Annotated in this window: 51 protein-coding genes and 2 tRNA genes (2 of these 53 cut by a window edge); 29 read left to right on the top strand and 24 right to left on the bottom strand. The window is 35.0% G+C overall.

Annotated elements, in window-relative coordinates; all coding sequences use genetic code 11:
• Positions 1-1148, top strand: partial view of an NADP-specific glutamate dehydrogenase gene (gdhA, locus tag AC6CHH_RS02945; protein WP_498279560.1) — the 3' portion only. 187 nt of this gene lie to the left of the window's left edge; only the last 1148 of its 1335 coding nucleotides appear in the window; the start codon falls outside the window, past its left edge; its stop codon occupies positions 1146-1148.
• A gap of 68 nt (positions 1149-1216) precedes the next feature.
• A complete protein-coding gene (locus AC6CHH_RS02940; RefSeq protein ID WP_498279558.1) occupies positions 1217-1462 on the top strand; it encodes a hypothetical protein in 246 nt (81 codons plus the stop codon).
• Positions 1463-1648: 186 nt separating this feature from the next.
• On the opposite strand, the gene AC6CHH_RS02935 is transcribed toward AC6CHH_RS02940, so the two are convergent.
• Entirely contained in the window at positions 1649-2332 is a 684-nt protein-coding gene (locus AC6CHH_RS02935; protein ID WP_498279556.1) for an SIR2 family NAD-dependent protein deacylase, read from the bottom strand.
• Positions 2329-2622 carry a YgaP family membrane protein gene (locus AC6CHH_RS02930; RefSeq protein WP_498279554.1) on the bottom strand — a complete coding sequence of 98 codons (294 nt, stop codon included), beginning with the start codon at positions 2620-2622 and terminating at the stop codon, positions 2329-2331. Before AC6CHH_RS02930 ends, AC6CHH_RS02935 begins: the two co-directional genes overlap by 4 nt.
• Positions 2623-2753: 131 nt before the next feature.
• Between AC6CHH_RS02930 and AC6CHH_RS02925 the strand changes: the two genes are divergently transcribed.
• Positions 2754-3593 (top strand): ATP cone domain-containing protein, encoded by an 840-nt coding sequence (locus tag AC6CHH_RS02925; RefSeq protein ID WP_498279552.1) that lies wholly within the window; start codon positions 2754-2756, stop codon positions 3591-3593.
• Between the two features lie 37 nt (positions 3594-3630).
• On the opposite strand, the gene ispE is transcribed toward AC6CHH_RS02925, so the two are convergent.
• Positions 3631-4440 carry a 4-(cytidine 5'-diphospho)-2-C-methyl-D-erythritol kinase gene (ispE, locus tag AC6CHH_RS02920; protein ID WP_498279550.1) on the bottom strand — a complete coding sequence of 270 codons (810 nt, stop codon included), beginning with the start codon at positions 4438-4440 and terminating at the stop codon, positions 3631-3633.
• Positions 4441-4775: 335 nt separating this feature from the next.
• Here ispE and AC6CHH_RS02915 point away from each other — a divergent pair, with 335 nt between their 5' ends.
• The gene (locus AC6CHH_RS02915) at positions 4776-6140 is read left to right on the top strand and encodes a glucoamylase family protein (protein WP_498279548.1); all 1365 of its coding nucleotides are present in this window, start codon (positions 4776-4778) and stop codon (positions 6138-6140) included.
• Between the two features lie 44 nt (positions 6141-6184).
• On the opposite strand, the gene AC6CHH_RS02910 is transcribed toward AC6CHH_RS02915, so the two are convergent.
• The gene (locus tag AC6CHH_RS02910; RefSeq protein ID WP_498279546.1) at positions 6185-7027 is read right to left on the bottom strand and encodes a tetratricopeptide repeat protein; all 843 of its coding nucleotides are present in this window, start codon (positions 7025-7027) and stop codon (positions 6185-6187) included.
• 230 nt (positions 7028-7257) lie between these two features.
• Here AC6CHH_RS02910 and AC6CHH_RS02905 point away from each other — a divergent pair.
• A tRNA-Ser gene (locus AC6CHH_RS02905) sits at positions 7258-7345 on the top strand.
• Positions 7346-7566: 221 nt separating this feature from the next.
• Here the strand turns inward: AC6CHH_RS02905 and AC6CHH_RS02900 are convergent.
• Entirely contained in the window at positions 7567-8022 is a 456-nt protein-coding gene (locus tag AC6CHH_RS02900) for a DUF1579 family protein (protein ID WP_498279544.1), read from the bottom strand.
• A gap of 384 nt (positions 8023-8406) precedes the next feature.
• Between AC6CHH_RS02900 and AC6CHH_RS02895 the strand changes: the two genes are divergently transcribed.
• Positions 8407-9459 carry a glycoside hydrolase family 130 protein gene (locus AC6CHH_RS02895; RefSeq protein WP_498279542.1) on the top strand — a complete coding sequence of 351 codons (1053 nt, stop codon included), beginning with the start codon at positions 8407-8409 and terminating at the stop codon, positions 9457-9459.
• A gap of 118 nt (positions 9460-9577) precedes the next feature.
• Here the strand turns inward: AC6CHH_RS02895 and AC6CHH_RS02890 are convergent, their stop codons facing one another.
• The 5 genes from AC6CHH_RS02890 to AC6CHH_RS02870 all read right to left on the bottom strand — a co-directional run bounded on the left by AC6CHH_RS02890 (position 9578) and on the right by AC6CHH_RS02870 (position 19989).
• Positions 9578-11779, bottom strand: a complete 2202-nt coding sequence (locus tag AC6CHH_RS02890; RefSeq protein WP_498279540.1) for a hypothetical protein — start codon at positions 11777-11779, stop codon at positions 9578-9580.
• Positions 11780-12221: 442 nt separating this feature from the next.
• Positions 12222-13298 carry a DUF4855 domain-containing protein gene (locus tag AC6CHH_RS02885; protein WP_498279538.1) on the bottom strand — a complete coding sequence of 359 codons (1077 nt, stop codon included), beginning with the start codon at positions 13296-13298 and terminating at the stop codon, positions 12222-12224.
• A gap of 12 nt (positions 13299-13310) precedes the next feature.
• A complete protein-coding gene (locus AC6CHH_RS02880) occupies positions 13311-15284 on the bottom strand; it encodes a RagB/SusD family nutrient uptake outer membrane protein (protein WP_498279536.1) in 1974 nt (657 codons plus the stop codon).
• Positions 15285-15293: 9 nt separating this feature from the next.
• On the bottom strand, positions 15294-18437 hold the full coding sequence (locus AC6CHH_RS02875) for a SusC/RagA family TonB-linked outer membrane protein (RefSeq protein WP_498279534.1): 3144 nt from the start codon (positions 18435-18437) through the stop codon (positions 15294-15296).
• A gap of 484 nt (positions 18438-18921) precedes the next feature.
• Positions 18922-19989 carry a DUF6807 domain-containing protein gene (locus tag AC6CHH_RS02870; RefSeq protein WP_498279532.1) on the bottom strand — a complete coding sequence of 356 codons (1068 nt, stop codon included), beginning with the start codon at positions 19987-19989 and terminating at the stop codon, positions 18922-18924.
• 245 nt (positions 19990-20234) lie between these two features.
• Between AC6CHH_RS02870 and AC6CHH_RS02865 the strand changes: the two genes are divergently transcribed.
• Positions 20235-20789, top strand: coding sequence for an NADPH-dependent FMN reductase (locus AC6CHH_RS02865; protein ID WP_498279530.1), 555 nt, complete (start codon positions 20235-20237; stop codon positions 20787-20789).
• An 11-nt stretch (positions 20790-20800) separates the two neighbouring features.
• On the opposite strand, the gene AC6CHH_RS02860 is transcribed toward AC6CHH_RS02865, so the two are convergent.
• Entirely contained in the window at positions 20801-21439 is a 639-nt protein-coding gene (locus tag AC6CHH_RS02860) for a carbohydrate-binding family 9-like protein (protein WP_498279528.1), read from the bottom strand.
• Between the two features lies 1 nt (position 21440).
• Positions 21441-22556, bottom strand: coding sequence for a phosphotransferase enzyme family protein (locus AC6CHH_RS02855; protein ID WP_498279526.1), 1116 nt, complete (start codon positions 22554-22556; stop codon positions 21441-21443).
• Between the two features lie 185 nt (positions 22557-22741).
• Here AC6CHH_RS02855 and AC6CHH_RS02850 point away from each other — a divergent pair, with 185 nt between their 5' ends.
• Positions 22742-24061 (top strand): hemolysin family protein, encoded by a 1320-nt coding sequence (locus tag AC6CHH_RS02850; RefSeq protein WP_498279524.1) that lies wholly within the window; start codon positions 22742-22744, stop codon positions 24059-24061.
• A 131-nt stretch (positions 24062-24192) separates the two neighbouring features.
• Here AC6CHH_RS02850 and trxA read toward each other — a convergent pair whose 3' ends face one another.
• Together trxA and AC6CHH_RS02840 are read right to left on the bottom strand one after the other, a co-directional pair.
• On the bottom strand, positions 24193-24489 hold the full coding sequence (gene trxA / locus AC6CHH_RS02845) for a thioredoxin (RefSeq protein ID WP_498279522.1): 297 nt from the start codon (positions 24487-24489) through the stop codon (positions 24193-24195).
• Between the two features lie 2 nt (positions 24490-24491).
• Complete coding sequence (locus tag AC6CHH_RS02840) at positions 24492-25349, bottom strand: glycoside hydrolase family 25 protein (RefSeq protein ID WP_498279520.1); 858 nt, start codon at positions 25347-25349, stop codon at positions 24492-24494.
• A 239-nt stretch (positions 25350-25588) separates the two neighbouring features.
• Here AC6CHH_RS02840 and clpB point away from each other — a divergent pair, with 239 nt between their 5' ends.
• Positions 25589-28186 (top strand): ATP-dependent chaperone ClpB, encoded by a 2598-nt coding sequence (gene clpB / locus AC6CHH_RS02835; protein WP_498279518.1) that lies wholly within the window; start codon positions 25589-25591, stop codon positions 28184-28186.
• Positions 28187-28297: 111 nt separating this feature from the next.
• Here the strand turns inward: clpB and lysA are convergent, their stop codons facing one another.
• From lysA to serC, 4 genes are all read right to left on the bottom strand, one after another.
• Positions 28298-29467 (bottom strand): diaminopimelate decarboxylase, encoded by a 1170-nt coding sequence (lysA, locus tag AC6CHH_RS02830; protein ID WP_498279516.1) that lies wholly within the window; start codon positions 29465-29467, stop codon positions 28298-28300.
• A gap of 5 nt (positions 29468-29472) precedes the next feature.
• On the bottom strand, positions 29473-30786 hold the full coding sequence (locus tag AC6CHH_RS02825; protein WP_498279514.1) for an aspartate kinase: 1314 nt from the start codon (positions 30784-30786) through the stop codon (positions 29473-29475).
• Positions 30787-30891: 105 nt separating this feature from the next.
• Entirely contained in the window at positions 30892-31839 is a 948-nt protein-coding gene (locus tag AC6CHH_RS02820) for a D-2-hydroxyacid dehydrogenase (RefSeq protein ID WP_498279512.1), read from the bottom strand.
• Between the two features lie 6 nt (positions 31840-31845).
• Positions 31846-32913 (bottom strand): 3-phosphoserine/phosphohydroxythreonine transaminase, encoded by a 1068-nt coding sequence (gene serC / locus AC6CHH_RS02815; protein ID WP_498279510.1) that lies wholly within the window; start codon positions 32911-32913, stop codon positions 31846-31848.
• Between the two features lie 341 nt (positions 32914-33254).
• Between serC and gyrA the strand changes: the two genes are divergently transcribed.
• The 3 genes from gyrA to AC6CHH_RS02800 are packed head-to-tail and all read left to right on the top strand — an operon-like array spanning position 33255 to position 38113.
• Positions 33255-35822 carry a DNA gyrase subunit A gene (gene gyrA / locus AC6CHH_RS02810; RefSeq protein WP_498279508.1) on the top strand — a complete coding sequence of 856 codons (2568 nt, stop codon included), beginning with the start codon at positions 33255-33257 and terminating at the stop codon, positions 35820-35822.
• Positions 35823-35859: 37 nt separating this feature from the next.
• Positions 35860-36918, top strand: coding sequence for a tetratricopeptide repeat protein (locus AC6CHH_RS02805; RefSeq protein WP_498279506.1), 1059 nt, complete (start codon positions 35860-35862; stop codon positions 36916-36918).
• A 19-nt stretch (positions 36919-36937) separates the two neighbouring features.
• A complete protein-coding gene (locus AC6CHH_RS02800; RefSeq protein WP_498279504.1) occupies positions 36938-38113 on the top strand; it encodes a tetratricopeptide repeat protein in 1176 nt (391 codons plus the stop codon).
• Positions 38114-38325: 212 nt separating this feature from the next.
• Here the strand turns inward: AC6CHH_RS02800 and AC6CHH_RS02795 are convergent, their stop codons facing one another.
• The 3 genes from AC6CHH_RS02795 to AC6CHH_RS02785 all read right to left on the bottom strand — a co-directional run bounded on the left by AC6CHH_RS02795 (position 38326) and on the right by AC6CHH_RS02785 (position 41086).
• Entirely contained in the window at positions 38326-39144 is an 819-nt protein-coding gene (locus AC6CHH_RS02795) for a ZIP family metal transporter (RefSeq protein WP_498279502.1), read from the bottom strand.
• Between the two features lie 490 nt (positions 39145-39634).
• Positions 39635-40105, bottom strand: coding sequence for a Dps family protein (locus tag AC6CHH_RS02790; protein WP_498279500.1), 471 nt, complete (start codon positions 40103-40105; stop codon positions 39635-39637).
• Between the two features lie 21 nt (positions 40106-40126).
• On the bottom strand, positions 40127-41086 hold the full coding sequence (locus AC6CHH_RS02785; protein WP_498279498.1) for an aldo/keto reductase: 960 nt from the start codon (positions 41084-41086) through the stop codon (positions 40127-40129).
• Positions 41087-41234: 148 nt separating this feature from the next.
• Here AC6CHH_RS02785 and AC6CHH_RS02780 point away from each other — a divergent pair, with 148 nt between their 5' ends.
• The 9 genes from AC6CHH_RS02780 to AC6CHH_RS02740 all read left to right on the top strand — a co-directional run bounded on the left by AC6CHH_RS02780 (position 41235) and on the right by AC6CHH_RS02740 (position 50524).
• On the top strand, positions 41235-42917 hold the full coding sequence (locus AC6CHH_RS02780) for an RluA family pseudouridine synthase (protein ID WP_498279496.1): 1683 nt from the start codon (positions 41235-41237) through the stop codon (positions 42915-42917).
• A gap of 43 nt (positions 42918-42960) precedes the next feature.
• Positions 42961-43533, top strand: a complete 573-nt coding sequence (locus tag AC6CHH_RS02775) for a Crp/Fnr family transcriptional regulator (protein ID WP_498279494.1) — start codon at positions 42961-42963, stop codon at positions 43531-43533.
• Between the two features lie 11 nt (positions 43534-43544).
• A complete protein-coding gene (locus tag AC6CHH_RS02770; RefSeq protein ID WP_498279492.1) occupies positions 43545-44120 on the top strand; it encodes a pentapeptide repeat-containing protein in 576 nt (191 codons plus the stop codon).
• Between the two features lie 16 nt (positions 44121-44136).
• Complete coding sequence (locus AC6CHH_RS02765; RefSeq protein WP_498279490.1) at positions 44137-44784, top strand: L,D-transpeptidase family protein; 648 nt, start codon at positions 44137-44139, stop codon at positions 44782-44784.
• Between the two features lie 149 nt (positions 44785-44933).
• A complete protein-coding gene (locus tag AC6CHH_RS02760; protein WP_498279488.1) occupies positions 44934-45272 on the top strand; it encodes a DMT family transporter in 339 nt (112 codons plus the stop codon).
• A gap of 11 nt (positions 45273-45283) precedes the next feature.
• Positions 45284-45805 carry a DinB family protein gene (locus tag AC6CHH_RS02755; RefSeq protein ID WP_498279486.1) on the top strand — a complete coding sequence of 174 codons (522 nt, stop codon included), beginning with the start codon at positions 45284-45286 and terminating at the stop codon, positions 45803-45805.
• Positions 45806-46040: 235 nt separating this feature from the next.
• Complete coding sequence (locus AC6CHH_RS02750) at positions 46041-48242, top strand: bifunctional alpha,alpha-trehalose-phosphate synthase (UDP-forming)/trehalose-phosphatase (protein ID WP_498279484.1); 2202 nt, start codon at positions 46041-46043, stop codon at positions 48240-48242.
• Positions 48239-50032, top strand: coding sequence for a glycoside hydrolase family 15 protein (locus tag AC6CHH_RS02745; protein WP_498279482.1), 1794 nt, complete (start codon positions 48239-48241; stop codon positions 50030-50032). Before AC6CHH_RS02750 ends, AC6CHH_RS02745 begins: the two co-directional genes overlap by 4 nt.
• 132 nt (positions 50033-50164) lie before the next feature.
• Positions 50165-50524 carry a DUF4180 domain-containing protein gene (locus tag AC6CHH_RS02740; RefSeq protein WP_498279480.1) on the top strand — a complete coding sequence of 120 codons (360 nt, stop codon included), beginning with the start codon at positions 50165-50167 and terminating at the stop codon, positions 50522-50524.
• A gap of 144 nt (positions 50525-50668) precedes the next feature.
• Here the strand turns inward: AC6CHH_RS02740 and AC6CHH_RS02735 are convergent, their stop codons facing one another.
• A complete protein-coding gene (locus AC6CHH_RS02735; protein WP_498279478.1) occupies positions 50669-51103 on the bottom strand; it encodes a hypothetical protein in 435 nt (144 codons plus the stop codon).
• Positions 51104-51515: 412 nt separating this feature from the next.
• On the opposite strand from AC6CHH_RS02735, the gene AC6CHH_RS02730 reads away from it, so the two are divergent.
• From AC6CHH_RS02730 to AC6CHH_RS02715, 4 genes are all read left to right on the top strand, one after another.
• Positions 51516-51761, top strand: a complete 246-nt coding sequence (locus AC6CHH_RS02730; protein ID WP_498279476.1) for a hypothetical protein — start codon at positions 51516-51518, stop codon at positions 51759-51761.
• Positions 51762-51964: 203 nt separating this feature from the next.
• Positions 51965-52435 carry a hypothetical protein gene (locus tag AC6CHH_RS02725; protein WP_498279474.1) on the top strand — a complete coding sequence of 157 codons (471 nt, stop codon included), beginning with the start codon at positions 51965-51967 and terminating at the stop codon, positions 52433-52435.
• A gap of 137 nt (positions 52436-52572) precedes the next feature.
• Positions 52573-53091 carry a GNAT family N-acetyltransferase gene (locus AC6CHH_RS02720; protein ID WP_498279472.1) on the top strand — a complete coding sequence of 173 codons (519 nt, stop codon included), beginning with the start codon at positions 52573-52575 and terminating at the stop codon, positions 53089-53091.
• A gap of 191 nt (positions 53092-53282) precedes the next feature.
• Entirely contained in the window at positions 53283-53441 is a 159-nt protein-coding gene (locus tag AC6CHH_RS02715; protein ID WP_498279470.1) for a hypothetical protein, read from the top strand.
• 679 nt (positions 53442-54120) lie between these two features.
• Here AC6CHH_RS02715 and AC6CHH_RS02710 read toward each other — a convergent pair.
• Positions 54121-54205, bottom strand: a tRNA-Ser gene (locus AC6CHH_RS02710).
• Positions 54206-54305: 100 nt separating this feature from the next.
• Here AC6CHH_RS02710 and AC6CHH_RS02705 point away from each other — a divergent pair.
• The 4 genes from AC6CHH_RS02705 (at position 54306) to coaA (ending at position 57308) form a co-directional block, all read left to right on the top strand.
• Positions 54306-55367, top strand: a complete 1062-nt coding sequence (locus AC6CHH_RS02705) for a patatin-like phospholipase family protein (protein WP_498279468.1) — start codon at positions 54306-54308, stop codon at positions 55365-55367.
• A gap of 154 nt (positions 55368-55521) precedes the next feature.
• Positions 55522-55896: a methylglyoxal synthase gene (locus AC6CHH_RS02700; RefSeq protein WP_498279466.1), complete on the top strand. Its 375-nt coding sequence runs from the start codon at positions 55522-55524 to the stop codon at positions 55894-55896.
• Positions 55897-55902: 6 nt separating this feature from the next.
• Positions 55903-56313 carry an OsmC family protein gene (locus AC6CHH_RS02695; protein ID WP_498279464.1) on the top strand — a complete coding sequence of 137 codons (411 nt, stop codon included), beginning with the start codon at positions 55903-55905 and terminating at the stop codon, positions 56311-56313.
• Positions 56314-56372: 59 nt separating this feature from the next.
• Positions 56373-57308, top strand: a complete 936-nt coding sequence (gene coaA, locus AC6CHH_RS02690; protein ID WP_498279462.1) for a type I pantothenate kinase — start codon at positions 56373-56375, stop codon at positions 57306-57308.
• Here the strand turns inward: coaA and AC6CHH_RS02685 are convergent.
• Positions 57295-57671, bottom strand: the final stretch of a protein-coding gene (locus AC6CHH_RS02685; RefSeq protein ID WP_498279460.1) for a mechanosensitive ion channel family protein. Its footprint extends 505 nt past the window's final position; 377 of the gene's 882 nt are visible here — the last part of the coding sequence; its start codon lies beyond the right edge, outside the window; it ends in the stop codon at positions 57295-57297. The genes coaA and AC6CHH_RS02685 overlap by 14 nt on opposite strands.

Here is a 57671-nt window from a genome sequence, read left to right as displayed (position 1 = left end):
GAGTAGCTTGGTTAGATGACAAAAATCAAATTCAAGTAAACCGTGGTTACCGCGTACAAATGAATTCAGCTATTGGACCTTATAAGGGAGGATTACGATTTGCACCAGATGTCAACCTTAGTATTTTAAAATTTCTTGCTTTCGAGCAGGTATTTAAAAATAGTTTAACTGGATTGCCTATTGGAGGTGGTAAAGGTGGTTCCAATTTTGATCCTAAAGGAAAATCAGATTTTGAAATTATGCGTTTCTGTCAGAGTTTTATGACTGAATTGCAACGTCATATTGGTTCAGAAACAGACGTTCCTGCCGGAGATATTGGCGTCGGTGGAAGAGAGATTGGTTTTTTGTTTGGTCAATACAAAAGATTACAAAACAATTTTTCAGGAGTATTAACAGGCAAAGGTACTCAATGGGGCGGTTCTTTTATTCGACCTGAAGCAACCGGATATGGATTACTTTATTTTGTGCAATGTATCTTGGATTATAATAATGATAATATTGAAGGTAAAACCATCACAATTTCAGGTGCCGGAAATGTAGCTTATTATGCCGCTGAGAAAGCGATACATCTAGGTGCCAAAGTGATTACCCTATCAAACAGTCAAGGGACTATTCACGATAGAGAGGGTTTCACTTTAGAAAAACTGCAATATATAGGAACATTAGGCAGAGATTTACACAAATATGCCAAAAAATTCACCTCAGCTACTTTCCATGCTAAGGAAAACCCATGGCAATTTAAATGTGATATTGCTCTACCTTGCGCAACACAAAACGAAATATCAGAATCTGATGCGAAAAGACTCGTTAAAAATGGATGTCACATTGTGGCTGAAGGTGCAAACATGCCTTCATCTGCCGAGGCGATAAGAATATATCATCAGGCAAAAATTCATTTTGGTCCTGGTAAAGCCGCTAATGCAGGCGGGGTAGCTGTATCGGGATTAGAGATGTCTCAAAATGCCATTGGACAACAATGGTCCCCTGAGAAGGTTGATAACCGTTTAAAAAGTATTATGGAGAATATCCATAAAACATGTGTTCGTTTCGGTAAAGAATCAAATGGTTATGTAAATTATTTACGTGGAGCCAATATTGGTGGATTCATAAAAGTTGCTGAGGCTATGAAGTCACAGGGCGTCGTATAATTAGGTTATTATTTATAATTTTGAAGTTCCAGGCGAAATTGCTTGGAACTTTTATTTTTTATAACAATATGAGAGTATTAGCTGAATTACCACATCCAGATTGTAAAATTACAATCTTTGGAATGAATCAAAAGTTTATCATCAAATTTGAACAAGGTACGTTGGAACAATCTTATAAACTTGCGGAAGTAGATGTTGTTGGGGGCATTAATGGAATCTTTGAAATGATAGATGAAGATTTTATTAAACGCGTAAACCAGCTATTTTCAGAGATGAGAGACGCTGTTATTAACACTTATAATAAATATCAATGATTTATTGATATAAAACTTGTAAACACCTAGTTTAAAATACTTTAAAAAAGTATAAAACTGAATTCAAAATTATATTTGGTGATTCAGTTTTTTTATGCCCAAAGTCTAGCTGCGTGCAATTACTTTAAGTTTAGTTAAACTATATATTTGTCTGATACAATGTCTTTTATATATGATAACAAAATATTATTTGGTTATCAAATCCACCAAATGTTCAATACCTGCACAGGCATTTTCAGAAATTTTAATCACATTCTGATCTGTTAAGTATTGATCGGCTTTGGGATCAATAAGAATACGTTTACACTTTTTTTGTGTCTGAAAAATTAAACTAGCAGCTGGATATACTTGTAATGAAGTTCCGATAACAATAAAAACTTCAGCTTCAGAAGTAATGCGGTAAGCTTCGTATAAATTTGGTACTGATTCCCCAAACCAAACGACATGTGGTCTCAATTGAGACCCTAGTTCACAATAACTCCCCATCTCAAGTGTGGGTCCTTGGATATCGTAAACCAACGCTGGATTCAAAGAAGATTGGGATTTAAGTATTTGTCCATGTAAATGCAAAACCTTACTACTTCCAGCACGTTCGTGTAAATCATCTATATTTTGAGTAATTATGTTTACCTCAAAATCTGATTCCAATTCCACTAATTTTCGGTGAGCATTGTTAGGTTGTGCATCTAAACAATTTTTGCGACGTAAATTATAAAAATGCTGAACCATTTCCGGATTTGTTAACCATGCTTGAGGGGTCGCCACATCCTCTATTCGGTATCCTTCCCAAAGACCGTCATTACCTCTAAATGTTGGAAGCCCACTTTCAGCAGATATTCCCGCACCAGTAAAAACAACTATTTTCTTCACTTAACGAAATAACGATGTTCTATAACAGTAGTTTCAGGTTGTTTCCCTTCTACAACATTTTTCACTGGGCAATACCCCGTAACACCCCTATAAACCAAAGCTCCGCCAACACCAATCTCGGACATTGCAGTCAGTGGACTTTTTAAAATAGTTTTTAGACCCATTCCCAAAATAAATCCTCCTGAAATTACCGAAAGAATTCTTTCAGAATTTCCAACATTGCCATTTTCATTCGCTTGATTCATTTGCTCTTTGAGCCTTTTATAGGCATAATTTAATAAACCGATCATATTCTTTTTCTTTAATTAACTAATTCTATTAACAGGTAGATATTTAAAATGTTTCTATTCTTTTCACATTTAAACAAGAGAAATTTTTCTTAAATATGTGTATATTCACAAAAACAGCATAAAAACAAAGTATGTTAGTAAAAAAGTATTCAGGAGAACTCGTGCCATTTGATGAATCTGCACTTCGCCATTCCTTGTCCCGTTCAGGTGCGTCTGAAAAGGAGGTTGATCATGTATATGAATCAATCCAAAATTCATTGTACGATGGAATTAGCACGAAACAATTGTACGAATTAGCATTCAATTCTTTAAAACAAAAGAAAAATTCTTATGCAGCCCGATACAGTCTAAAAAAGGCACTTAGAGAATTAGGACCAGAAGGATTTTATTTCGAGGAATGGATCGCAAGATTGTTTCAAGAAGATGGCTATCAAGCAATTACAGGTCAAACTATTCAAGGACATGCTGTCTCACATGAAATAGATGTTGTTGCAGCTAAGGGCAATCAAATGATTGCTATTGAATGTAAATTCAGAAATAATCCTGAAGAAAAAATTTCTGTCACCACCCCAATGTATTTCAAATCACGGAAAGAAGACATCTTGGGATTAACTTATCCCTTCTTCAAACAAAACAGACAATTCACCGATGGATGGCTGGTAACGAATGCCTATTTGACAAAGGATTCAATTGCTTTTGGAAATTATTATAAATTAAATCTCCTTTCTTGGGATTATCCTGAGGGAAACAGTATAAAAAATAGAGTTGATAGCAATGGAGAGTATCCTATAACTTGCCTAACTACTTTAACCGCTCAGGACAAGGCAATGTTGTTAAAGAACCAGTGTATTTTAGTAAAAGATTTGATTAAGAGTCCAGATCACTTAGAAAAAATTGAAAGCCCAAAAGATAAACAAAGGCTCATCATAGAAGAAGCTACTGGACTGTTAAATAGCGCTTTAGAACATTAAACGTAAGGCTATACTTATTTTAGACAATGATCTGTCTTTAAATATCCAAAGTAGGTAAATACACTGTCCCGAATTTTTTCAGCTCAGTTAAATCTACGATTTCATCAAAAATACCATATACTGATGAACCCGATCCACTCATTGAGGCATAATGGGCTCCCATTTTGTACAACATCGATTTAATATCTGCTATTTGTGGATATTTATCAAAAAGAGAAGTTTCGAAATTATTTTTAATCAGATATTTCCATTCTTGAATAGGCAACTCAATTGCCTTTGTTAAGTCTATTTCTGATTCAGCAGGAATGACATTTGCATACGCCTCCTTGGTAGAAACATGTAATTCAGGTTTTACAACGACAATCTGATAACGACTAAGATTTAATGGTACTTCTGTTAATTTTGTTCCAATACCTTCAGCATACATCGCTTTATTATCAATAAAAAATGGACAATCCGCGCCTAATGTTGCAGCATATTCCTTTAATTTATCCCCATTAAGATCCAAACTGAAAATTTCATTTAGTATTTTCAAAGTTGTACTGGCATCAGAAGATCCTCCGCCTAATCCTGCTCCAACAGGAATGTTTTTTAATAAATGGATTTGTACTGGCTTAAGATGAAAATCTTGATTCAAAAGATTAAAGGCTCTTAAACACAAGTTATTACTATCCACGGCCAAACTTGAATTCCAAATCTTTAATTCTAAACTATCCGACGGTATCACCTCCACCGCATCATATAATTTTATAGGATAAAAAACCGTTTCAAGATCATGGAATCCATCCTCTCTCTTCTTCGTGATATGGAGTCCAATATTGATTTTAGCATTTGCAAATTTAAGCATAATACAAAATAAGGGTTTTTTACAATAAACTAGTTAAAATTATGGCATATTTACTACTATTGAATCGTTATATTGATTTCCATATTTATAAGTTTTTTACTACTTAACTGGTTTATTAGCTTTTTGTCTATTTATCCAATTGATCAAATTTTTCTACGTATGAGTTATGCATATTCACCATTTCACTAAGAACAAACATTATCTAGGCGTATGGTTTTTAATTTTATCTGAGAGGTTGCAGAAATCAGGTTATATTGTTAATCAAAACAGGAGTCGTGGCCTCATTCCTCCCACAAAATCGAATCTTGTGGGTCACCCTGGCTAATTTTATGAAAATGACCTTGTTAAAATTTAGTACAATTCTAATTATATTTAGTTCTCTTCATCGTCAAAATACGGCAAATACCCAATTAGCTCCCGATCTGATTTCAAATAATAGGGAGGTGAATGGAAATGATTCATTATTAAATAAAATTCAACGGCAGACCTTTCAGTATTTTTGGCAAGGCGCAGAACCTACCTCGGGTTTAGCTAGAGAACGAATACACATTGATGGAGAATACCCTGAGAACGACCAAAACGTCATTACTATTGGTGGGAGCGGGTTCGGTATAATGTCAATGATTGTAGCAATAGAACGCGGTTTTATAACGACTTTACAGGGTGAAGAAAGATTAGATCACATCATGAATTATTTGGCAGAAATCCCAAGATTCAAAGGAGCTTGGTCGCACTGGTATTATGGCGATACTGGAAAAGTTAAAGCCTTTAGTGGAAAAGATAACGGTGGTGATTTAGTAGAAAGCGCTTTTCTTGCGCAATCGTTAATCGTTGTAAGAGAATATTTAAAAAATGGTACTGAAAAACAAAAATCAATAGCAGATAAAGCAAACCAACTTTGGTTAGAAATTGATTGGCAACATTACACCAATGAAAAAAAAGTTTTATTCTGGCATTGGAGCAAAATGCATGGTTTCGGCATGAATCATCCCATTCAGGGTTTTGATGAATGTCTTATCGCTTATATTTTAGCAGCCTCTTCCCCTACTTATTCCATTGATAGTGAAGTGTATAATCAAGGTTGGGCACGATCTGGTCAAATTAAATCTAGCCTTAAAAAATTAAATATTCCAATCGGAATAAAACACAATGCAAAACCAGGTGAAGTTGGACCATTGTTTTGGTCCCATTATTCATTTATGGGTCTTAACCCAACAGGACTACAAGATTCATTCGTCAATTACGGTGATGTAGTAGAAAACCATGTTAAAATTAATCTCTCATATGCAGATGCCAACCCCAATAACTATACAGGTTATGGTTCAGATAAAGGCTGGGGATGGACAGCAAGTTACTCGATCGATGGATACAATGCACATCATCCAGACAATGATAAATCAGTAATTAGTCCAACTGCTGCTTTGTCCTCTATGCCCTATGCACCAAAGGAGAGTCTCTCTTTTGCAAAATACTTATTTAGAAATTTATCGGATGAGGTATGGGGAAAATATGGTTTTTACGACGCTTATAGTGAAACTGCGCATTGGTTTCCTAAACGCTACCTAGCAATTGATCAAGGCCCCATTGTTGTGATGATAGAAAATGCCCGCACAGGTTTAATCTGGAATTTATTCATGAATGCGCCAGAAATCCAAAAAGGATTAAAAAAACTAGGATTCCGAGGACCAAATATTCGTTAACATTACAACTTACCTAGAAAGATGATTGTGTATTTGAATGATAATCATTTATTCCAATTATCCTCAAAGTAGACTAAATACTCCAAAAATACACTATTGGGTTCAGAATAGGTTTCTACCAGTTTTTTCCATTGATCAAACTTCAAACGATTTTTATTATGAAAATAGCTTTGTACCATATTGATTGCCATTTCAGCTTTTTGAAAATTATCACCAGTTAATTCAATTCCTTTTAAATATGTTTTCTCAGCCTCTTCAAGATTATTTAAATGTTTAAATGAAAATCCCAATTCCCTATAGTACCAAAAATTGCTAGGTTCATTTTCAATAGCTTTATTCAATATAATTAATGCTTTATAATAACTTCCAGTAGCATTGTATGCATAAGCTAACTCAAATTCTAAACCTTCGTAATGAGGATCTTCTTGGTAAGCTGTTTGCAAAATCGGCAACGCTTTATGACTTGCCCCTATTGCATTAAGGGCGCTACCAATTCCCAAGCGGTAACCGATAAATTCTTCATTCGTCTTGTAATTGGTTAGCCAATCAGGATGATCAGGAAGTTTTAATTGTTTTTTTTGGCTATCAGTTAAAACTGCTAGATCAGCCGTTTTACGGTCCAATCTCATTATTATATTAGAGCTATCCAACCTTGGTAATAAAATAAGATCTTCAGTCCCTACTTCCAATTGTCCTTGGAAATTAAACGTGAATCCAGCTTGTGGATCGATGTAAACGAAACCTAACATATAATTTGGGTCATTTTCCGTCTTATTTAGGATAACCCATTGATCAATTGCATCAAATGGTTTTGTGTCAAAAGCAAGATTTAGCTTCTGAGCATAACAAACATGAATAATTGCAATAAGAATCAATATTAATCTCATAATTTTGTTTAAAAATATGTGAACACTAAATTCGTTATAAATTATAACGAATTTAGACTTTCTTAATCGAATTAATGAAATCTCGTTGATTTTGAAAGTTTATCATTACTACCTTCACTTAAATTAAGGGTAATACATTTTATTTTTGGGTCCAAAAAATAATCATACTCATTCTCAGTATTATACTTTTTTAGTTTTGGAGAGCAAGTAAATTTTTCTACTTTTGTCGCGGAGAGTTGGCAGAGTGGTCGAATGCGGCAGTCTTGAAAACTGTTGACTGTCACAGGTCCGGGGGTTCGAATCCCTCACTCTCCGCCAAAAATATATCAAAACAACAAAAAGCCTACAAATTGAATGATCTGTAGGCTTTTTGCTTTTTAAAGCAATATCTGCAATCTCAACTTACCCTTCTAATTGAAAAAGCAAAATAGGCAGGACAGTGAATGAAACTTTAATTGTCAATATTACTTATTCAAGAGGTAAATAAGTACGAGACACAAGCGCAAGTAATTATTTGGGGTAAAGTAGTGTTTAGTTTGTCAAACACGCGTATAATTTGCGTCTCCTGCTAGGGATTCTTCTCCCTCTGGGGTAATATTATACATAACAATTCGCAATGCATCGGCATTTAAACATGGAATCTCTATTCGCCAACCCCAATTAGGATTATTCGGCACTTCATAAGAACCCAATAGAATAATATCACCTTGATCATTGACTTTACCATAACAATTCATGATTTTTCCACTCATCCCCCAAGAATCAACCCATGAGGCGGTAACTTCGGCTTGCTTGTCGATGTTGCCGATTAGTATTAAACCATCTTGCTCTACCCCCTCATGTTTCCAATCGTAACTAAGGACAAGAAATTTATCATTAGCGATTGATTTAATCGTCATGTTAGAAATGGATATAAAGTCAGGGTTGGGCAACCAACCTAACACCAAACGATATGAGCCTTTCCACTGTCCAATAAATTTGCTACTGAGATTCATTATTTTAATACCTAGTATTGTTTATGATTTCACTGACTTCAATTGCCACTTACTCTCAGTTTAAAGTTATTATTTAAGCCGAATTTTTGCAAATTAATGTTATAAGCTATTTCATAGCATTCATTTAAAGACTATACAATGAACATTCTGCTGTCCAATTGTATCAGATAATAAATCAAGAAACTATTCGCCTTTAAAATTGCAAACATTCCCTCTACTCCCGCCATTGTTGGCTGTTTCAATTTTCCTTTGTACATCATTTTTTTCACAGTATAATATACTCTTTATCCAAACTAACTTTTTAAACTGCAAATTGTTCAGAAGGGACAACATAAGCTACTTAAATAACTAGGATTTATGTAATATTTTAAAATTAAGATTATCATGAAGGATATAGCCAAACGGTTTCTCAAAAACCCACTTGTAAGCTCAAAAGATTTGAGGCCCAGCAACGATGACCTGGCAATTATTTGCTTGTTTAACCCAGGTGTATTTGAATTTAATGGAAAAACTTGGTTAGTAGCAAGGGTTGCCGAAGGTATTGCACAAAAACCGAATGCGATCCGCTTTCCAATAATTAATGATCTGGGAAAATCTGAAATCATTGAAGTTCCTTTAAGTGATCCAGAACTTATTGCTAACGACCCACGGAAATTTTCATACAAAGGATTTGGGTATCTCACTACTATTTCCCATTTACGATTGCTTTGCAGCGATAATGGAGTAGAATTTTATGAACCTGAAGGATACAACCTCATAACTGGACAAGGGAACCTAGAACGGTTTGGTATTGAGGATTGCCGTATTACTAAAATTGACGATACCTTCTACCTAACCTATACAGCAGTATCAGATAATGGTGTTGGAGTTGGGCTCAGACTTACCAAAGATTGGAAAACCTTTGAGCATTTGGGTATGATATTTCCACCGCATAATAAGGATTGTGCTATTTTTAATGAAAAAATAAATGGTAAATACTATGCCCTGCATAGGCCAGCGAGTATAGAGGTTGGCGGAAAATACATCTGGTTATCCGAATCATATGACGGTCTGCATTGGGGAAACCACAAATGTATTGTAAAGACAAGGGTTGGACTATGGGATAGTGCACGTGTAGGTGCTGGCGCGGCCCCCATTAGAACTCCTTATGGATGGCTTGAGATTTACCATGGGGCTAATGCGGAAAACCATTATGCTTTGGGTGCTTTTTTAATGGATTTGAACAACCCTGAGAAAATTATTTCCCGTACAGAAGAACCGATAATGATACCCTCCATAGAATATGAGATTAATGGCTTCTTTGGAAATGTGGTTTTTACCAATGGTCATATTGTAAAGGGGGATGAAGTTACTATTTATTATGGAGCAGCCGATGAATCAATTTGCGGAGCAAAATTCTCAATACAAGAGATATTGTCGCTCTTAGAGGATTTATAGACTAGTCAGTTCAAAGATTGTATTACGTATATTGCAGTTTTCAGATCTTTAGGCATTGTGATAATTAATGATCAGGTTTACTATTTAAGGATTTTCAATTAAAAATATTTTGCTCGACTTACCATCTTAACTCTAGAGACTGTTCTCCGCAGACCTGGAATTCCAGCTTATTGGTTTGGTTACTTTTAGGTTGTACCTCAATTTTTGTTTTGGGACCATCTATAGTAAATAAGTGAAAGTTTTGCTCTGCCGTAGGCTTCATTGATATCACCATCACGATACAAGATAGCAATTTACTTCCCCCAACTTTAAAAGACAGACGTTTATCTTTAGAAATTCTACTATTCGCAATCGGATAGTCCACATAGATAATAAAATTCTCACCTGGAACCTTAATGTATTGCCTTGGAACAATGCCAAAGGCTAGGCCTGCACCATAGACTTCTTGACCAATTTTACCCGCAAGGTCCCAGCCATCGTAAATATCTTCAAGTGGGATCCACAATCTAGAATCGATTTCTCCGGTTTTAACATTTTTGCTCAGCATTTCTGGAGGCAACAATGGTGGATAATAAAATGGCATCCTTGCGATTGTATAACGGATAAACTCCGCTATTAGCAGCCGAACAGAAGACAGAATATCTATTCCGTCGGCGGCCTTCAGATAGGCTATTAATCCTGCATACACTTCCAGTTCCTCATATGCCGCCGTATAAGGTGCATCATTCAATGGGAAAACTCTAAAGAAAGTGGGAAACGATTTCCCGTAACCGTAATCGCAATCCCAAAGTTGGGTATTACGAAAAATCCCCGCAAGGCAGCTGTAACTAAGATCGAGATACTGCTGATCACCGGTAATTTTAAACAATCTCATCATTGCCTGGGCTGCAAAGGCTGTATTATTAGCTTGATAAAAGATATTAGGACCTAAGCCTAACAAATGTTTGGCCGCTTTTTTGGCCTCCCTTAGGTAACGATCCTCTGCGGTAAGGTCCCATATCTCCAGCATTAGGTGCGCATAACATCCCGGTACATCTTTTTCTCCCCCTTCTCCAGGTTTTGTCTCTTCCTTTATCACCTCAAGTGTATCCATACGGTAGAACACCGGCCAGTTATAATTAAAATGGTGCGCCACGTTTATTGCATAATCAATAGAATCTAACAGCAGCTTTTTAGCGATTTGATTACCACTACGTGCAAGTCTGGCTAAATTCATCAACGGATGGTGAAGGTACCAAGAATCAATAATTCGTTCTCTTTTCTGCTCCTCACTTTTATCTAGATTATCTTCCATTTCAGGCAACCAGCGTATTATAGTTTTCATCTTTTTATGGTAAAAGGAAGGTAATCCGTCCGAGAGTTCAGCAGTAAGTTGATGCTGTTCGCCTTTCCAACCCACATATTCCATAAGAGGCATAAGTACAGCCAATTGCACCATAATCTCTGCAGGAGTTTTGTAATCAGAAACATAAGCATTCAGGTAGGGATGATTGCCTGCAAAAGTCCAACAGCCTTTATGGTAAATCAAATCATCCAGTCCTGTTTCTGCCGTTTCAAGCCAGTCATGATATTTTGTATCAGGCCTAGGAATTTTAAGATAAAGCTCAGCCAGATTAATCAAAAAAAGTTTCGCAATCTCCTCCTGTGTCTTGGGCAATTCTTGGCTTAACAATACATGAGCATCCGATATAATAAATGATTCACCTGCTGGTAATGGATCATCTTTTGTAATTGGTAAAGAGAATCCAATCTCTGGCCAATTACCCCCAACCAATTCCGCTGAGGACGTTTTGGTGGCTTCACAATATGGGCCTAGCGCAGTCAAGTTTTGAAAATATGTGACCGAACCAGTCCCCGGCATACTAAAGTATATAAGCCCGGATCGCGCCCCAACTTGTCGGATATGAATCTGCCCTTTTCCCTGCACAGCGCCTTTGCTGCCTAGTGGCAAAATATCTTTAGGCCAGAATGGGATCATCAAAGGTACTTTTGGCGTGAGTGTTGTCGAGTAATGGAAGATAGCCGAAGCATCATTTGGTAATTTAATGCTCACTTTGTAAAAGGCATTATGAGCCTCAAGAGTCAATACCATTGAATCGGCTGACTCTTTTTCTATGTTTATTATATTCAGACGATTACCAAGACTAAAAGCCATACGAAAACATGCTGATTTTCCATTTGGCCATCGTACTACAGTCCAAAGACCATCATAGGTGCCGCGAATAGTCAACTGGTATTTCTGCAAAGCTTTTTTTGCTAGAGGTGGACTACTTAAGAGTTCTTTCTGAGCAGCTATCGCCAAAGAGGATATAGGTAACATACGCTTTTAGATTAGACAATTAAGCCTTATGATTCCACATAAAAACATTTTACTCGTCTTTAAGGTTTTTGTTTAAATACGGTATCTTCAAACGTATTTAAACAAAAATCTTAAGATCCAACTCTAATGAAGGACTATTCTAAGAAATCACTTTGATTTTTATCCAACCATCTGTTAAAGATCCTAAATGAACCGCCTGATTTTCTCCCTAAGTTTTATACTAAAAGTGCCTTATCTCTCAAGCGAACAATAATTTCGGCGCATGTCAATGGTATTCCAGTATCTGGCTATCAATTGGGCGATTTTATAAAGAATGTTTAGAAAACTTTTTAACTAAATCACGGTAAAGGTTCTACTATTGATAAAAAGTATAATGAAAATATGGACATAGAAAATAGAGTATCCATTAGATCAAAACAGGATACTCTATTAAATAGGAGGATTATTTCGATTTTAGACGTCTGTATTCTTTTTTTTCTTTTCTCTTCGCTATTAAATCTGCCAACATATAGTATAGCTCATGATCTCTTGGATCGGCTGACTTGATTAGTTTATAAAATGCGGCACTACCTTGATAATACGCGATAGAAGATTGATCGAATACTCCATTACGCTTGAACGCATCGATATAGGCAACAAAGCGATCTCTTTTGCTATCCTTTGCATTAACTAGTGCAGATTCATCAAATTCCATCTCCATTCCCATTTTTGCTCCATCAGCTAGTTCACATGCCTGCTGTAATCTAGAATCTGGAATTTTCGCATTAAAAAAATGGTTGGGTTGTTGCCACGCAAAATCAAAACCCATTTCTTTCCATTTCGTATTCCCAGATGCACTCCAATAAGGAATCCAATAGAATTTCAAACCCTTTGAACGAACATAATCTCCAACTTCTTGTGTAATTCCTTTGCCATCACGGTCATCTTCATCAACCCAATAGAAGCCCGAAAATTCTAAATTCTTAAACTTTTCATTTTGGAAACGTGTCATGAATTGATCGATATACCATTTAACCGCTTCTAAGCGATCGTCCTTATAATTGAAATCTAACATTTTGCCATTGAGTTCTCCCCAGTCAGTTTGCTTATGGATAGCCGAAGGAAGACCCATTACCACTTTATGTTTCTTAAAGCTTGGAGCTTTCATAACTTTCTTCTTCTGTCCTATCAAATCATTTAAGGCATTAAAAGCAGTTCTTTTTTCGAAGTGACGATCGAGTAACCAAGACCATTCCACTTTACGTGCGTTCATCTTTTCATAACCTGGTGCGTAATTACGCCCTTTGCCATCTTTGAATTCAAGAAATAGAAATCCGTCATAAAGCCATTTCTGCTGGTTTTGTTTATTTGTATAGGATACATAAGGTTCAAACAACTCTTTATCCCATTTGTATTGAGCACGATGAATCCCGCCATGATAAATAAGAGCTAGGTCAACGATATCTGTTCTGTTAAATTTTTCCTGTGTAAAGCCCTGATGACAGAAAATCAGGTTTAAAATTATTAGTATATATTTCATAATATTATTTTTTTACCAACCTGGATTTTGAACGAGTAAAGGAGCCTTATCAAGTTCAGATTGTGGAATAGGAAAAAGATTCATTTTGTTACTAAAAACACGCGTTTCGAAGGGAACTACCTTATAGAACTCCTTTGTAGCAAAACTATTCGTTGAGGGTGTTCCTGCATATACATCAAGACCATAGAACTTTCCTCCCTCACCAAATTTACGTCGAGGGTTGCCATCGTCTGGTGTATTAGACAACAAGCGCCTTCTGGTTGTAAAGTAGCGATCACCTTCAAACGCTAATTCTACTTGCCGTTCGTGAAGAATATATTCCCTTTGTTTTTCTTTATCTCCTTTAATTTCTGGATAAACAGAGTATATGGAAGGAATTCCAGCTCGTTCACGAATCATATCCCAGTATTTTTTAATGTTCGGATCAGCTGGATTAAATTCATTCATCGCCTCAATATAATTTAATAATATCGTCGCATAACGAATGAACGTTTGATGCCGACCAGCACTAACATATTGCCTGTCACGGAGATTACTTAATGGATCAACATTTTTTAACACCAAATAACCAGTTTGAGGATAGAATGTGTAGGAGCCAGATTGTCTTGAGGTTCCGCCGTAATAAAATTCTACACGGCCATAGCCGTCGGCTTGCTTAACTGTGTTATTGTTCGTAGAGTAGTAATCTCGCTTGGCAACATCGCTTGGCAATTGGGGTATAATTCGTTTGTTATACAACACTGATGCATAAAAACGTGGTTCACGATTTGCAAACATATTCCAATCCCCAGGCCAATGCCCCCAGGCTTCTCCGCTTCTAATGAGTTCAATCATTTTAACACGGTCAGCAGCAACATCTAAGTTTGTTGGATTCCATTCATCACCGCCAGTAATGGCAAAACCATCTTCTACATAATTTGAAGTTGGATCCTCAATTGTTTTACCATTTTTCATAAAAAATGCATCAACTGCGCGTTGAGTTGGACCGACTCCTCCTAAATTATTTGGACCAGGAGAAGTATGTAACTCCCAAGCGTTCACGTCCAAACCCGCTTTTCCCCAAAGGATCTCACAATTCCATTTCTTGATATGTAAATCCCGCACGGATTTGTAAGGATTGAATACAGTACCGTCTCCGTTTTCATTATTTTTGTAAAGACGAACATTTGCCTCAGGAGTAGATTCAGCTAAGTTGATTAAGTCTATTGCTGCATCAGCTGCTCTTTTCCATTTATTCGCATCATATGTTTGAGAAGTCAGTGGACTACCATCCTTATTTTTAAAATCTGCATACAGTAAATTACCATTCCATTGTGGACTTGCAGCCATAAGCAAAACTTCCGCTTTGACGGCTTTTGCAGCAAATTTAGTTGGTTTTCCTAACCATTGCTTATCACTCTGGTAATGCATTGGTAAATCAACATAGGATTCATCCAGGCAAGAAACAATGTAATCAACACAATCATCATAATGAGACCGTTCATAATCTCTCCATGGTTCATTTAAAGGCGCCAGTTTATCAATTAATACTACTGGCCCATATTGTCTTAGTAAAAGCCAATAATAGTAACCTCTTAAAAATTTCACTTCTGCCTTGTATTGCCTTTTTAGATCATCGCTCAACTGAGGGTTTTTATCTACATTCTGTTCAAATACATAACTTGCGCGAATAGCCTTATACCAGTTTGGCCACTTTAAATAAAAGTTTGATACAGTCGTCCAGTTTCCTAAATTAATATTATATGTCGAGTAAACATTCCAAGTCAAGTCTACCTCATCAGAAACACCTAACCAGGGATCATCTTGATGGAAATTTTGAGATGGTATTTGTGAATATACATTATACAGAAACTTCTCAGTTTCTAATCGTGTGCTCCAAATCATAGCATCCGTTTTCATATCATCGGGTTGTTTCTCAAGGAAATCTTTGCAGCCATAAAACAAAAGAACCGGAGCTGCTATAATTGTAATAATTATTTTTTTCATATTTTTAAGTTAAAAAGAGGCTCTTAAACCAAAATTGAATTTGCGTTGTAATGGATAGTTCATACCCTGATTTGATCCAGTTTCCGGATCCCAAAGTTTCCAAGTTGAAAAAGTGGCTAAATTATGCGATAGCACATAGAGTCTAAGCTTGCTTATCTTCGCTCTTTGCAACCAATCCGATCTGAAAGTATATCCCAATTCAGCTTCTGAAAGGCGTAAGAAGCTACCGTCGTACAATGTTCTTGTAGAAGATTGCCAGTTATTTGCTGAGGTACCATTAAAGATTCTCGGGTATAATGCATTCGGATTAGGATTATCTTGCGTCCATCGGTCTAAAGCTTCCGTAAAAATATTTCCTTTACCGACCCCTTGATTGAATGGTATATAAGCTCCTCCCAATGCATAAGAAACCCTCGATTGTCCCCTAAAAAACATCCCCAAATCAAATCCTTTAAAATCGACTTGAAAACCAAATCCATAGTTAATTTCCGGTAAATTTGAGTATCCAATCGCGACCTCATCGTCTATAGTGATCTGTTCATCTCCATTGGTATCATTGAATTTAACATCTCCCGGACGAACCACGCCAAATGTCTGGGTTGGACTATTTGCAATCTCATCTTCATTAGCAAACAAACCTAGAGCAACCAAGCCAAATTGTTGCCCAAATTTATGACCAGTTCGCATTCTATACCCATAGTTTTTCATCGCCTCGTCTTGCTCCAAGATTTTGTCTCTTGCATAGGTAAAATTTCCATAAACCCTGAAACCTCCATTCTCTAGACGCTTATTTACCTCTAAAGTTCCATCCACTCCACGATTAATCATTCTTCCCATATTAGCAAACGGAGCAGAATTGAATCCCGAAAACGAAGGAAGTGAGGCCCTCTGAAGCAAAATATCGGTACGTTTCTCATAAAAATAGTCAGCCTCGAACTTAACCAGGTCATTCCAAAACCCTAGTTCCAGACCAATATTTTGTTTTAGTCCTTTTTCCCAAGTCAAATCCGTAACTCCTATTCTATCTTCTCCAGTCCCAGCATACCCTATTCCAGTTTCCCCAAAGGTGTATCCTCCTAATCCATTGCCATATACTGAGAGATAGCCATATCGATTTCCATTTGGAAGCGCCTCGGATCCAACGAGTCCAACAGACCCCCTGATCTTGAATAGGTTAATTGTATTTCTTAAATTATCCCAATAACTCTCATTCGATAGAATCACACCTGCTGCCATTGCTGGAAACCAGCCAAAGCGGTTTTCTTTAGGAAAGTTCTCAGAACCATTGTAACCGACGTTAAATTCTGCAAAGTATCGGTTATTAAAATCATAAGTCGTGCGAAATGCAATTCCTTGTCTTCGATAAGGCAAGGCAAGTATTGATGAAGCTGCATTTCCATCAATATAATCCCGCTGATAATACATGATCATAGCAGTAACATTATTTACTCCGAAAGACTTAGCATAATTAAATTGACTCTTGAGTTCTTTCGCACGATTAGTTACCAAATTTCTAGAATAATCTAATGTTTGTTGACCTTGGGTTACCTCCTTAATTATGAGTTCTCCACTCGCCTCATCTCGGCCTTGAATTCCCCAAGTTGGTGAAAATTTTCGTCTTTGAATCTCAGTCTGGTTATAGGCATCAAACGAGAATGCAAACCGAAAAGACAATCCAGGTAATACCTTATCAAGATTTTGGTTTAGTGAGATTTGACTCATAAATTGATTTCTAAATTCGGTATTATAACCAGAACCCATTAATCGTTCAACTGGGTTGTCCTCTCCAACTTGAGTCGGGGCACCCCAACCCCATATCTCATTACCTTGGAGATCTCTGCCAATTGGTAATCGTACAGGATTTGAAATCGGAGTTGCCAGAGAAGACCAATAAAACAATGTTTGTGCAGGCGTATAATAGGATGAGTATATTTGGCCACCAACTCCCGGGGTATGAAGATCTGTCAAGCTACCGCTTACCTCCAAACCGATCTCCGTAGTTTTAGTTAACGAAATATCTACATTGGAACGAAAGTTATATCGCTGAAGTTTCATGTTTGACCGGTAGTCATTTTCTGGATTATCCCGATAATTGCCAGACTCATTAATATACCCGACTCCTACGAAATATCTTGCAATCTCCCCCCCTCCTCGTATATTTAAATTTGCTTGGTTGTTGTTTGAATATTTTTTATAAATTTCATTATACCAATTAACATTAGGATATAAATAAGGATCCGAACCGTTTTTAACATTTTCAATGTATTCAGGACTATAGTTTTCTTTACCTAACGCTTCATTATAAAGCATTGCATAATCGGTACCATCAATAAATTCGGGCAAATTAGGCAGGTCTGAGAGACCGCTTTCCGCTACAAAATCGATAGCGGGTTTTTGTACCTTACCTCTTCTAGTAGTAACAATAACAACACCATTCGCTGCTCGAACACCGTAGACAGCTGTTGCCGAAGCGTCTTTAAGTATAGAAACTGATTCAATTTCTTCTACCGAAATGTCTTGCATATCACGCTCAACACCATCAACTAAGATAAGTGGAGAACGATTCGCACTAAATGTAGATATACCACGAATCCAAATTCCTCCGTTGTCACGGCCAAGCTCTCCACTTCGTTGCACAACAACAGCGCCTGCCATCTTTCCTGCTAGAGCGTTCGTTAAAGATCGAGAAGGTACTTGGAGATCTTCCATCTTAACCGTGGATATTGCTCCAATAACGCTTGCTTTCTTCTGTTTCCCCATCCCCACTACGACCAATTCATCTAAAGCAGAAATGTCCTCCTTCAAAACGACATCTATGGTAGTTTTGGAGGAAATTTCAACAACAAGTTCTTTATAGCCAATAAATGTAAACCGCAATTGCCCATGGCTGCCTGCTGCAATTGCATAAGATCCTTTCGCATCAGTTGAAACCGAGACCTCGGAGGAAGTCAAAGAAACACTAACCCCTTCTAAGGGTTTTCCTTGTTCGTTTAAAACACGGCCACTTACAATTTGTTGGATCTCGAAAGGAGAATTCTCTATTGGACGAATTGCATAAGCTTGATGAGCATAAGCTAGATTAATTATCCCTAGAGACATGAGTACTTTCAAGCGATTTGCTATCCAATACCTGGAATTAGAATAATAAGACATAATTTAGATTTAGTTAATTACCAATTAATTTGTTGAAACAAATTTGATTCAATCAATTATTTCAGTCGGTTGAGGTTAAAACTATGATAATTGTTTATCAAGTTAAAGTTATTAAAAAAATTTAATTAACTATATGTATTTATTAAATTTTTTTAATAATAAAGAATTATTAAAGAAAATTTATCTTAAAATAGCGCATGAAAAGTTGATAATTGTTTTTGAGATTAAATCGGAGGAGCATGAATCTAGGACGGATCAAAATGTTCAACAAATCCATTAAAACAAATATTCTAAATGCGTTTAGCTTTTTAAAAAAAATAGCAGAATCTGTTAATGATTATTTTGGATGGAGTATAGAAAACCACATTCATACATGCAATTTTCAAATAATTTTGGCTTTGGTAAATAAGGTTAAAAAAATCAAATAGCCGGTGATAGATTGAGTAAAATATCTAGATTTAATTTTTGTCGATGTTAGTTAACTTTATTCTTTTCTGAAAACTTCAGCCATTCGTTCAATGTCTAAAGTTTTCGGATAATTGCCGCAAACAATTACCACTTTATACTTAAACTTCACAGACTGTCCTTTTAAAAGTCGGTAATTTAGTTCTTCTTTACCTTTACTAAAAAATTTCTGTCCAAGTGGATTTGCAGCAAAAAGTCCGTATCCTCTCGCAAACCAATAGGTCGGATATCCAACGTTATCCGGATGATCTAAAATTAAAATAGATACTTTATCAGTATCAATTACACCATTAAGGCTTACCCACCTTGCTCGTGTACCGAAAACTGCGTCACCTTTTTTACCTTCACTGCTCAGATAATTTCCTGTAACTCCGTTATTGTCTATTCGTGGCTTAGAAAGTGAGATTCCACGTTCATCCGTGAACGTAGTAGCCTGTTCGAAAGGCTGTTCAAGTTCTCTGGCCACTCGCAAAGCAAGCAATCCCTCTTTATTGTCTTTGAAAGAGACGTCTTTTAACGCTTTAAGCGAAATGTGGACTTCAATTGCCGTTGTATTATTATCGAGGACTTCAAACACATAACGGCTGTTTTCAAGAATTAAAGTATCACCTATTGGGGTCAGCCAATATTTGCCAACCTCTAAGAAGGCTGAATCAGCTGAGGACTGAAATGAATTTACTTTAGCATGAATAATTTCGCCATAGTTCATTCTCTTTTCCAGAGGTATCTTTGTGGAATTATTCCAGAAATCTAATCCATTAACATCGCCATAGTTAAACCATAATCCCATTTGATGTGGATGATCAGTTCGTTCAGTAGCCCTAGGTTCAATCGGCCATCCGCGCGTAAGTTGATGACCTTTAATTGTTTTTAAAGGAAATAGAATCGGCTTCTTCAAGCTATCAGCATATAGATAAGAAGTAAAGAGATTCTCATCCAAAAAGACGTTAACGCATTTGTCATCTGGAAGATGAACAATTGAAAAGCGATTCTTTCTTTCATCTTGAGCGTGCACATAAGATCCCGCCAAGTAAAGTGCAAAACCAATTATAAATATTCCAATACCTTTTATGAATTGATTATACATTTTTCTAAAAAATGAAGTCAATAACTGAAAGAAGCTTTTAATAGCCTCATTAAAATTTAATTCAAAATACGAAAATTAAATCGATTTACTTTAATAAACAGTTCTATCCAACAATATTTCCTACTGTAAATTAGGGTGTTAAAATCTTTAAAAAAATATTGCCAATAAAACTTTTAAGCTGTTTGCTGAATTTAAATTCTAACAATTTATTTTAAAATTTGTTATACCTTAAAAAAGCAAGAATTATGACAAGTAAAAAAGTAGGGCTATTTGTAGGTAGTTTAAGGAAAGAATCATATAATAGAAAAATCGCTAATCACCTCTTAACTATTGCCCCAGATGATTATCAGTTCTCGATAATAGAGATTGGAGATCTTCCCTTATATAACGAAGATTTTGATAACGGGAATCCTCCGGCAAGCTACACTAAAATCAGGGAAGAGGTTAGTCAATTAGATGCCGTCTTATTTATCACACCTGAATATAATAGATCCATACCAGGTGTTTTAAAAAATGCGGTTGATGTAGTTTCAAGACCATATGGAAAGAATTATTGGAATGGGAAACCTGGAGGAATAATAAGTTCATCTATTGGTGCAATTAGTGGTTTTGGTGCGAATCATCATTTAAGACAGGCTTTAGTTTTTGTCAATGTACCAATAATGCCACAAATAGAGGCTTATTTGGGGAACGTAGCTGGCATTTTCAATGAACAAGGTGAATTAGTAGATAAAGATACACAAGGTTTTTTGAAGGAATATATTAGAGCGTTCAGAGAATGGACTGAAAGATTTATTTAATACCTGGTGTCTTAAATAAATCTTATTTCGCCAAAAAATTCTGGTAAATGGAAATTTGGGGATGGATAGTCAATTTTACTCCAGGAAATAAAATGTGGATTAGGCAATCCGTCCCCACATTTATAAAAATTTGCATGGGCCTTACTATCCTTTAAAGAATGCTCTCCCATTGAAAATAGCGTAGTCGGAATAACTAGTATTTCTTGCCACTTCTTGTGTCCATTAACCGATTTTATATTTGTAAAAGTCTGTACGCTCAAAATTTCGGCTGCTGAAAGTCTGGATCGATCTGACTTTCTTGCAGGACCATATCCGATTAAGCCAGTACCTAAGATGTTAAACTCTAAATTAAAATATGTCTTTCTCTCGTCAAAGGATATAAAGAATTCTACACAACTATCCTCCCAAACATTTTCATTTGGCCGGATATATTCACCCTTCACAAAATCTTCCTGAATAGAATAATGCAGGTATATATGTGATGCGTCATAACCCATTTGAAATTCTGCTTTTGGTGAATAAGGATACTCCTTATCCCATGTAGATTCTTGAATACTATTCCAATTCAAATCTGCCATAGCATTTGATAGAGTCCAATAATCTTTTTCACGCGTATTTAAAACGAGTTCACGAATCTCCAAAATCTTCATTTTAATTAGATGTTAGGTTCTCTTCCAAAATAGTTGTTAGTATTTCATGATTTATCTCTAATTCATTAACCAGTTTCAATTGCGATTTTGTTCTAATCAGATTATGCTCCGGATAACTAATTTTATAATACGTGTCACCATCTATATAATCCGTTAAAAAACGGACGGCCTGCATATATGGTAATAAATGCACAGCATAAATCAATGAGTCTATTTCCGCCTCTGTCAAAAAGTCTCTAGCCTCGGAAAGATAACCGGAGGTAAAAGATTGAAATAGAGGAATATTAAGGGTAATTTTTGAGGTGTCTTTTTCATCCTCTGCTGAAGAATTAATAATGGTACGAATCGCATCACCAAAATCATAGGCAACATATCCCGGCATAACTGTATCTAAATCAATAACGCACTGAACCTTATCATCCTTATCCAACAAAACATTATTGAATTTGGTGTCATTATGAGTTATCCTCAATGGAAGTACATTAGAACGACCTAATTCCAAAATTGTCCTCATTTTTTCTTCCCTTTGAAAAATGTAGTCTAGTAAATCTTTTACGTCTTTGACACGTCCAACAGAATCTTTTTGGATAGCAGCCTTTAAATTGTCTAATCGAAATTCAATATTGTGGAAATTGGGTAAAATTTCAACAATATTTTTTGGATCCAAATCACTCAATTGTTTTTGGAACTGACCAAATGCCATTCCTCCAGAAAATGCCTGGTCAGTGGTTTCCAATATATCGTAACTACGGGTTTCAGGGATATAGATAAACATTCTCCAATAATTTCCATTTGGATCTTGATAATAATTATCGCCTGTATATGTTTGTACTAAGGTCATTGTTCTCTTCATCACTTCGTTACGACCTAAATGCGCGATTTTTTGCTTGAGGTGATTACAAACAGTTTCAATATTCTTCATTAAACCCTCTACATCTGGAAAAATCAGATGATTTATCCGTTGCAGCAGGTATAAATTATTATCATTTGAATTGGTTGTGATTTTAAATGTATCGTTTATATGGCCCGATCCAAACGGTATTACATTTAGCACTTCTCCTTCTAATTTGAATTTTTTTGCCGATTGCAGGCTACTTTCAGTTTCTTTGGTTGACATCACTTCACTTTTCTATTCATAATCTCATGTATACAAATGCAATATCTATATATCCTATCAATAAATAAAATATTTTTTCAAATCAATCGGTTGCACGAGATTCAAGAATTAAATTCGACATAATTCGCGTAATTCTTTGGAAAATTTTGTAATTTGGAACATCTCTAAAGCGAATAGCCCAATATATGGTCACGGAAATTTTTATAATTCTCATCCTCATTATTATTAACGGAATCCTTTCTGCATCAGAAATTGCAATTGTCTCAAGTCGAAAAGCACGATTACAGTCTGCAAGTGAAAAAAATAATGGTGCTAAAGCTGCCTTAGAATTAAAAGAAAATCCAAATAATTTTCTATCTACCGTCCAAATCGGAATCACATTAATTGGTATTTTAACTGGTTTTTTTTCAGGAGGAACTATTTCAATATTTATTGAGGAACAATTAAATAAAATAGACCTATTAACCCCCTATTCATCGCAAATCTCTGTTATTTTAGTCGTATTAATTATTACCTATTTATCCTTGGTTATTGGAGAACTTGTTCCAAAACGAATTGGAATGGCAATTCCAGAAAAGTTTGCATCCTTTATTGCTGTTCCCATGTCAGTTTTAAGTGTGATCGTCAAACCTTTCGTTTGGTTACTTAGTAAGTCTACAGATTTTATAGTGCGATTATTTAATATCAAAATAAATCATAATGCTGTAACTGAGGAGGAGATTAAAGCCTTAGTAGACGAAGGGGTAGATAGTGGTGCTATTGAAGGATTTGAACATGATATGGTCGATAGGGTCTTGAGTCTGGGGGATAAGAAAGCAATAAATTTAATGATTCATAGAAGCAAGATTATCTACTTGGATATTCAAAGTTCTTTTGAAGAAAACAAAAAATTTATTCTTTCTGATGAACATACCGAATACCCAATCTGTAATGGCAATTTTGACCATGTAATTGGTTTAGTGCACATTAAGACCCTGTTTAAAGAATATCTCAGTAACAACGAGATGGATTTAAATAAATTAGTCCAGCCCATACCTTTTGTCAACGAAAATACAAATGCATATAATGTTTTACAGACTCTAAAAACGGCTAAGGTTTTACAGGCAGCAGTTGTGGATGAATATGGAAGTCCACAAGGTATAATCACGATGACCGACATTGTAGCTTCACTCGTTGGTGGATTTGAATCCGCTGAGAGTAAGGAGAAAAAGACCATTAGGAAACGGGAAGATGGCTCCTTTGTAATAGATGGTAGTTATCAGTTAGACGATTTTATGGACGTTTTTAAAATCGTTCTCTCGGAAGAGGATGAGGATGAAATAGGAAATTTAACTACTGTAGCTGGCTTAGTTTTTTTATTGCTGGACCATATTCCTGTAGAAGGTGATCAGGTTATCTATAAAAATATGAATTTTGAGGTTTTGGACATGGATGGACACCGTATTGATAAATTAATATTAAAGCTCTTGGATGATTCGCCTAATGAAACCTCGAATATTGATTAATTCGACTTTTTTATTCTAAGTAGTATAAGCAAAGGATTAACTTAGTGGGTAAACAGGTCCAAAATCGCTACCTCATCCGCATAACGCCTTTATTCGCTTTTTAAAACTGTCTCAGTCCGCTATCCTAATTGTTAAGCAAACTGTTTAATTATTTTAATCAAATCGTGTTTACTTTGTAAGCCACTCTGTCTCCAAACCTGATTCCCCTGTTTGTATAGAATCAGAGTAGGAACACCCTGGACATGAAATTTCGCTGCCACTGCTTGATTTTTATCTACGTCGATCTTTAAAACACTTAGTTCATCCCCCATCTCATCCTTTACCTCTTTAAGAATAGGTGCAAGCATTTGACAAGGTCCACACCAAGTGGCTGAAAAGTCCACCAGAACCATTGTATTTTTCTTTATGATTTCGTTAAATGATGCCATTATTATAATTTCTTATATGGAATACTTAATATTTCTAATTCTTCAATTTCACCATTAAATAAATTAAGATCGACCGGACCCTTTATCCCCTTAACAGTGCCTTTTTCGGAAAATTGCCAAAAGTTCCAATTTTTTTTGGGATTTTCAATCCAAAAGTTGTAATTGGCAATCCAAAGGGTATAATCGCTAAATTCATCTTTAAGGAAATCAGCAAAAAATTTATCTCCAGAATATAAAACAGGCCTCACCTTAAAATGTTTTTCTACCTGTACTAGCCATCTTTTTAATCCCATTTTTAGACTATCCATCGATTGATTTTTGGGCATTTCTTCTATATCCAATACTGGTGGAAGATCTCCGGGCTCAAGATGCACTACATCAATAAAATTTTGTGCTTGTTTAAGAGAATTTTCATTGGGTCTAAAATAATGATAAGCACCACGGAGCTTATTCTTTTCCTTTACTTTGTCCCAATTGTCTTTAAATTTACTATCCTTGCCGTCCTCTCCCATTGTTGCTCTGATAAAAATAAAATCAACTGGAAATTCTTCATTTATTGTTAATACTTCCTCCCAGAGGATATCACCTTGATATTGAGAAATATCTATACCAAAAACCTTGTCATTGTGTTTCCGCATCAATTCGATGTTACGAACATCGTATTTAGTCTGTTCATTATTTTGCATCGTTTCAGATTTAAACCATTTGATCATCAAATAAGAAAGCCCTGCCCTATGTTGCCAAGTGAAAATAAGAACTACAAAAACTGCAGGAATAGCAATGCTCCAAAATAGTAAATTTTGATTTATTTTATTATTTGGAGATTGTTTTTTTCTAGTTGTCCTGCTTGTTTTAGCCATTTTGGATGAAAATAGCTTATTTCTATTTGATAGCAAACAAAAAAGTAAAATTTATATGTAGGAGCTTCTTTACCCCTTTAAATTCTGTGAGGAAATCAAATCAGAATACGTTTAAGCAACAAGTTTTATGAATAATTGTCAGGTTTTTCATTCAACTCATGACAATACTTCAGGTAAATTTCCTAAAACAGGAAAGGCATTTAAATTGTTTACAGATTAATTGTATTAAAAACCAGTCTATGAATTTTAACAACTATACAATCAAAGCCCAGGAGGCAATTAATAAAGCATCAGAAATAGTAGCTGGAAACCAACAACAAGCAATAGAGCCCGCTCATATTCTGAAAGCATTATTATCAATCGATGAAAATATTATTGCTCATCTTTTAAAAAAATTAAATGTTAATATAGACTATGTCTCTACGGAAATTGATAAGCTAATAGAGGGATATCCCAAAGTAAGTGGAAGTGCACCATATTTGAGCAATAACTCAATATCAGTTTTACAGAAAGCACAGAATTACTTAAAAACTTTCAATGACGAGTTTATATCCATTGATCACCTTTTATTAGCTTTATTATCTTCCAACGATAAGACTGCCAGCATATTGAAAGATCAAGGCGTCAATGAGAAAGATCTATCTTTAGCAATTAAGGAGCTCCGGGGGAAAAATAGGGTAACAGATCAAAATGCAGAAGCAAGTTATAATGCCCTTAATAAATACGCTCGAAATCTAAATGATTACGCTGAATCAGGAAAATTGGACCCTGTTATTGGTCGTGATGAAGAAATTAGACGTGTCATGCAAATACTTTCTCGCAGAACCAAAAACAATCCAATTCTTGTGGGTGAACCGGGTGTTGGCAAGACAGCCATCGCGGAAGGCATTGCCTATAGAATAATCAAGGGTGATGCTCCAGAAAATCTAAAATCCAAAACAGTATTCTCTTTAGACATGGGCGCTTTAGTTGCTGGAGCAAAATATAAAGGTGAATTCGAAGAAAGACTAAAAGCAGTTGTCAAAGAGGTTACCGATAGTGATGGTGAAATTATACTTTTTATTGATGAAATTCATACACTCGTTGGTGCAGGTGGTGGTGAAGGAGCAATGGATGCTGCAAATATCTTAAAACCAGCATTAGCGCGAGGTGAATTAAGAGCAATTGGGGCAACTACTTTAAATGAGTATCAAAAATACTTTGAAAAGGACAAAGCTTTAGAACGGAGGTTTCAAAAAGTTCTAGTTGACGAACCTGACATCCAAGATGCAATTTCTATTTTACGCGGTTTAAAGGAACGTTATGAGACGCATCATAAAGTAAGGATTTTAGATGAGGCCATCATTGCTGCAGTAGAACTATCTCAGAGATACATTACAGATCGTTTCCTTCCAGATAAGGCGATTGACTTGATTGACGAGGCGGCCTCTAAGTTAAGATTAGAAATGGATTCAGTCCCACAAATAGTTGATGAGCTAGATCGTAAGATCATGCAATTAGAAATTGAAAGAGAAGCCATCAAGCGTGAAGATGATAAGAAAAAAATAACTGAACTATCTGAAAATATTGCAAATTTATCTAGTGATCGAGATTCTTTAAAAGCAGCTTGGCAAGCTGAAAAGTCTTTGGTTGATCAAGTTAATACAGAAATTCAAAATATAGAAAATTTCAAATTAGAAGCAGATCAAGCTGAACGCGCTGGAGATTATGGAAAAGTTGCTGAATTAAGGTATGGAAAAATAAAGGAATCACAGGATAAGGTTGAGAGTTTAAAAAAGGAACTTTCTGAGAAACAACAAAGTAGCCGAATGTTAAAAGAAGAGGTCACATCGGAAGACATTGCAGATGTGGTATCCCGTTGGACTGGCATACCGGTTAATAAAATGGTTCAATCAGAGATCGAAAAATTATTAAATTTAGAAGAGGAACTACATAAGCGCATTGCTGGCCAACAAGAAGCTATTGGAGCTGTCTCGGATGCTATCCGTCGCTCCAGAGCTGGTTTAAGTGACGCAAAACGACCAATCGGTTCCTTTATTTTCTTAGGCACAACTGGAGTTGGTAAAACAGAATTAGCGAAAGCTCTGGCTGAATTTCTTTTCGATGATGAACAAGCCTTGTTGAGAATAGATATGTCAGAATATCAAGAGAGGCATGCGGTTTCTCGTTTAATTGGGGCTCCTCCGGGATACATTGGGTATGAGGAGGGCGGACAACTCACCGAAGCAGTTCGTCGCAGACCTTATTCAGTGGTTTTATTAGATGAAATTGAAAAAGCGCATCCAGATGTTTTTAATATATTACTTCAAGTATTAGACGATGGGCATCTTACGGATAATAAGGGTCGTGTAGTTAATTTCAAAAACACAATTATAATCATGACCTCCAATACAGGGTCACATATCATTCAAGAAAATTTCTCAAAATTAAACGAGATGAACAGGGATGAAATTGTAGCGAAAACAAAGGATGAGGTGTTTGAAATATTGCAAAAATCAATTCGGCCTGAATTTTTAAATCGGATTGATGAAATTATCATGTTTACTCCTTTAAGTAGAGATGAGACTGCAGATATCGTGAAAATGCAATTTAATGCGGTAAGAAAACAATTGGCAGAACAAAATATTAATATTTCTGTATCAGAGGAAGCATTAGAATGGTTGGCTCAACTGGGATTTGATCCTGTATATGGAGCTAGACCGTTAAAAAGAGTAATTCAAAAGCGGATTTTAAATGAACTATCAAAAGAGATTCTTTTGGGTCACATAACTAAAGATTCAAAAATAAAAATTGATGTTTTTGATAGAAAATTTGTCTTCTTAAATCAGGACGTTTAAGCGAAAAAAGCAACTTATACAACAAAGTGCAAACGTACCGTTTGCACTTTGTTGTTATTTTTTTTTATGAATATTCTGAAAAGATTTCCAGAAATCAGCTGCTTGAACTATCTATTCCTTAATATTATCCGAAAAAACATACCTAATTTCCTCTCTCAAATTATATCTTGAAGCCATCACCTCACCATAGGCTCCAGCCGTTCGAATAGCAATTAAATCACCACGCTCAGAAACCGGCAAAGTAACTTCCTTTCCAAAACAATCAGAACTCTCACAAATAGGACCAACAACATCATAATTCAAAATTTCTGAATCTTGATTTGACCCCAATTTCTCAATTTTATGAAATGCCTGGTATAAAGCTGGACGCATTAACTCTGTCATTCCAGCATCGAGAATTAAGAAGTTCTTTTTTACACCGCTTTTTGTATAAAGTACCTTACTGATTAAAGAACCGCATTGAGCAACGAGTGCTCTTCCTAATTCAAAATGAACTTCTTGTTGAGCAGTACGTTCTAAAAATTTATCGAAAACCTCAAAATACTCTTCAAAGTCAGGCAAAGAATTCGTATCCGGCGCATGGTAATCAACGCCTAAACCACCACCAACATTAAGAACCTTAATTGTGTTTCCTCTTTCTTCAAACCAATTTTTCCATTCATTAACTTTTACACACAGGGATTTAAAAACATTCATGTCGGTTATTTGAGAACCAATGTGAAAATGCAATCCTAACAATTCAACATTTTCACAAGACCGAAGAACAGACGCTGCTTTTTCTAATTCAGAATTTGGAACTCCAAATTTATTTTCATCAAGTCCTGTCGTAATATAATGATGTGTATGAGCATCAACATTCGGATTAATCCTTAATGAAACCTGAGCCTTCACTCCTTCTTTTGAAGCAATTTCATTAATAACAATTAGTTCTTGAATTGACTCAACGTTAAAAGCAAAAATATGATGCTTTAAGGCTAGCAAAATTTCTTTGTCAGACTTCCCTACTCCTGCAAACGTAATTTGGGAAGCATCAAACCCTTTATCGATGGATTTTTGCACTTCGTTTCCACTAACGCAATCTGCACCAAATCCTTTGGACTGAACAAGTTCTAAGATACGTTCATTGAAATTTGCTTTTAGTGCATAATGAATATGAAATCCTCTTTTCTGAGCGGCTTTTTTTGCCTCATCTAATGTTTTATTTAATAACTCCAAATCATAAAAATAAAATGGAGTTTCGAATTTTTTTAGTTCGTTTAAATTAATTTGATTGATATTCATTTTTGCTAAAATAATCTATTGTGCAATGATCTAAGAGCTTCTGTTTTATGTTCAGAATCTAAAAGTATGGAAACATTATAATCCGACCCTCCGTAAGAAATCATCCTTAAAGGAAGATGCTTTACAGAATCCAATACTCGTGCTGCATATCCATTAGTACTGGCACCAAAATCTCCAACAATACAAATTATAGTTTGATTCCTATCTACACTTACGGTACCGAAATCTTCAACCTCGCGAATAATGTCATCTAAGTTTTTCGTGTCATCTATACTAAGAGAGACGGCAACTTCAGAAGTTGTAATCATATCGATTGGTGTTTTGTATCGTTCAAAAATTTCAAACACCTTTCTTAAAAAACCATAAGCCAAAAGCATCCGTGAGGAATGAATATGAATTGCCGTGATTTCATCCTTCGCCGCTACAGCACGAATCGTACCTTTTTGGGAACCATGTTGAGAGATTAAGGTTCCATGGGCGCTGGGATCCATTGTGTTTAATAACCTTACAGGAACATTGTAACGCTGAGCAGGAAATACGCTTTGCGGATGCAAAATCTTCGCTCCAAAATAAGCGAGCTCAGCTGCTTCATCAAAACTCAAGTTGGCGATTGGCGTTGTATTTTTTACAATTCGAGGATCGTTATTATGCATTCCATTTATATCAGTCCAAATTTGAATCTCTTGAGCTTGAATTGCAGCACCTATTAAGGACGCGGTGTAATCGGATCCTCCTCTTCTAAGGTTATCTATTTCACCAAAGGAATTTCGACAAATAAAACCTTGGGTTATAAATAGGCAATTATCAGGATATGCGGTCAAAATAGATTCTAACTTTTCTTTAATAAATGGAACAATCGGTTCGTTGTCCTCATCTATCTTCATAAAATCTAAAGCCGGTAATAAAACAGAGGTTATTCCTTTTTCTGATAGATATAAGTGCCACAAAGTGGTAGATAATAGTTCCCCTTGTGCCAAGATAATTTTATCCTCTGTCGGGGTGAATAAATCATTAGAAAATGAAGCAATTAGGTTAAAATGATAATCAATTAGCTCTTTTCCTTGTTTGATTCCCTCATCGGAACTAAATAAATCATTAATTAAATTATAGTACTTGTCCTTATGCTCAATGATCAATTGCTTGGCTTCATCCTTTTTACCATTTAAAAATGATTTACCTATTTCAACTAATGCATTTGTAGTACCAGCTACGGCTGAAAGTACAACAATTTGACGTTCTGTTGGGTTTACAATATCCAGTAAACCTTTGATGCGTTCTGCGCTTCCAACAGATGTTCCTCCGAACTTAAGAATTTTCATATCTACTATTAACTATATTTTAATGGGATAAATATATTACTAAAAAAAATGCGGCACAAATGCTATTTAAAGCTTCTGTGCCGCATATAAATGTATGCGGAAGATTTACTTCTTCAGATTTTCAATCAGCAGTTGAGCTAGTTCTTCTCCTATTCGCTCCTGCGCTTCATTTGTTGCAGCACCAATATGAGGCGTTAAAGAGATCTTAGGGTGTGTTAAAACTTCTGTCCTTGGAGTTGGTTCATTATCGAATACATCAATTCCAGCAAATGAAACTTTTCCTGAATTTAAGGCATCAACCAATGCCAATTCATCAATCACACCGCCACGTGATGCGTTTACTAAACCAACACCGTCCTTTAACAATTTGAATTCTTCAACACCAATCACTGGTTTATCAGTAAAAGGCACATGTAATGAAATAAAATCAGATTCACGGAAAATTGTCTCAATATTTACTTGCTCAACCGGTATTTCTACAACAATATCACCTGAAAAATTTAATGAAAGCGACTTAGGTCCTTCGAAAAGATCTGAATAAATAACCTTCATCCCTAAACCAAGTCCTATTTTGGCTGTTTCTCGACCAATACGACCAAAACCTACCACGCCTAATATTTTTCCCTGTAATTCTGAACCAGCAGCATAGGCCTTCTTTAAAGCTGCAAAATTACTGGTTCCTTCAATTGGCATTTTACGATTAGAATCATATAAAAATCGAACGCCATTTAACAAATGTGCAAACACTAATTCTGCAACTGAGTGAGATGATGCTGCAGGTGTATTGACTACAGCAATACCATTTGCTCGCGCATAATCAACATCAATATTATCCATTCCAACTCCTCCGCGACCGATCACTTTAATGTTAGGACAGACATCAATTAATTCTTTTCTAAGCTTAGTTGCGCTACGAACTGTTACAGCATCGTATGCGTTTAGTTTTGCTGCTAATTCTTCTTGTGGAATATGATTGGTGTCAACTGTGAAGCCAGCATCCTCTAATATTTTTTTTCCGATAGGATCAATCCCATCGTTAGCTAATATTTTCATGTTATTTTATTTATTCTTTTCTTCAAATTCTCTCATTGTATCAATTAAAGCGTTGATAGAAGAAATGGTTAAAGCATTGTAAATAGATGCGCGAAATCCACCGACTGAACGGTGACCTTTAATTCCGATTAAGTTACGTTGTTTTGCTAATTCTAAAAACTCAGCTTCTTGCTCTGCAGAATCCATGACAAAAGTAACATTCATACGCGAACGGTCTTCAATCTGAGCAGTTCCCTTGAAAAACGAATTACGTTCAATTTCATCATAAAGCGTTCTCGCTTTGATAATGTTTTCTTGTTCGATAACCTCAATTCCTCCTTTCGCTTTCAACCAACGCAAATTTAACATGGACACATAGATGGAAAAAACTGGTGGTGTATTGTACATTGAGTCCGCCTTAGCGTGGGCTTGATAATCAAATATTGTCGGAATTGTACGTCCAGAATGTCCAAGTAAATCATCTTTTACGATCACAAGTGTTACTCCTGCTGGTCCCATATTTTTTTGAGCACCGGCATAGATAAGACTGTAATCAGAAACATTAATTTGTCGACTTAATATATCAGATGACATATCTACTACGACAGGAACTGAAGTCTCTGGCTTATTAAAAACCTCGGTCCCGAAAATTGTATTGTTTGATGTATAATGAAAATAGCTTACATCTGTTGGAATTTGAAAATCCTTGGGGATATAATTGTAATTAGTATCACCCGAGGAAGCTACAACCTCAACATTACCTATCTTCTTTGCTTCTTTAATTGCTTTAGTTGACCAGGTACCAGTATCTAAATACGCAGCTCTACCATTTTCAGGTAAAATATTCATTGGAACCATTGCAAATTGCTGACTTGCCCCCCCTTGTAAGAATAATATAGAATACCCCGCAGGTACATTCAACAATTCACGAACGAGACGCTCAGTCTCAATCATAACTGCTTCAAATTCTTTAGAGCGGTGCGATATTTCCAAAATAGATAAACCTGTTCCGTTAAAATCTATAACCGCTCTTGAGGCTTCCTCGAAAACCTCTTTAGGCAAAATACATGGGCCTGCACCGAAATTATGTTTCATTATAACTATATAAGTTGTTAAAAATAAAGTGGTTAAAATCTAAACAACCGTTTGATCTAACTTTTTAATGCCCAAAGGTAAAATATTTTTAAAAAAATTTAAAATAAATTCCGAATTTGTTTAAAAATTTCCAAAGTAGGTCTATTTTTAATACGATTTTATCATCCCAATTCAAAAATCCTTTCTCACGATAAGTTTTAAAATGTACCCAACATTTTCAGGTATTTGCAATTATTTTTAATGATTCATTTAGTGTATTTTGAGCAAAAAAATATGTATCTTCGCCTGCTAGATGCCTTTTAAAGCATTGGCAATATTAGTTTGATCGAAACCAAAAAATAATGGCTGAAGAAACAGAAAACGAAAACAATTTAGTTCCTGCTGAAAACAGGATTATCCCCATTAACATTGAAGACCAAATGAAATCTGCTTACATCGATTATTCGATGTCGGTCATCGTTTCTCGTGCATTACCAGATGCTCGTGATGGTCTTAAACCAGTGCATCGTCGTGTATTATACGGCATGTTGGATCTAGGGGTTACAAGTGGAAAAGCTTACAAAAAATCTGCTCGTATTGTTGGGGATGTTCTAGGTAAATATCACCCACATGGTGATACTTCCGTTTATGACGCAATGGTTCGTATGGCCCAAAATTGGTCAATGCGCTATCCAATGGTTGATGGACAAGGAAACTATGGTTCAATCGACGGAGACCCACCTGCTGCAATGCGTTATACGGAAGCTCGTCTACGTAAGATAGCTGAAGAGATGTTGGGTGATATCCATAAAGATACCGTTGATTTCAAATTGAACTTTGACGATTCCTTACAGGAACCTACCGTATTGCCTACTCGAATTCCAAATTTATTGGTAAATGGTGCTTCAGGGATTGCCGTGGGTATGGCAACCAACATGGCTCCTCACAATTTAGGGGAGGTTCTCGATGGGACAATTGCTTATATTGGAAACCGCGATATTGAAATTAGCGAATTGATGACCCACATTAAGGGCCCCGATTTTCCTACTGCTGGATTAATCTATGGATTTAATGGCGTCAAAGAGGCTTTTGAGACCGGTCGTGGTAGAATTGTCATGCGGGCAAGGGCTGAAATCGAGACGACCAAAAATGGCCGTGAGATAATAATCGTTACTGAAATCCCTTACCAGGTGAACAAAGCAGATATGATCAAACGTACTGCAGATCTTGTTCAAGAGAAAAAGATAGAAGGAATTTCTGAAATTAGAGATGAATCATCAAAAGACATTCGCATTATTTATGAGATAAAAAGAGATGCCAATGCAAACGTGGTTTTAAATAATTTATACAAGCACACTGCTTTACAAACCTCCTTCTCTGTTAACAACATCGCCTTAGTAAAAGGGCGCCCAATGTTAATGAACCTAAAGGATATGATCCACGAGTTCGTTGAACACAGGCATGATGTTGTCATTAGAAGAACCAAGTTTGAATTATCAGAAGCTGAAAAAAGAGCACATATTTTAGAGGGTTATTTAATCGCCTTAGATCATCTTGATGAGGTTATTAAATTAATTCGAAATTCAGACACACCAGAAGATGCCAGAATTGGGTTAATTGATCGCTTTGGATTATCTGATATTCAAGCTCGTGCTATTCTTGATATGACCTTAAGGAGGTTAACAGGACTAGAACGTGATAAAATTAAGGATGAATATGCAGAGTTGATGAAAACTATTGAGTACTTAAAAGAAATACTTTCTTCTGAGGAACTCCGCATGAAGATAATCGTAGAAGAGCTTCAAGAAATAAAAGAAAAATTCGGTGATGAAAGACGGTCTCAAATCGTACATTCCGCAGAGGATATGCGAATGGAAGACTTTATCGATGATGAAGAGGTCGTAATTACTATTTCTCACAATAGCTATGTCAAACGTACACCTTTAACAGAATACCGAGTACAAGGTCGCGGTGGTAAGGGATCAATTGGATCTACTACACGAGATGAAGATTTTACAGAACACATTATTACAGCTTCGGCCCATAATTATTTATTATTATTTACAGAAGCTGGCCGTTGTTTCTGGTTAAGAGCATTTGAAATTCCGGAAGGAGGCAGAACCTCCAAAGGAAGAGCATTACAGAACATTATAAATGTCCCTAAAGAGGAAAAGATTAAAGCATTCATTAAGGTAACCAATCTGAAAGACCAGGAATACCTTGAGAATAATTTTATCATCATGTGTACGAAGAAGGGAACAATCAAAAAAACTTCATTAGAAGCTTATTCTCGTCCTAGAGCGAACGGTATAAATGCTATAAATATCAATGATGGTGATCAATTATTAGAAGCAACGCTAACGAATGGTGCTAGTGAAATAGTAATGGCACTTCGTTCGGGTCGCGCAATAAGATTCAATGAATCAAAAGTCAGACCAATGGGAAGAACTGCTACTGGTGTTCGTGGTATTACTCTTGCACATGAAAAGGATGAAGTGGTTGGCATGATTAGTGTTAATGATCAAGAGACAACTGTTTTAGTCGTTTCTGAAAAAGGTTTTGGTAAACGAACTGATATTGAAGATTACCGAGTTACTAACCGTGGCGGAAAAGGGGTAAAAACCATTAATGTTACGGAGAAAACAGGAGAATTAGTTGCTATCAAGGGAGTTACCGACGAAAACGACCTCATGATTATTAATAAATCGGGGATTGTAATTCGAATTTCGGTTGAAAACCTTCGGACCATGGGACGAGCAACTCAAGGTGTAAAGTTAATTACATTAAAAGGAAGTGATGCTATTGCTTCTATAACAAAAGTCGAAAAACAGGAAGAAATTGAAGAGATAGAAGAAATTGATATCGATACTTCTATTGACAATCAATCTGAAAATGATTCAACTGACACTGAAAATGAGGAAAAAGTATAATTTCATAATTGGATCCTTTGGATTTCTATTTATTTTCATGACAAATAGCGCATTTGGACAATCAGCCTATAAGGAGGCTAGTAATGCCTTTGCGCTCTATACACAAACTGGTGAAATAAAAAATTTAGATAACGCTAAAAATCAATTAGCTAAAATTTATAAAACTAAACGTGACTCCTCCAAGACAAAGGTTAATGTTTTGCGGGCGATGGTCATGAGTTCTTTAGCATATGCTGATTCCACAAGAAGTATAAAATTAGATAAAGACCCTATAGATCTAACAAGTGAAACAATTTCAATGATTGAAGAAAGAGATAGATCAGCATATGCAGGGGAATTAGACTATGTCAAGCAAAATTTAGCAGCTGCATTAATTTTTAGAGCTAACAAATTTTTAAAAGAACAAAAATTTGATCAGGCCTATCTAGATTTTAATAGAGTTGATCAGATGCAAGTAAATAGTGAGGATGTAACATACAATCTCGCCTTATTAGCTAGTAAAGCCGGAAAGTCAGAAGATGCTGTTAAACATTATTTACACATCAAGGAATCAGGAAAAATGACGCCTGTTCAATTTATAGAACTTGCTGATCTTTATAATAAATTACAGCAGAAACAAAACGTTCTAAATCTACTTCAGGAAGCTAAAACTAAATTTCCAGAAAACAAGGAAATATTGTTTTATTTAATAGAGAGTTATGCACAAAACAATTCATACGATGCGATTGTTCCAATTATCGATAAGGCTTTAAGCTTTGAGCCTGAGAATATTGAGCTTAATTATTTAGCTGGTTATGCAAATGAAAGTGTAAATAACATCGAGGTTTCTAAGAATTATTATGAAAAAGTTCTCCAATTAGATCCGAACAATTATGAATCCAACTTGGCATTGGGGCTAATTGGTCTGAATGAATTCTTAAAAGATGTAAATAATCAAGAGGCACAATACAATGCACAAAATTATCTCTTAAAGGCTAACGAAATTAAACCATATGAGATAAATGCATTAAAATCACTTGCTTTATTCTATGATAAAGTTGGAGACGCAACTCAACTAGATAGAGTAAACTTGTTGTTAAATCAACTTACTAATTAATCAAACAAATTAATACGACATGAATTTAAAAAGATCAGTTTTATTCGTAGGATTACTTTTTGCAACTAGCAGTACTGCCCTATTCGCACAGAATGGTAATGTAAAAAAAGCAAAGGCAAGTATCGTAAAATATGAAGAATTAAAAGCTGCTGGAACAGCAGAACTGGGTAAATCATATTTAGTGGAGGCTCAAACAGCAATTGACGAGGCAATCCTTCATGAGAAAACAAAAGACAACCCGGAAGCTTGGACTTATTATGCTCTTGTTTATTCAAATTTAGCAAATTTGAATAAAAGTGCGGATTTAGCAACCAAAGCAAAGGAAGGTATTCAAAAAGCAACTGAATTAGATACAGAAAAGAAAAACGCTGAAAATATTACAGTAGCGAGTCAAACTTTGGGTCAATTCAAATTTAATCAAGGGGTTGCTGCTTGGGACAAGCAAGATTTTGTGACCGCTTATAGCGAATTTTCAGATGCTTTGACCTATCTACCTGGGGATACTACGCTAACTTTCTATTCAGGATTGGCAGCAGTACAAAACAAAGATTATGATAATGCCATTGAGAAATACAAAGCGTTAATTCCAGTAAAAGAGTATTCAAGTCATAAAACTATTATGATTGATCTACCAAAACTGTATTTACAAAAAGGCGATACAACTTCTGCGATTACCGCTGCAGCTGAAGCTGCGGCTGCTTATCCAGAAGATAATAGCGCAGTCGTTCAAAATATTGAGCTGAATTTAATCACTGGAAATGAGGCAAAGATAGTTTCTGATATTGAGGCTCAACTCGCGAAAGATCCTAAAAATAAAAACTTACATTATTATTTGGGATTAGCTTATGGATCCATTGGTGAGACAGATAAATCACTGCAGTCTTACCAAAAAGCTTTGGAAATTGATCCAAATTATATAGAAGCGAATACGAACGCAGCCGTAGTTATTATGAATTCTGGTCGTGATGAATTGATGAAGCTTAATGAGAACAAATCAATCCCTACTGCTGACTATAATAAAAAAGTAGCTGAGCTGAAAACAAAGATTGCTCGTGCGTTACCTTATCTTAAAAAAACAACGGAAATAGACCCAAAAAACATAGAGGCTTTAAAGAATTTAAAGAACTACTATGATTTTGTTCAAGATGAGGCTTTGTCCGCAGAAACTCAAGCAAAAATTGAAGCGTTGAACTAGTTCTCAACCCATTCTATAATTTCAAACATAACAAAGGGGCAATGTATTAGACATTGCCCCTTTGTTATGTTTGGTATAAAACGGTAATGAAGCAAATATGTCCTTGCTTGCATTACCTGTAAGTTAGGTCTAGAAAACTAAATTTTGTATTGATACACTGAAATTATTAAGCCTCCTGTACGACTAAAATGAGCTATAGCTAAAAAACTAAATTATCCTAACGCCACATCTAATACCATCATTACGACAAACCCAAGAATGAATCCTAGAATGGGTATATCTGAATGTTCTTCTTGTTGTGTTTCAGGAATTACCTCTTCGATAACCACAAATAGCATCGCTCCTGCCGCAAATGCTAGAGCATAGGGTAATATTGGTAAAAAAAAACCAACCGCAAATGCACCTAAAACTGCGAAAATAGGTTCAACGACTGCAGATAATTGACCATATTGAAAACTTTTCCATTTAGATAATCCCATACGTCTTAGTGGCATAGAAACGGCAATACCTTCTGGAAAATTTTGTAATCCTATTCCCAAAGCCAAAAGTACAGCTCCTGCAACACTAGCCTCCGGTGCACCAGAAGCTACTGCGCCAAACAAAACCCCTACAGCTAATCCTTCAGGAATATTATGGAGCGCAATAGCAATCGTTAGTAAGGTAGTTCGATGTAATGATGATTTGGGACCTTCTGATTTAAGAAAATTCAAATGAAGGTGAGGCATTAATTTATCCAAACCAAAAATAAAAAGTGACCCAGTTATAAAACCAATTGCTGCAGGCATTACTTTGCTAAACCCCTCTCCTTCGCTCATCTCAATGGCAGGCGACAATAAAGACCAAAAACTTGCAGCGATCATCACTCCTCCAGTGAAACCCAGCATGCCATTAAGGAGTTTTTTGTTCACACCCTTAAACATAAAAACAAAGGAAGCCCCCAAAGCAGTGACTGCCCAAGTAAATAAGCCAGCATATAATGCAGCCAATATAGGATTTAAGGTTCCTAAATATTCTATTACTTGATCGATCATATATTACAATTTCTTTGAACGGACTGAAAGTAGTTAAACTTTCTAAATATTCCATAACATAATAGCTGATCTTAATAGATTTATTTTTTTTAATAAACGTTGAATACAAAATTTAGATAAAAATCATCATGGTAACGTTCAATCATCTGAAATATCCGGAGGGTAATAATAAAATTTATTCTTCAAATAAAAGTTTGTTGGATATTGATTCATTCAGGGCAAAGCGGATAACGTAAGTTTTAATGTGAATGTTTGTCTTAAATTCTGATCTTATTTCAGTTAGATTATTATTTTTGAAGCCCCATGGAGCTCAGTTCGATCCTCCTTCCTATTGTCCGATAAACAATTGGGGGTGGTATTAGGGTTAAAAATCTTATATTTCATCGCTAATAAAAGCGATAAACAGAATATATAGCTTATATTATTAAAAAAGGGAATATAATTTTTCCCTTTTTTAAGCGTGGAGTTATGATGCTAAACTCTAACTATTTTATTTTAAATGAGATCTAAGCATCCATGCCGTTTTCTCATGCTTCTCTAATATTGAAACTAAAAAATCTTCAGTACCAGCATCGTGATGTTCTTCAACAGTTTTAATCGCTTCTCGTATTGTGATTATAAGGCTTTCGAAATCATTTAACAACTCTTTAATATAGCCAAGGCTATCGTTTTTAGTCTGTTTAAGCTCAGTTAACTGAGTCAATTCCAAAAAACCTTTTAATGTACCAACTGCATAATGACCTATACTACGAACTCTTTCGGCTATTTCATCGATTAATTCAGCTAACTCCTCATAAATAGTTTCAAAAAACAAATGTTGTGCATGGAAGTCTGGTCCCTCGACATTCCAATGAGCATTTCTCACCTTAGTATACAATACATTTTCATCTGCCAATAGTTTATTCAATAAGGCGGCGACAACTTTAGTGTCATTTTCTTTTATTCCTATATTAATTTTCATGATATAATAATTTATATTTTTTTAATACGCGCTCGCATGATTAAGATGTTGAATAGCCTGGTCATCTAGATTAAGTGCTAAGGCATCAACAAAACTCTTTAAATGACTGTCTTTTGTCCCACTGACTATAGGTGCCGTAATACTAGGTTGTGCCAATAACCAAGCCAACGCAACAGCGGTGGAATTTGTACTGTACTCCTTTGAAACCTCTTTTAAGCTCTGGATTATCTTTCTCCCCCTTTCATTCCAATATCTTTTTTGAATTCCACTACCGCGGGGAGAATTTAAAAAATCCGTTTCGGTTTGATATTTACCACTCAAGAATCCGCTTGCTAATGAATAATACGGAATAACAGCTAAATTGTTTTGAAGTGCAGTTCTCAAATATTGATTTTCAAATTTTTCTCGATCAAATAAGTTGTATTCAGGTTGCAAAGAAATATATTTTGGTAATTTTTTTTTATCAGAACAGAGTAAACTTTCTTCCAAACGTTCGTTACTAATATTTGATGCCCCAATGTACCTCACCTTTCCCTCTTTTATTAAGTCTTGGTACGCCCTCAATGTCTCCTCTACAGGAGTTTCTTCACTATCATAATGCGTTTGATAAAGATCAATATATTCCGTCTTTAAACGGCTCAAGGAATGTTCAATTTCTTCTTTGATATGTGTTGCAGATGTATTGTGCTTTGAATCATAATTAAATCGACCGCTCACTTTAGTCAATAAAATCACCTGTTCACGATTTCCACGCTCTTTAAACCAATTTCCTAAAATTTTTTCGGATTCTCCTCCTTTATTACCAGGCACCCAATGTGAATAATTATTAGCGGTATCAATACTGTTGAAACCAAGCTCCAAAAATCTATCTAAAATGTGGAAAGACTCTTGTTCATTTAATGTCCAACCAAAAACATTACCTCCAAAAATTACTGGAGTAATCTCAAGATCTGAATTTCCTAATTTCCTTTTATTTGTCATAGAACAGTTCCAATTTTTATACATACAATATACCTATAATTTAAAGAATTTTAAACATTTTATTAAGTATAGATATGTTAAAAAGCTAAATATTAGGTATAATTAAACGATTTCTATTGTTACTTTTGTGAATTATACCGGATAATTAATGCAATCAGAATCACTATACGTTCATACTTTTGACAACGAATACGCTCATATTGAAAAGCCGTCATCTTTTACATTTCCTTTTTTCTATGAACCACATCCTTTAAGCATTCTAGCTACGGAACAAGTCCAAAAATACCTCACAACACAGGTAGAATTTACGCATAACTTTGGATTAGAAAATTCCAGTACTGGAGTAGCGACTGGTAAAATGTTTGGTGTACTGGTCGTTGAAGATTTAGTTGGAAAACTTGGATTCCTAGCAGCTTTTTCTGGGAAATTAGCAGGAACGAATCAACATACATATTTTGTGCCACCTATATTTGATATGTTGAACCCACAGGGTTTCTTTCTTTTAGAAGAGGAGCTTATTAATGATATAAACAGAAGAATTAAAAATCTAGAAGACTCTCAGGAACTTCAGGATAAGAAACAGCGATTACAAACCAGTCAAATTCAAAGTGATCAGATTTTATCCAAACTTAAAGAATTCCATAAAACAAACAAGAAACTGAGAAAACAATTACGTTTAGAAAAAAGAGAGATTTTATCTGAGAATGAGTATCAATTATTCGAAAAAGATTTAATTAAACAAAGCTATAGGGATCAACATGAATTTCAGATGGCTAAAAAAAATGCTATTGCCGAAATTCAAAAAATCGAATTTCAATTAAATGAATTTATCCAGAAGATCACTCTACTTAAAAATGAGAGGAAGCATCGATCTGTACATCTTCAGAATAAATTGTTTGATCAATACCATTTTTTGAATTCAAAATTCGAAAGTAAATCTGTTTTAAGTATTTTTAACGAACTAAACATAGTTCCTCCAGCGGGTGCTGGGGAATGTGCGGCACCTAAACTTTTACAATATGCTTTTCAGAACCACTTAAGACCAATTTGTATGGCTGAGTTTTGGTGGGGTGTATCTCCAAATTTACAGGTCAGAAAACATCAAAACTTTTATCCAGCCTGCAGGAGCAAATGTGAACCAATTTTAAATCATATGCTTGAGGGACTAATTCTCGACCCGAATCCGTTACAGGAGAATACCACCGAAGATAAAAACTTAGACATTATATACGATGATGAATCCATTATTGTCGTAAACAAACCGACAGAATTTTTGTCAGTTCCGGGAATTCATATTAAAGATAGTGTTCAAACAAGAATTCTCTCAATATATCCTGAGCTAACTGGTCCATTAATTATTCATCGTCTGGACATGTCGACTTCAGGGATTTTGATTTTGGCAAAGAATAAAGCTGCACATCAGTTTATACAAGATCAATTCATTAAACACACGATCATTAAAAGATACACAGCCATATTAGATGGAATCATAACAGATAAAGAAGGGATAATTGATTTGCCTTTACGTGTGGATTTAGACAACAGACCAAGACAGGTTGTTTGCTATGAATATGGCAAAAATGCCCGTACCAAATTTAAAGTAATCGGGGTTGAAAATAATAATACTAGAATTCACTTTTATCCTCTTACCGGCCGTACGCATCAATTAAGAGTTCATTCGGCACATTATAAAGGACTTAATTGTCCGATTCTTGGAGATGATTTATATGGAATACGCGCTGACAGGCTTCATTTACATGCTGGCTATATCGAATTTATTCATCCCGAATCTGGTAAGAAGATTAGCTTTGAAGTGCAAGATCCATTTTGAGAGAACAAATTAAAATATTTACTTTAGTCATAAATTGTTTTAAATGGACGTATTAAGATATGTGTATCAACATCCGCTTTTCAATCAATCTGATTTGGGACTGCTGTTTGGAGCTCACGAGAAAATCAAACTAGAGAAAGGAGATTTACTTTTAAAGAGAGGACAAATTGCAAACGAATACTATATACTAGAAAAAGGTGTAGTACGTACTTATTTGTATGATTATAAAGGAAATGAAATAACAACTGATTTTTTAATCAAAAATGAAGTCGTCATTGAGGTCGCCTCCATTTTCCAGCGAATTCCTTCGCAGGAATATATACAGTGTATGTCTGATTGTTGTCTTTGGAAGATAGATTATAACCATTTCCAGGAATTATTTCATCAAATGCCAGCATTACGTGAGTGGGGTCGCGCTTGGATGGCATTTTCTTTATTTGAGTGTAAAAAAAGGGCTACGGAAATTATCACAGATTCTGCAAAAAGCAGGTATTTACGCCTATTGGAGAAAAAACCTGAAATCTTACAACATGCGCCTTTAAAATATATAGCATCCTATCTAGGTGTCACAGATACCTCCTTAAGTAGAATTAGAAAAGAACTCCTTACTCTTTAATGCAAAAAATCATGTCATTGCTAAATATTATAGAAAATAAAACATTTAACCAGTTAGATCTTGGCGAAAACTCATTACAAAAAGCACATTATGAACAATGCAAATTTGAAGGGTGCATGTTAGAGGGTATAAATCTGAGTGATTTTAAATTTGTAGATTGTGTTTTTAAGAATTGTAATTTGAGTTTAGCTAATATTGATAGAACAATGTTCCAAGATATTCACTTTATAGATTGTAAATTACTGGGTTTAAGCTTTGATAGATGTCATCAATTTAACCTTAACTTTAAGTTTCAGGGATGTAATCTGGATCATAGTTCTTTTTACGGATGCAAAATCAAAGGCACCCATTTTAGTCTTTGTAAAATGAATGAAGTGGAGTTTGAAGGTGCAGATATCTCTAAAGGAAAATTTGAAGATTGCGATTTAAATGCGAGCAATTTCATAAATTGTAATCTTGAAAAATCAGATTTTCAAACAGCACTAAATTTTCATATTAATCCTGAAATTAATAAAATTAAAGGCGCTAAATTTTCCCTCCAAGGACTACCAGGATTATTGGATAAATATAAAATTATTATCAACTGATTTTATATGCATTCAGATGGCGGACAAATATAAAATTGCATATTCAAAGGTATGGCCCAAATTATCTAAAGAATTAGAAGCCTTAAAAATCTTAATTGGAGAGCTACAGGTTCTAATTATAGCATTTAAGGATAGCAAACAACTCATTATTTATGTTAAAAAGAAAGAGGACTTAGGATATCAGCTGTTCCTGGAGTTTCCAATTTTTAATATTCCAGGTACACTTGGTCCAAAACAATGTGAAGGCGATCATCAAGTGCCCGAAGGGTTTTATGAAATCAACCGATTCAATCCCAAAAGCAAATTTCATCTTTCTTTAGGTTTAAACTACCCCAATGAGTTTGACATATCCAATAATTACAGTGGTTCAAATATTTTTATTCATGGAGGATCTAAATCTGAAGGTTGTTTAGCAATCGGCGATGATGCCATAGAATATGTGTATGTATTGGCAAGTATTGTCAAGAAAAATGGACAAAAAATAATACCCGTATATATTTTTCCTTTTCATTTAACTCACAATAATTTACAGGTAAGATCACTCTTAGTCCAGCCAAAAACTTTCACTTTTTGGAAAAACTTACAAATAGGTTATCTTGAATTTATCGCCAATCAATCCCAATTACGGATATCTGTTAAAAATGGGCAATATTGTTTTATTTAGTAATAGTGGAGATTGTTGAAAAAACGCTAGACTCCTAAGAAAAATATGCAAAATGGAACCAAACGAACATTGGTTTATACATTTTTTAAACTCAAAAAGTTTAAATTAATCAATAAATTAAATTACCTTCAATAGTAAATCAAACAAAAATGAAAGCGCTATTTTTTGTTGCATTTTGGCTTTGCCAGATTAGCTCGAGTATTTTATTTAAATATGGAGGTATTCAACCAAAATACCAATGGATAACTTTAATTGGTGGAAATATTATTCTGATTTCAGCAAGTTGGTTCCTTATACAACTTTTTAAAACCGTACCCCAACCCATCGTTATTGCGCTGTGTTCTGGAGGAACATTCTTAACTGTACAGTTTGCGATGGCATTATGGTTTAAACAATCCTTAAGTTGGATGCAAATTCTTGGATCTTTGGTTATCATTATAGGAATGGTGATGGTTACCTTTGGAGACAAACAATTCAATCAAAACTAAAACCCTTTGAAATGGAAAACCTTCACACGGAAATATGGATGCGTGGACCAATCGAAGGTATAACTGCTCTGCTTCAGCCAGTCGCTCATACCTTATTGCAGGTCAATAATGACGTTCAAAATTTGGTTACTATGGATTTGTTTCCTTGCTTATGGTTAAAACCTCACAACATGGCCTCCATTGCCTTTCATTTACAGCATATTGCAGGGGTTATAGATAGGATGTTGAGTTACGCTAATGGAAAGATGTTGAATCAGAAACAATTTGAATATCTTGAAAAAGAAGGGCTTGAGAATCCAGCATTAAATATTGCTATTTTGAAAAATAACTTGGAGCTGGTCACTCAAAATGCAATTAATCAGTTGAAATTAACTCCGGAAAATACACTTACCCAAACTAGATTTCTTGGACGGAAACGAGTCCCTACCACACAAATTGGATTGTTATTTCATGCAGCTGAACATGCACAAAGGCATTACGGCCAACTCCTTGTAACTGTAAATTTCCTCAAAACCGAGATGCATAAAACTTAAAAAAGAGTTCAAATTGCATTCAAACTGAAACCCCTAAACATCGTTTTAAAGACTGGAATTGTTGATTTGGTTATTATTTACAACGCGAAATAAAAATCTTATCCTAAATAAATTGATCCAAAATGTTCTCGGTTTAGTACTTTTTTCCAACTCGTGAATTCCCAAAACTTCAATTAAATTAAAACAAAGCCAGTATTTCATTGTTTTTTCTATAAATGTGTTACATTCTTCAACCATGCAAATAGCGAAAACTCTTATAATTTCTAATCGATTACCCATCAAAATTGAACGTAAAAAATCTAAATTAATTTTCACTCCCAGCGAAGGTGGCCTGGCCACAGGTTTGGGATCAATCTATAAAAAAAACAATTCTTTATGGTTAGGTTGGCCTGGTATTATCCCTAAAAACAAACAAGAAGAAGAATACATCGTTCAAGAATTGAAACAATTTAATTTGATTCCTGTATTTCTAACTGAACAAGAAATAAAAAGATATTATGAAGGATTTTCCAACGCTATTCTTTGGCCGCTTTGTCATTATCGCCCTAGTTACGTAGAACTCAAAGAAATCTATTGGGAATCATACAAAGATGTAAATCAAAAATTTGCGCAAGTGGCAAAATCTAATATAGATTCCGAGTGCATAGTTTGGGTACATGATTATCAATTGCTGTTACTCCCTAAAATGATTCGAGAAACAACCCCCAAATGTAGCATAGGGTATTTTCATCACATTCCTTTTCCTTCAATGGAATTATTTAAAATGCTTCCTTGGCGCAACGATTTATTAGAAGGATTATTGGGAGCAGATTTAATTGGATTCCATACGTACGAAAATGTAGATAATTTTCAAGACTCTTGTTTTAATTTGTTGAATCTCCAATCACAGCTTAATCATTTAAAAGTGAATGGAAGGATGGTTCTAACTGATGTCTTTCCTATGGGGATTGATTACATTAAGTATAAAAATCAAGCGTTATCAATCAAAACACAAAATTACACAAAAGAATTAAGGGACCTCTATAAAGATCAAAAAATTATATTATCAGTTGATCGTCTAGATTACAGCAAGGGAATAATTCAGCGCTTAGAAGCATTTGAAATTTTGTTAATCAATCATCCTGAACTAATAGAAAAAATTGTTTTATATATGCTCATCGTACCTTCTAGAGACCAAGTCAATCAATATAAAAAGCTTAGAAATGAAATAGATAGAAAGGTAGGAAACATCAACGCGGTTTACGGTAAGCCCGGATGGCAACCAATAGCTTATTTCTACAGTTCGATGAGTTTCGAGAAACTGTCTGCATTGTATAGTGCTGCTGATATTTGTTTTATTACCTCCTTATACGATGGCATGAACTTAGTCTCGAAAGAATATATTGCAAGTAAACAAACCAATCCTGGTGTTCTAGTCATTAGTGAGTTCGCAGGAGCATCAAAAGAGCTTTCAGATGCTTTAAGGATAAATCCTTATGCAGCGCATGCCACTAGCGAAACTGTCTATGAGGCATTAAATATGCCGATTGAAGAACAAAAAGAACATTTGCAAGCCTGTCAGGATGTTGTAGAGAAGTTTAATATTCACCATTGGGTAAACCTCTTTATGCAAAGACTTTCAGAGGTTAAAAATCTTCAAAAATATGAACTTGCAAGAAAAGTAGGAGAAAATATTGAGCAATTCATAACCCAAAAATATATCAAAGGTAAGAATAGATTAATTTTATTGGATTATGATGGCACTTTAGTGGGGTTCAATAATGATACAGAAAAGGCCATCCCTACAAAACAATTATTTGAAATTCTTGATACTTTGAGTAATGATACCAAGAATACCCTATCAATCATTAGTGGAAGAAAATATAACAATCTCAATCTATGGTTTGGCGACAAACCATATTTTTTAATAGCTGAACATGGTATTTGGAGTAATTTTCCTGATCATGAATGGCAATTAGCACAAGGCTTGTCAAACAAGTGGAAAGACAATATAAGAATCAGTTTACAACGGTTTGTGGACAGAACTCCAGGATCAAGTATTGAAGAAAAGTCACACTCATTAGCTTGGCATTATCGAAAGGTGGAACGAGCATTTGGTCTTAGACAAGCCAACGAATTATTGCAGGAATTGAAATCTATAATTCAAGACTTAAATTTACAATTAATCAATGGAGATCAAGTCATTGAGATTAAAAACAAAGAGGTAAACAAAGGAAAGGCCGCTGTGGCTTTAGTAAATAGAATCAATCCAGATTTTATTTTGTGTATTGGTGATGATACAACTGATGAAGATATGTTTATGGAACTTCCCTCCTGGAGTATTACAATAAAAGTAGGCGATAAAAAATCTCACGCCAAATATTACGTTGAAAATCATAATCAGGTGCTTCAATTATTAGAATCAATAACCAAGGATAATTTAAAAATGAAAAAATGAAAAGGAAACACGTCTATCATAGTGGTATTATTGGCAATTGTAATTTCATCGCTCATGTTCATAAGAGCACAAACATTAACTGGCTATGCTGGCCGACTTTTGAAGATAGTTTCATCTTCGGGTGTCTTTTAGATAAAGATAAAGGCGGAGAATTCAATATTTTACTTTCCGATAAGGATATAAGTTCAAAGCAATACTATCTCGAAAATACAAATGTCTTAGTGACGGAAATTAAAGGAGAGAATTCTGGTTTTAAGGTTACAGATTTTTCACCCCGGTTTAAGCAGTATGAACGATATTACAAACCCCTGATGATTATACGAATTTTGGAACCCTTATATGGAAATCCTAATGTTCGGGTAAATTGTACGCCAAAAGCAAATTATGGTCAATCTGACTTCAAAAAATCAAGAGGAAGTAATCATGTGCAATTTAATGCCGGAAATGAAGAAATCAGGTTGACTACCAATATTCCTATCAGTCATTTTTTTGATCAAGAGAAAAAACCATTTGTTCTGAATGAAAAAAAATATATGATTCTAACTTATGATAGTCAATTTGAGGCGCCCTTGGCGAAAACAGCCGAAGATTTTTTGCATAGAACTAAAGAGTATTGGCGTAATTGGACTAAAAAGGCAAACATTCCTAATTTTTATCAAGACCACATTATTCGATCAGCATTGGTTTTAAAACTTCATCAATATGAAGATACTGGCGCCATTATCGCCTCCAGTACAACAAGTCTACCTGAATCACCAGGATCCGGTAGAAACTGGGATTATAGATATTGCTGGGTTAGAGATAGTTTTTATGTTCTCACAGCCTTAAGTCATATTGGTAAATTCGAAGAACTTGAAAAATTTTCGAATTATATTACAGGAATAACTCAATCAGATACGGGCAGGTTACAACCGTTATATGGAATATTAGGTAAGCGAATCCTAAAAGAAGAGACGCTTGATTATTTGAGTGGATATCAAAATAATCAGCCCGTAAGAATAGGCAATCAAGCTTACGAACACATCCAAAATGATGTATATGGGCAATCAATGATTGCCTTACTACCTACTTTCACTGACTATAGATTTCCTCAAGATGAGCGAAAGGATTCTAAATCTTGGTTAAATTATATCTTAAACAAGATACAAATGACTATAGATGAGAAGGATGCAGGAATTTGGGAGTTTAGACATATTTCGAACAGGCATGCCTATTCAAATTTATTTCAATGGGCAGGAGCTTCCGCGGCGCTAAAAATTGCAGAACAAAACAATTATCAAGATATACAGGCAACTGCAAAACTATTAATGGATAAAGCCGCTCATTACATAGAGCAATGTTATGATGCTCAGGCAGGTGTTTATAGAAATTCTACTGAAGGATCAAATTTGGATGCCAGTACATTACAATTAATTCTGATGAATTATTTGGACCCTCAATCTGAAAAAGCAAGAAAACACCTGGAAGTTCTTGAGGGAGAATTAATGGGCAAGAACGGGCTTTTTTATCGGTATTTACATCGAGACGATTTCGGAAAGCCCCAATCTACATTTTTAGTCTGTGCTTTTTGGTATGTGGAGGCTTTAGCATGCGTTGGTAGGTTGAAGCAAGCGCAGGAAACGTTTGAAAATCTTTTGAGGTATGGAAATGAACTTAAACTCTTTTCTGAAGATGTCCATGAAGAAGACGGAAGTCAGTGGGGGAATTTTCCGCAGGCATACAGTCATGTAGGGCTTATGAATGCGGCTTATAGAATTGCAATAAAATTGGACAAACCTATATTTTTATAAAAATAATTATCATATAATTTAACATATTTCCATTGGTAAATTCTTTTTTATCATTCGATTTAAGCATATTGGCTTTTATTCAAGGAATACGAAAATACCTTTTTTTGAGTCAATTCTAAATAATAAAGAGAGATGGAAATAAAAGAACATACAGTAAAAAATGACAAGTTAGCGGAAGTAATTTCGAACAAAATTCTAATCAACTCAACGGAAGATGCCTTGGAATTAATAGGAAATCTATATTATCAAGGATTTGACGCCATCATTTTAAGTAGAGATCATTTTAATCCCATTTTTTTTGATTTAAAAAATAAGATTGCAGGAGATATTTTCCAAAAGTTTAGTAACTATAGGATGAAACTGATCATTTTAGGTGATTTTGAAGATAATCAAAGTAAGAGTCTTGGAGAGTTTATAAAAGAAAGTAATGAAGGGAAACACGTCAACTTTTTCAGCACTATCGAACAGGCTATCATCGGTAATGAAGATTAGTAATAAAAAATGTTCATTTATTCTTTTAACAGCATAAAGCGAACTCGTCAACCTTAAGTGAAATCAGCCAAGTATTGAGAGATTCATAAGCTATCTTTGTACTGCAATCAAAAAGATTAAAAGGTTTCTTTTACATCCAATATATCAAGCCCTTATTGCATTCATTGCAACTCTTAATAATTCCTTGGCATCTTTATCATGTTTTAAATGATTTGAAGACACGCGAAATGCAATCATTTCTTTTAAAAAATCTTCTATTCTTTTAATTAACGTGTGTGAATTCAAATCGTTAGGTATATAATTAAGTGAAGGAACTATTACATCAAATTTTTGCTCTAAATCATTTGGTTGTTCTTTCAAATCGCCTATACTATCGAGTTGGGGTATATATTCTTCCCTTGCCCAAATAACCAATGAATTCCCCTGCCTGGCCAACCTAAGAAATACATGTTTGATATCTGAGATCTTAAGCCCGTATAAATTCACAGAAACATCTAACATTTCCAACAGTCTATACATAGATTCATTCTTCAAAAGAACATGTTGTAGTTCTAATATTCGATTTTGTTCAGTTGCCATAACTATGTTTTACCTTAATTATTTAAATATTTCAAAATAAGTTTAAATATATATATTTAAACTGAACTCGTCTGTTTTTGCATTTTATATAGGCTATTGAAAAAATAAATTAAAATTTCTTGCACAATTGCATAATTTGCTTTAAATTAAGCAATTATAATGAATATGATTAGCCGGCGATTAGATTCTGTTCAAAATTCAATATAATAACATTTAGTAGCCTATCTCCTTCCATTCGAAATAATTAAGAGAATTTAACAAAAATTTAATACTCTTTGAATAAAAATAATAAAATGGCAATAGATATTTGGCACAATATTTTCGCTTGTAAACAAATATATTAAACAAACGATAAACTAAATTAGGTTGCACATTGCTTCATAAATTTAGTTTTTAGAATTTAAAATTCAATATGGTAAAGAATCAAAACCTCAGCAGTGAAGCTATTATCCAAGATTTGAAGAAACTGGGCCTGAAACATCAAAAATACTTAACTGGAGAAGGTAAATGGTTAATTGGCGGCTTTGAATCTATCGTATCTTTTGACAATAAGGTATCCTCAATCAGTGGCACCCAAGTTATATTAAAAAAAGAAATTTACATGATGCTGCCTGTAGATATTAGGGAAGAGATCGCCTTAATAATGGATGTAGAGTAATTAGAAGATTATTGATTGTTAAAAAACAGTCACTCTTTAAGGTTTGTCCCTTATTCCTTCCATTTTCTGTGCCCCCCGCCGCTTAGGAATTGCTAATGGGGTAAACAAATCTCAAGCATGTTTCATGCTGTAATATCAGGTATTCCTTATGGTTTGCAATATTGGCTTGATGCTTGTTCTAATCTTAATTTAAATAGTAATTTATGACATTAGAAGAAAGAATAATCTCCTTAAATAAACATTTTGGTTTTATCGAAAATCCTGATGATTTCAATTTTTCACTTTCACCGGAAAGGATTGCTTATCGGAATGAAGCATTAAGAAAAAATAATAGGGAATTATATACTTCCTATTTAATTGATCATTTTCCAAATGAAATGGAACGGGAATTACAGTTATTTGACCAAATAAAATCTTCAATTTCAAAGATCACCAAAGACGAAGCGTTAACATATTTTAATCAAAACCGGATAAATCTATTGCAATCTGATATTTTTTATAACGAAGAAGATGCTATCTTTAGAATGTTTAGGGTCAGAGACGAGGATTTATCTTGGTATCTTAAAGATAACACCACAGATTTGCTAGGTACATTCGTAACTCCCGAGCAAGCATTTGAATCAGGCAAAGGCGAAATTTATCTTGATAAGAGTAAAATTACAGATAAAATGTAGTCTCGTATTAAAATACATCTTTCTCACTAGAATAGTATTAGATTTCCTCCAATTTTCTGAGAGAAAATTGGAAACGGTCAATTAATTTTTAAAAAGGGAAGCAGACAAATCGAGCTGTGGACTGTGCAATTAAGTAGATGGAAAATATAACGATAAATAAAGTGACGCTTAACGATATTATCTTACTGCAGGAAATTGGCAGACAAACCTTTTATGAAACATTCGCTGAAAGCAATACCGAAGAAAATATAACAAAATATTTAAATGACAGTTTTGCTCTTGAAAAACTGACACAGGATTTATTTAACGAAGATTCGGAATTCTATTTTGCGGTTTATAGCGGAAGAGTCATCGGCTATTTAAAATTAAATTTTGGTGGTGCCCAAACTGAATTGTTGAATCGTAGCAGTCTGGAAATAGAACGCATTTATGTATTACAGGAATATCACGGTAAAAAAGTCGGACAGGCCTTATACAATAAGTCACTGCAAGTTGCTTATACTAAAAAGGTGCAATATGTATGGCTAGGTGTTTGGGAAGAAAATCCGAGAGCTATCCGGTTCTATCAGAAAAATGGGTTTGTGTCATTCGACAAGCATGTTTTTAAACTAGGTGATGACGAACAGACAGATATAATGATGAAAAAGAAATTGTAAAACGTTTTAACATAAAAACATATGGACTTTGATATTCAAGCCGTGTTAGAAAATGAAAAAGTAACCGTATATCCTCTGCAGGAGGAGGATTTTGAGGTCTTAAAGTAGCTTCCGATCTTAAAATTTAGGAACAACACCCCAATAGAGACCGTTGGAAAAAACGGGTATTTCGGACTTTCTTTGATGGGGCTATGCAAAGTAAAGGAGCTTTTAAAATCGTTGACAAAACCTCAGGAATTATTATCGGCAGCACACGTTTCTACGATTACAAGAAACAGGAAACAGCATTTTTATTGGGTATACTTTTTATGGGACAGCCTATTGGGGTAAGGGCATTAACCTATCCGTAAAAAAGACTATGTAGGATTACATTTTTCAATTCGTTTCTAAAGTTATCTTCCATGTCGGTTTAACAAATACCCGCTCACAGATTGCAATCGAACGTTTAGGTGCTAAGAAAATTACTGAACAGGAGGTCATTTATTTCGGTGAAGCTCCGAAACTCAACTTCGTCTAAGCAATTCGCTTACGTGGCTCTGCTCTTAACCCTCCGTCATAAACTTCTTGGTTCCTTTGCCATTCTAACATTCAACCCTTCACATGTTCGTGATAGAGAAACAGGGTACTATGGCCTCTGCTGACTTCTGACTAAACCATAATCGCATTTTCTGCCATATGTTTCCTCGCAGGAATTCGCGCATACCCTTGACAGAATTTAGTCAGATCTCCCCAGGTAAGAACGATAACTTTCATCTCATATATCCGCTACATTTACCATAGTGCTTCCGTACAGTTTAGGACTTCGGTTTGTTTTGCAACCTCATCCAGCACTTGCGGCCTTATATGTAGTTTCTTTCCGCCGGACCGAGATTTTGCCGCCGACTTCCTTCAGATCCCTCCTTACGGTGAACACCTTTGTCTTAAGCTAACGCTTCCAACTATAAAGGCGTGTTCGGGACTTACACCCTAGAGTTATCACCCCTTGCTGGGCGCACAAAAAAAGGGTCTTCTTGATGAAGACCCTCCCAGCGGAGAGAGAGGGATTCGAACCCTCGGTACCGTTAAGTACACACGCTTTCCAAGCGTGCTCGATCGACCACTCTGACATCTCTCCTGGTCTTCTGGCTGCAAATATAAGATTTTTCCCAAATTCAGCGCATATTTTCTATAATTAAATTTAACTTGCTATCTAATTCAAATCCTAGATAACTGTTATGAAAAGAATTTTATCAATCGATGGTGGTGGAATCAGAGGAATTATACCCGGAATGGTGTTGGTTGCGCTGGAAGAAAAATTGAAGTCAGCAACGAAAGACCCAAATGCGCATTTATCACAGTTTTTTGATTTCTTTGCAGGCACCAGTACGGGAGGAATATTAATCAGTATTTTACTTTGCCCTAGTGATGATGATCCAAATAAACCAAAATATAGTGCACAAGAAGCACTAAATATATACTTGGAGCATGGAACAGAAATATTTACCACAAGTAGTTGGCGCCGGTTCCTTAATCAATTTGGTTTATTAACTGAACTCTATGATGATAAAGTTATTGAAAAAGTATTAAATGCATATTTCGGTGAGCATAAGTTAAGTCAACTAATTAAGCCCTGTATTATCACTGCTTATAATATTGAACTTCGGAAGAATCAAATATTCAGACAACAAAAAGCAATATCTCATGGTGATTCTAGAGATTTTTATTTAAAAGATGTTTGTCGAGCAACATCTGCTGCACCAACCTATTTCTCAGTCGCCGAAATATACTCAATCGCAAAAACAAGATACCCATTAGTAGATGGTGGCGTTTTCGCTCATAACCCCACGATTTCAGCTTTAATAGAAGTCTTAAAAATCTATAAAACATTTAAAATGGACGACATCCAAATACTCTCATTAGGTACAGGTATTGCAAAGAATTCTTACAATTATGAAGATTTTAAAAAGAAAAAGGCTATTTCTATAGGACCTGCCCTAGTTGACATTATGACAAGTAGCTCTTCAGAAAGCTATGACTATTTTCTTCACCAATTATTCAGATCCATTCACAAACCATCCAATTATATTCGTATAGAACCATCAAATCTTTCCTCAATTAATCCATCTTTGGATGCTGCATCAAAAGGCAACATTCAAAAAATTATTTCATTAGCTGATAAATTGATAAGCGAAAATGAAATGGTCCTAGATAACTTGGTCGAGGGGTTGATAATTGAAAGGCAATCTAAAAAGAAAGAAGAAAACTCAGTTTGGAAATATTTAACTGATAAATTTTGATGGTGTTACTTTTCTATTTGAATTCAATCTCAAATCTAAAAAGTAACGAAAAATTCATAAAAAGTTCGAAATTCTAATAAATAAGAGGTCTTTTAAGAGTTTTTTCCTAACTTACAATGAAGGAAATGGAAACGTAAAACAAAAAAGGAACTCAATGACTAAGACTATTGCTCTTATTGCCCATGATGGTAAAAAACCGGAAATGGTTGGCTTTGTAAAAGATTATATTTCAGAACTTTCTAAAGCGAAACTGATTGCAACAGGAACAACAGGTTCTTACATCCAACAAACTGGGTTGCAGGTAGAGCTAAAGCTTAGTGGTCCAAAAGGCGGAGATGCACAAATAGCAGCAATGGCCGCAGAAGGAAAAGTAGACGGAATTATATTTTTCCGAGATCCCTTAGGTAAACATGCACATGAACCAGATATTCAAATGTTAATGCGTATTTGTGATTTATGGAATGTCCCACTAGCAACTAACCCAGCTACTGGCGCATTAATTATTAAAGGTCTACTTGATGAAGATTAATGGTATATGGACAGTGAAGTAATAGTAAAAATTGGCAAAGAAAATTATACAACACAAATTCAATATAAAAATTTATTGATTACAGCAGATGAACCTGAAGAGGTTGGTGGATTGAACTTGGGGTTTGCTCCTACTCAATTACTCCTTTCTTCAATAGGTTCATGCAAAGCTATAACCATGAAAATGTATGCCAATCGCAAAAAATGGGAGATAAATAGCATTAACATAAAACTCACCCTCGATGTTCAGAAAAGTGAATTGCAACAAACTACCTTTATTACTTGCAATATTTTTATTGAGGGTCATTTAACTGAAGATCAAAAACAAAAGCTTTATTTAATAGCTGAAAAGTGCCCAATTCATAAAACTCTAAAAAATCCGATTGTCATTAAAAGCAATCTAATTGATACAAATTAATAAAAAAGGAAATCAGGATTGTATATTTGCGACTTGGATTAATTATTAGTTTTTAGTTTATGAGTGAACATACTTTCACTAGTCCATTTAGAAATTACTCCCGTGAGGAGTGGAAACGATTGAATGGTCAATTGGACCACACCTTATTGGTGGAAGACTTAGGGCAACTTCATGCTTTAAATGAGCCACTCACTATGGAGGAAATTGAGGATATCTACCTTCCTTTAGCTCATTTATTGGAATTACACATTAGTAATTTCCAAGATTTGCATGCAAAAAACAATAAATTTTTTAATAGAAATCACAAAAAATTACCATTCATCATCGGTATAGCGGGTTCTGTTGCTGTTGGAAAAAGTACGACTGCAAGGGTATTAAGAAAGGTTTTATCATTACTTCCCAACAAACCTAAAGTTGAATTGGTAACAACAGATGGTTTCCTGTATCCAAACAAAGAGTTAGTCAAAAGAAATATCTTAAACCGCAAGGGTTTCCCAGAGAGTTACGACACTAAAAAAATACTTCGTTTTCTTGCAGATATAAAATCAGGCAAAGCTCAGGTTATTGTTCCTGTCTATTCACATCTTGAATATGATGTCCTACCCAATGAAAAAACGGTCATCTCCCAACCTGATGTTCTAATCGTCGAGGGTATTAATGTATTACAAGTAAATTCAAGAAAGAATGGGGTATTTGTCTCTGATTTCTTCGATTACACCATCTATGTGGATGCGGATGAAAAGAATATAGTCGCATGGTATATCGATCGATTTGAATCTCTAAGATCTACTGCTTTTCAAAATTCAGCTTCCTATTTTCATCAATATGCAAACATGACTACCCAAGAAAGTGTCGAAATGGCCTCTCGAATTTGGAACGAGATTAACAAACCCAATCTTCATGATAATATTCTACCCACTCGTTATAGGGCGGATTTAATATTGAAAAAGGGTTCACACCATTTTGTTAAAAGAATTAAAATTAGGAAGATTTAAGAATTGTAGTCTCAAATTTAATAATTTCCTTTAAAATTTCATTTTCAAGCAATTTATGCATTTTATTGCTTCTACTAACAGCGTATAAATCAATTTTATATTTGACATAATCTTTCCCTAATTCAACAACCACTAGATTAAAACCTGCTCTTTCATCCGTCAGACTTGGGTGTGTTGTTAAACTGGTTTTCAATGTTTCCTCAAGTTTATCTAAATGGATAGAGACCTCTAATGGGAGTTCAAATTTTACTGTAAACAAACTCGATTGATGGGCAGACAAGTTTAAAAATGTTGAATTAAACACATAATTATTAGGAACCATTAATATATCATCCTCTTCGTTCTGTAGTACCAAATTCACTA

The organism is Sphingobacterium sp. GQ94 (genome assembly GCF_059758715.1).
The sequence above is the reverse complement of the archived record's forward strand: the minus strand, read 5'-3'. Positions and strand labels throughout refer to the sequence as shown.

Excerpts from the sequence above, each read along its gene's own strand:
- AC6CHH_RS02730 (WP_498279476.1), top strand. The coding sequence starts at position 51,516 with ATGGTAAAGAATCAAAACCTCAGCAGTGAAGCTATTATCCAAGATTTG.
- AC6CHH_RS02775 (WP_498279494.1), top strand. The coding sequence starts at position 42,961 with ATGGACGTATTAAGATATGTGTATCAACATCCGCTTTTCAATCAATCT.
- AC6CHH_RS02770 (WP_498279492.1), top strand. The coding sequence starts at position 43,545 with ATGTCATTGCTAAATATTATAGAAAATAAAACATTTAACCAGTTAGAT.
- AC6CHH_RS02725 (WP_498279474.1), top strand. The coding sequence starts at position 51,965 with ATGACATTAGAAGAAAGAATAATCTCCTTAAATAAACATTTTGGTTTT.
- AC6CHH_RS02925 (WP_498279552.1), top strand. The coding sequence starts at position 2,754 with ATGTTAGTAAAAAAGTATTCAGGAGAACTCGTGCCATTTGATGAATCT.
- AC6CHH_RS02895 (WP_498279542.1), top strand. The coding sequence starts at position 8,407 with ATGAAGGATATAGCCAAACGGTTTCTCAAAAACCCACTTGTAAGCTCA.
- AC6CHH_RS02875 (WP_498279534.1), bottom strand. The coding sequence starts at position 18,437 with ATGTCTTATTATTCTAATTCCAGGTATTGGATAGCAAATCGCTTGAAA.
- AC6CHH_RS02820 (WP_498279512.1), bottom strand. The coding sequence starts at position 31,839 with ATGAAAATATTAGCTAACGATGGGATTGATCCTATCGGAAAAAAAATA.
- AC6CHH_RS02695 (WP_498279464.1), top strand. The coding sequence starts at position 55,903 with ATGGACAGTGAAGTAATAGTAAAAATTGGCAAAGAAAATTATACAACA.
- AC6CHH_RS02805 (WP_498279506.1), top strand. The coding sequence starts at position 35,860 with ATGACAAATAGCGCATTTGGACAATCAGCCTATAAGGAGGCTAGTAAT.
- AC6CHH_RS02735 (WP_498279478.1), bottom strand. The coding sequence starts at position 51,103 with ATGGCAACTGAACAAAATCGAATATTAGAACTACAACATGTTCTTTTG.
- AC6CHH_RS02940 (WP_498279558.1), top strand. The coding sequence starts at position 1,217 with ATGAGAGTATTAGCTGAATTACCACATCCAGATTGTAAAATTACAATC.
- AC6CHH_RS02900 (WP_498279544.1), bottom strand. The coding sequence starts at position 8,022 with ATGAATCTCAGTAGCAAATTTATTGGACAGTGGAAAGGCTCATATCGT.
- AC6CHH_RS02930 (WP_498279554.1), bottom strand. The coding sequence starts at position 2,622 with ATGATCGGTTTATTAAATTATGCCTATAAAAGGCTCAAAGAGCAAATG.
- ispE (WP_498279550.1), bottom strand. The coding sequence starts at position 4,440 with ATGCTTAAATTTGCAAATGCTAAAATCAATATTGGACTCCATATCACG.
- AC6CHH_RS02795 (WP_498279502.1), bottom strand. The coding sequence starts at position 39,144 with ATGATCGATCAAGTAATAGAATATTTAGGAACCTTAAATCCTATATTG.
- AC6CHH_RS02890 (WP_498279540.1), bottom strand. The coding sequence starts at position 11,779 with ATGTTACCTATATCCTCTTTGGCGATAGCTGCTCAGAAAGAACTCTTA.
- AC6CHH_RS02865 (WP_498279530.1), top strand. The coding sequence starts at position 20,235 with ATGACAAGTAAAAAAGTAGGGCTATTTGTAGGTAGTTTAAGGAAAGAA.
- AC6CHH_RS02910 (WP_498279546.1), bottom strand. The coding sequence starts at position 7,027 with ATGAGATTAATATTGATTCTTATTGCAATTATTCATGTTTGTTATGCT.
- lysA (WP_498279516.1), bottom strand. The coding sequence starts at position 29,467 with ATGAATATCAATCAAATTAATTTAAACGAACTAAAAAAATTCGAAACT.
- AC6CHH_RS02740 (WP_498279480.1), top strand. The coding sequence starts at position 50,165 with ATGGAAATAAAAGAACATACAGTAAAAAATGACAAGTTAGCGGAAGTA.
- AC6CHH_RS02720 (WP_498279472.1), top strand. The coding sequence starts at position 52,573 with ATGGAAAATATAACGATAAATAAAGTGACGCTTAACGATATTATCTTA.
- AC6CHH_RS02790 (WP_498279500.1), bottom strand. The coding sequence starts at position 40,105 with ATGAAAATTAATATAGGAATAAAAGAAAATGACACTAAAGTTGTCGCC.
- AC6CHH_RS02840 (WP_498279520.1), bottom strand. The coding sequence starts at position 25,349 with ATGGCTAAAACAAGCAGGACAACTAGAAAAAAACAATCTCCAAATAAT.
- AC6CHH_RS02855 (WP_498279526.1), bottom strand. The coding sequence starts at position 22,556 with ATGTCAACCAAAGAAACTGAAAGTAGCCTGCAATCGGCAAAAAAATTC.
- AC6CHH_RS02705 (WP_498279468.1), top strand. The coding sequence starts at position 54,306 with ATGAAAAGAATTTTATCAATCGATGGTGGTGGAATCAGAGGAATTATA.
- AC6CHH_RS02745 (WP_498279482.1), top strand. The coding sequence starts at position 48,239 with ATGAAAAGGAAACACGTCTATCATAGTGGTATTATTGGCAATTGTAAT.
- AC6CHH_RS02885 (WP_498279538.1), bottom strand. The coding sequence starts at position 13,298 with ATGAAATATATACTAATAATTTTAAACCTGATTTTCTGTCATCAGGGC.
- AC6CHH_RS02750 (WP_498279484.1), top strand. The coding sequence starts at position 46,041 with ATGCAAATAGCGAAAACTCTTATAATTTCTAATCGATTACCCATCAAA.
- gyrA (WP_498279508.1), top strand. The coding sequence starts at position 33,255 with ATGGCTGAAGAAACAGAAAACGAAAACAATTTAGTTCCTGCTGAAAAC.
- AC6CHH_RS02765 (WP_498279490.1), top strand. The coding sequence starts at position 44,137 with ATGGCGGACAAATATAAAATTGCATATTCAAAGGTATGGCCCAAATTA.
- AC6CHH_RS02785 (WP_498279498.1), bottom strand. The coding sequence starts at position 41,086 with ATGACAAATAAAAGGAAATTAGGAAATTCAGATCTTGAGATTACTCCA.
- trxA (WP_498279522.1), bottom strand. The coding sequence starts at position 24,489 with ATGGCATCATTTAACGAAATCATAAAGAAAAATACAATGGTTCTGGTG.
- AC6CHH_RS02715 (WP_498279470.1), top strand. The coding sequence starts at position 53,283 with ATGCAAAGTAAAGGAGCTTTTAAAATCGTTGACAAAACCTCAGGAATT.
- AC6CHH_RS02800 (WP_498279504.1), top strand. The coding sequence starts at position 36,938 with ATGAATTTAAAAAGATCAGTTTTATTCGTAGGATTACTTTTTGCAACT.
- AC6CHH_RS02760 (WP_498279488.1), top strand. The coding sequence starts at position 44,934 with ATGAAAGCGCTATTTTTTGTTGCATTTTGGCTTTGCCAGATTAGCTCG.
- AC6CHH_RS02700 (WP_498279466.1), top strand. The coding sequence starts at position 55,522 with ATGACTAAGACTATTGCTCTTATTGCCCATGATGGTAAAAAACCGGAA.
- AC6CHH_RS02860 (WP_498279528.1), bottom strand. The coding sequence starts at position 21,439 with ATGAAGATTTTGGAGATTCGTGAACTCGTTTTAAATACGCGTGAAAAA.
- AC6CHH_RS02850 (WP_498279524.1), top strand. The coding sequence starts at position 22,742 with ATGGTCACGGAAATTTTTATAATTCTCATCCTCATTATTATTAACGGA.
- AC6CHH_RS02870 (WP_498279532.1), bottom strand. The coding sequence starts at position 19,989 with ATGTATAATCAATTCATAAAAGGTATTGGAATATTTATAATTGGTTTT.
- AC6CHH_RS02825 (WP_498279514.1), bottom strand. The coding sequence starts at position 30,786 with ATGAAAATTCTTAAGTTCGGAGGAACATCTGTTGGAAGCGCAGAACGC.
- AC6CHH_RS02780 (WP_498279496.1), top strand. The coding sequence starts at position 41,235 with ATGCAATCAGAATCACTATACGTTCATACTTTTGACAACGAATACGCT.
- AC6CHH_RS02915 (WP_498279548.1), top strand. The coding sequence starts at position 4,776 with ATGACCTTGTTAAAATTTAGTACAATTCTAATTATATTTAGTTCTCTT.
- clpB (WP_498279518.1), top strand. The coding sequence starts at position 25,589 with ATGAATTTTAACAACTATACAATCAAAGCCCAGGAGGCAATTAATAAA.
- AC6CHH_RS02755 (WP_498279486.1), top strand. The coding sequence starts at position 45,284 with ATGGAAAACCTTCACACGGAAATATGGATGCGTGGACCAATCGAAGGT.
- AC6CHH_RS02880 (WP_498279536.1), bottom strand. The coding sequence starts at position 15,284 with ATGAAAAAAATAATTATTACAATTATAGCAGCTCCGGTTCTTTTGTTT.
- serC (WP_498279510.1), bottom strand. The coding sequence starts at position 32,913 with ATGAAACATAATTTCGGTGCAGGCCCATGTATTTTGCCTAAAGAGGTT.
- coaA (WP_498279462.1), top strand. The coding sequence starts at position 56,373 with ATGAGTGAACATACTTTCACTAGTCCATTTAGAAATTACTCCCGTGAG.